This is a genomic window from Kitasatospora sp. NPDC057198, from assembly GCF_042670125.1.
Lineage (GTDB): Bacteria > Actinomycetota > Actinomycetes > Streptomycetales > Streptomycetaceae > Kitasatospora.
The window spans coordinates 1-53,389 of record NZ_JBHUWH010000006.1 but is presented as its reverse complement, the minus strand read 5'-3'; the positions used below and the strand labels follow the sequence as shown (position 1 = coordinate 53,389).

The window sequence follows — 53,389 nt, the reverse complement described above, 5'->3', positions numbered from 1 at the left end:
TGGGACGCCCTCGCCGCCCAGCGGCGCCACGAACTGCACGCCCAGCGGCAGCCCGTCCGGGGTGCGGTACAGCGGGACGCTGGCGGCCGGGCGGCCGGTGATGTTGGCGAGCTGGGTGAACGGGACGGGCGCCAGGTTGGTGATCACCGCCTCCTCGTACGCCTTCGTCCGGCTGAGCAGGCCCAGCAGGCCGAGCGGCAGCAGCAGCCGGGCCAGCGCCCGGACGGCCGGCGGGGTGTCCAACTCGCCCGTCCTGACCGGTGGTTGAGCGAGGGTGGGGGTGAGCAGCAGGTCGTAGCGGGCGTGGAAGGCGGCGAGCTGCCGGTTGTAGAGGTTCCAGCGCCGGTGGGCGGCGTAGTAGGCGGGCGCGCGCATCCGGCGGCCGGCGGCGGCCAGCACGTGGGTGTCCAGCTCGAAGCCCGCGTCGCCGGAGCCGGTCAGGCGCTTGACCTCGTCCACGGTGGCGGCGGTCTCGGTGGCCCACATGGCCAGGAAGTCCAGCGCCAGGCCGCGTTCGTCGATCCCGGTGCCGGCCTCCTCGACGTGGTGGCCGAGCCCCTCCAGCAGGGCCGCGGCGTCCGCGACGGCGGCCAGCGCCTCCGGGTGCACCTCGGTGCCCAGCGGGGAGCGGGTGCTGAAACCGATCCGCAGCGGACCGGGGGCGCGGCGGGCCTGTTCCGCGTACGGGGTGCTCGGGCGGTGCGGCAGGTACGGGCCGGCCGGGTCGGGGGCGCCCGCCAGCACGTCCAGCATCGCGGCGCTGTCCCGGACGCTGCGCGAGAGCACGCCGTCGGTCGCCGCGCCGTGCAGGTGCTCGGCCGCCGCCGGACCGGCCGGGACCACGCCGCGGCCCGGCTTCAGCCCGAACAGGCCGCAGCAGGCCGCCGGGATCCGGATCGACCCGCCGCCGTCGTTCGCCCCCGCCGCCGGGACGACGCCCGCGGCGACCGCCGCCGCCGAACCGCCCGAGGAGCCGCCCGGCGTGCGGCCGGTGTCCCACGGGTTGCGGGCCGGGCCGGTCGCCTCCGGCTCGGTGACGCCCTTGCTGCCGAACTCCGGCGTGTTGGTCTTCCCGAACACCACCAGCCCCGCGTCCAGCCAGCGCCGCACCGACTCGCTGTGCGCCGCCGCCGGGGTGTGCTGCAGGGCCCGGCAGCCGCTGCCGGTCGGCAGGCCCGCGTAGTCCTGGATCAGGTCCTTGACCAGGAACGGCACCCCGGCGAACGGGCCGCCCAGCTCGCCCGCCGCCCGCGCGCGGGCGATCCCGTACATCGGGCGCACGATCGCGTTCAACCGCCCGCCGACCTGCTCGGCCCGCCCGATCGCGGTCTCCAGCAGCTCCCCGGCCGACACCTCCCCGCCCGCCACCAGCGCGGCCAGCCCCACCGCGTCGTACCGCCGGTACTCGCCGTACTCCACCGCAACCCTCCGAGAGATCACCCAGCCCGAGCGTGCCGGTGACCCTACCGCCGAGTAGGGCGGCTGCCCAGGGGGCGAGGTCCCCCGGACGGCGTAGGTGGCTTTGCCGGGGCGGGGCGGGGTGGGGAGGGTGGCGGGGGAGTGCGGCTGCTCAGTGATGGAGGGTGATGGGGATGGCGTACCGGGGCAAGGAAGCCACGGGGGAGACGGCGGCGGTGAACCGGGGGGCGGTGGGGCGGTACCCGATGGAGGACCGGCGGGACTTCGCGGACGCGGACCGGGGGCTGATCGCGCCGCTGCCGGACAGGCTGTACGGGCGGGGCGGGGAGGTGATCTTCGACCCGGCGGCGTTCGACTACCTGGAGGGGCGGGAGGAGGCGCCGGACACGGTGAACCCGAGCCTGTGGCGGCAGTCGCGGGTGATCCGCAAGGGCGGGCTCTACCGGGTGGTGGACGGCGTCTACCAGGTGCGCAACAACGACATCGCCAACCTGACGGTGGTGGAGGGCCCGACCGGGCTGGTGGTGATCGACGCGATGGCCTCGGTGGAGGCCGCCACCCAGGGCATGGCGATGATCCGCGAGCACGTCAGCGACAAGCCGGTCGCGGCGGTGGTCTACACGCACACCCACATCGACCACTACGGCGGGGTGAAGGGCGTGGTCACGGCGGAGGAGGTGGCGTCCGGACGGGTGCCGATCGTCGCGCCGGGAACGGTGAAGTCCTTCGACAAGTACGCGCTGGGCGAGAACGTGATTGCCGGCAACGCGATGTCGCGGCGGGCCTCGTACGCGTTCGGCAGCCTGCTGGACCTCGACCCGCGCGGGCACGTCACCTGCGGGATCGGGATCCAGACCGTGCCGGGCGTGACGGTGTCGTACCTGTCGCCGACCGACGGGATCACCCGGACCGGGGAGAAGCGCGAACTGGGCGGCCTGGAGTTCGAGTTCCTGTACGCACCGGACACCGAGGCGCCGGAGGAGATGCACATCTGGATCCCCGAACTGGCCGCCCTGACCTGCGCGGAGAACGCCAACCACACCCTGCACAACGTCCAGACCCTGCGCGGCGCCCGCACCCGGGACGCCCGCAACTTCGCCCGCTACCTGGACGAGACGCTGGAGCGCTGGGGCGACGCCGCGCAGGTGCACTACGGGCCGCACACCTGGCCGGTGTGGGGGAACGACGCGGTGGTCGACCTGCTGGAGTCGCAGCGCGACACCTACAAGTTCATCCACGACCAGGCGCTGCGGCTGGCCAACAGGGGCGCCACGCCGCTGGAGGCCGCGGAGCAGGTCGAGCTGCCCGAGGCGCTGGGCCGGCGCTGGCACAACCGGGGCTACCACGGGACGCTGCACCACGACGTGCGGGCGGTGTTCCACAAGGAACTGGGCCTGTGGGACGGCGACCCGGTCTCGCTGCACCCGCACCCGCCGGTGGAGACCGCCCGCCGGTACGTCGAACTGATCGGCGCGGAGAAGGTGTTGGCGGAGGGCCGGCGGGCCTTCGAGGCGGGCGACTACCGGTGGGCGGCCCAGCTGCTGCACAGCCTGGTGTTCGCCGACCCGGAGCACCGGGAGGCCCGCGAGCTCCAGGCGGACGCGTACGAGCAGCTCGGCTACCAGGCGGAGGGCCCGCAGTGGCGCGGCATCTACCTGACCGCCGCGAAGGAGCTGCGCGAGGGCGTGCAGCCGGCCCGGTTCGCCACCGCCAGCCCGGACACCGTGCTGGCCATGCCGGTGGACGTGCTGTTCGACTTCGCCGCCGTGCACCTGGTCGGCGACCGGGCGGCCGACGCCGACCTGGGCATCGCCCTCCGGTTCACCGACCTGGACGAGACCTGGACGATGCGGGTGCGCCACGGCGTGCTGAACGCCCGGTCGGGCACCTGGGGGACGGTCGGGCTGACGGTGGCCGGGCCGAAGGCGGTGCTGGCCGGGGTGCTGCTCGGGCAGACCGCGGCGGCGGAGGCGGCCGAGCTGGACGGGGACGGGCAACTGCTGCGGCGGTACTGGGAGTTGCTGGACGAGTTCGACCCGGACTTCCCGGTGGTGACGCCGTAGCGGGCGGGCTGGTTCAGTCGGCGGGCAGCACGCTCCGGTAGTAGTCGATCTTGTCGCGGAGGTGGGCGCGCTGGCGTTCCAGCAGGGCGATCCGGTCGTTGACGGCGGTGTCGTGCCGCTCCAGCAGTTCGATCCGGCCGAGCAGGCTCTCCGGGCCCTCGACGCGGGCGAGTTCGGCGTACCGGCGCATGTCGGCGATCGGCATGCCGGTGTCGCGCAGGCAGCGCAGGATGCCCAGCCAGCCGATGTCGTCCGGGCTGAACCGGCGGTGGCCGCTGGCGGCGCGGGTGATGGGGGTGAGCAGGCCGATCCGCTCGTAGTAGCGCAGGGTGTCCAGGCTGAACCCCGAGCGTTCGGCGGCCTCGGCGGGAGTGAGCAGCTGCTGAGTCGTCACCGCCCCGATTCTGCCTGTTCGTCGGGGCCGGTGCAGCGGGTGAACCGTTCGCCCCAGGCGGCCAGCAGGGCGGTGAGTGCGGGCGGGGAGAGGACCCGGAAGTCGGCCCCCAGCGAGCCGAGGGCCATCGCGGGCCACTCCAGGGAGTCGGCGCTCATCCGGACCAGGCTGCGGCCGGCCCCGGCCTCCTCGACCTCGGACCAGGCGCCGATCCGCTGCCGGACCGTCGCGGCGGGGGCCTCCACCAGCACCTCGATCCGGTGCGGGCGGGGCAGGCCCCGCAGGCCGGCCCGGACGAACTCGGCGGCGTCGGCGGCCGGGAGGGCCCGGGGCAGGAAGCGGGCGCCGGTCGGCTCGGGGGCGGTGAGCCGGTCCAGGCGGAAGGTGCGCCAGTCCTGCCGGGTCAGGTCGTAGGCGACCAGGTACCAGCGGCGCTCCAGCCGGACCAGGCCGTGCGGCTCGACCTGCCGCTCGGTGGCGGTCCCGTCGGCCGACTCGTACCGGAAGCGCAGCCGCTCGGTGTCCCGGCAGGCCAGGGCCACCGCGGTCAGGGCGGCCGGGTCGATCCGGGCGGCGGTGTCGGTGCGCCAGCTCATCGGGACGGTGACGGTGCGCAGCGCCTCCACCCGGCGGCGCAGCCGGGCGGGCATCACCTGCACCACCTTGGCCAGCACCCGGACCGAAGCCTCCGCGATGCCCTCCACCGCGTTGTCCGCCGCCGCCTGGAGGCCGACGGCCAGCGCCACCGCCTCCTCGTCGTCGATCACCAGCGGGGGCAGCGCGGCCCCCGCCGCCAGCTGGTAGCCGCCGTCGACGCCGCGCCGGGCCTCGACCGGGTAGCCGAGCTCGCGCAGCCGGTCGACGTCGCGGCGCAGCGTGCGCGGGGAGACGCCGAGCCGGGCGGAGAGCTCCTCGCCGGGCCAGAAGCGGTGGGACTGCAACAGGGTGATCAGGCGCAGGGTGCGGGCGCTGGTGTCGGCCATGGATCCCATCCTCCGACAATTGCGGACGGAAAGTGGCCGCAATGGCCCGTAGCGTGGAACACGAAGCGAGCAGGACAGCGCATCGTGACCGGGGAATCAGGAGCGACACCATGAGCATCCAGACCGTCCAGACCGTTGAGAACGTCGAGAACGTCGAGAACGTCGAGACCGTTGAGAGCGCCGGGACCGCGGAGGCCGCGGAAGGCCAGTACCCGGCCGCCGTCGTGGAGGGCCCGACCCCCGAGCACGCCGACCTGATCGCGGAACTCCGTGCTGTCCGGCACTTCCTGCGGTTCACCGCCCGCGGCCTCGACGACGAGCAGGCCGCCCGCCGCACCACCGCCAGCGAGCTCACCATCGGCGGACTGATCAAGCACGTCACCTCGATGGAGCGGACCTGGGCGGCGTTCATCGCGGTCGGCCCCTCCGCGATGCCCGACTTCAACGCCATGGCCGAGGCCGACTTCCAGGCCCGCGCCGACGAGTTCCGGCTGCTGCCCGGCGAGACCCTGCTCGGCGTCCTCACCGCGTACGAGGCGGTGGCCCGCGGCACCGAGGAGCTGCTGGCCGGCCTGCCCGACCTGGGCGTCTCGCACCCGCTGCCCTCGGCGCCCTGGTTCGCCCCCGGCGTGAGCTGGTCCGCCCGGCGCGCCGTCATGCACATCATCGCCGAGACCGCCCAGCACGCCGGGCACGCCGACATCATCCGGGAGTCCCTGGACGGGCAGAAGAGCATGGGCTGACCGTCCGGTCCGTTCGCGCAGGGGTCCGTGCCGCCGGTGGCGGCGCGGGCCCCTTTTTTCCCGTTCTCCGGGATCCGTGTCACACCCCGGCCGATCCGCCACTCTCGGGGTGCAGCCGGAAGAGGACAGCGGAGGAGACGGACGGGATGGACGAGGCCACCGAGGTGTTCACCGACCACCGGGAACTGCTGTTCTCGATGGTCTACAACCTGCTGGGCACGGTCGCCGACACCGAGGACGTGCTCCAGGAGACCTGGCTCGCCTGGTCCGGGCGGCACCGGTCCGCCGGAGCCGGGCCGGTCCTCCACCCGCGCGCCTACCTGGTGCGCACCGCCGTGAACACCGCGCTCGCCCGGCGCGCCGAGATCAGCCGGCGGCGCGAGAGCTACTTCGGGCCCTGGCTGCCCGAGCCGCTCCTCGCCCCGGCCGGGGCGACGGGGGCCGGGACGCCGGAGGACGCGGGCGAACGGGCCGAGGCGGTGTCGATCGCGCTGCTGGTGGTGCTGGAGACGCTCACCCCGCTGGAACGCGCCGTCTTCGTCCTGCACGAGGTCTTCGGGTACAGCCACCCCGAGACCGCCGGGATCCTCGGCCGCAGCCCCGCCGCCGTCCGCCAACTCGCCCACCGGGCCCGCGAACACGTCCAGGCCAGGCGGCCCCGCTACCGCGCCGACCCGGCCGTCCGGCGGCAGGCCACCGAGCGCTTCGCCGCCGCCGTCGGCGGCGGGGACCTCGACGCGCTGCTGCGCCTGCTCGCTCCCGACGTCACCCTCTGGGCGGACGGCGGCGGCAAGGCGACCGCCGCCGGGGCGCGCCCGGTGCGCGGCCGCGGGAAGGTCGCCCGGCTGCTGGTCGGCAGCGCCGAGCGGGCGCGGGACGTGCGGGTGCGCTGGGCCACCGCCAACGGCGACCCGTCGGCGGTGCTGTTCCTCGGCGAGGCCCCGTTCGCGGTGCTGGTGCTGGACCTCGCGGCCGACGGCGGGCAGGTCACGGACATCTACTTCGTGACCAACCCGGACAAGCTTCAGAGTGTCAACTCCGTTGCGGTAGAAGAGAACTGACCGAAAGACAGGAGAGAGCGATGAAACTGACCGTGGTGGCCGCCACCGGAGGGATCGGGCGGCAGGTGCTGGAGCAGGCGCTCGGGGCCGGGCACGAGGTGACGGTGGTGGTCCGGGACCCGGGGAAGCTCGGGGACGCGGCCGGGGTGCGGGTGGTGCGGGCGGACCTGGCGCGGGCCGGGGCGGCGGAACTGCGGGAGGCGGTGGCCGGGGCGGACGCGGTGCTGTCCGGGCTCGGGGCGGTGGGCAAGGCGGGCACCGGGGTCGCCGAGGCCGGGACGCGGGCGCTGGTGGCGGCGATGAAGGAGGCCGGGGCGCGGCGGCTGCTGGTGGTGAGCGCCGCCCCGATCGGGACGGTGCCCTCGCCGGACCGGCCGCACCCGCCGCGGCACGACCCGGGCGAGGGCCCGCTGACGCGATACGTGCTGACGCCGGTGGTGAAGCGGGTGCTGCGCGCGCACTACGCGGACCTGGCCCGGATGGAGGACGTGGTGCTGGCCAGCGGCCTGGACTGGACGGTGGTGCGCCCGCCCCGGCTCACCGACGGGCCGCTGACCGGCGGCTACCGGGTCGCGTACGGGCAGAACCTGCGCGGCGGGACGAAGGTGTCGCGGGCGGACGTCGCGCACTGCATGCTGCGCTCGGTCGGCGACCCGGAGACCTTCGGGCGGATCGTGGGGATCGCCGACTGACGGGCCGACCGGGGGCGGGGGGACCGGGCGGACCGGGCCGGGCGGGTCTGGTCGGCCGGGTCGGTCGGGTGCTCGGGTGACTGCTCGGTGCGCGCGGCGATGTCCGTTCCCGCTCCCGTCCCCGTCCCTTCCGGTGCTGCCCGGTGAGGCCACGGCGCGGCCCGGACGGTACGGTCCGGACGGCGCGGCCAGGACGGCGCCTACCCTGAGGGGATGTCAGCTCCTCGTCTGCGCCGGGTGGCCGTGCTGGTCCTGGACGGCGCCAAACCGCTCGACGTCGGCATCCCCGCGCAGGTGTTCTCCACCCGGGGCAGCATGCCGTACGAGGTGCGGGTGTGCGGGGCCGCGCCCGGTCTGGTCGCGGGCGGGGACGGCCTGTCGTACCACGTGGCGCACGGGCTGGAGGCGCTGGAGTGGGCCGAGGCGGTGTTCGTGCCCGGCTACCGGCACCCCGACCGGGACGACCCGCCGCCCGCCGTGGTCGCCGCGCTGCGCGCCGCGCACGCCCGCGGGGCCCGGCTGGCGGCGATCTCCACCGGGGCGTTCGCGCTGGCCGCGACCGGCCTGCTGGACGGGCGCCGGGCCACCACGCACTGGCACTACACCCGGGCGCTGGCCGCCAAGTACCCGCAGGTGCGGGTCGACGAGAACGTGCTGTTCGTCGACGAGGGCAGCGTCCTCACCTCGGCGGGCGCCGCGTCCGGCATCGACCTGTGCCTGCACGTGCTGCGCGGCGACCTCGGGGTGGCCGCCTCCAACCACACCGCTCGCCGGCTGGTCGCCGCGCCGTACCGCAGCGGCGGCCAGGCGCAGTACGTGCCGCGCAGCGTGCCCGAGCCGGTCGGCGAGCGGTTCGCGGCCACCCGGGAGTGGGCGCTGTACCGGCTGGACGAACCGCTGACGGTGCGGGCGCTGGCCCGGCACGCCGCCGTCTCGCCGCGCACCTTCTCCCGGCGCTTCGTCGAGGACACCGGCTACACGCCGATGCAGTGGGTGCTGCGGGCCCGCGTCGACCTGGCCCGTGAGCTGCTGGAACGCTCCGAGCACAGCGTCGAGCGGATCGCCGCCGAGACCGGCCTCGGCACCGGCGCGAACCTGCGCACGCACTTCCAGCAGATCCTCGGGACCACGCCCAGCGAGTACCGGCGGACCTTCGCGAAGGGCGAGTGAGGCCGCTCCCGGGCTTGGCACGATCCTTGCGAACCGTGGCACTGGCGCCACTGCCGACGGCCCTGCCGGCGAGCGAGAGTGGAAGCACGCCACCCGGCAGGAACGCCGCAGAAGAGCCGCAGAGAAGGGCACCACCCATGACCCGCATCGCCGTCAACGGATTCGGCCGCATCGGACGCAACGTGCTGCGCGCCCTGCTGGAGCGCGACAGCAAGCTGGAGGTCGTCGCCGTCAACGACCTGACCGAGCCCAAGGCGCTGGCCCGGCTGCTCGCCTACGACACCACCTCGGGCCGGCTCGGCCGCCCGGTCACCGTCGAGGGCGACACCCTGGTGGTCGACGGCCGCCGGATCAAGGTCCTGGCCGAGCGCAACCCCGCGGACCTGCCGTGGGCCGAGCTCGGCGTCGACATCGTGCTGGAGGCCACCGGCCGGTTCACCTCCGCCGAGGCCGCCCGCGCCCACCTCACCGCGGGCGCGAAGAAGGTCCTGGTGTCCGCCCCGTCCGACGGCGCCGACGTGACGCTCGCCTACGGCGTCAACACCGACGCGTACGACCCGGCCGCGCACACCATCGTCTCCAACGCCTCCTGCACCACCAACGCGCTGGCCCCGCTGGCCGCCGTCCTCGACGAACTCGCGGGCATCGAGCACGGGTTCATGACCACCGTGCACGCCTACACCCAGGAGCAGAACCTCCAGGACGGCCCGCACCGCGACCCGCGTCGGGCCCGCGCCGCCGCCGTCAACATCGTCCCGACCACCACCGGCGCCGCCAAGGCGATCGGCCTGGTGCTGCCGCAGCTGGACGGCAAGCTGTCCGGCGACTCGATCCGGGTGCCGGTGCCGGTCGGCTCGATCGTCGAGCTGAACACCGTCGTCGCCCGCGACGTCACCCGCGAGGAGGTGCTCGCCGCCTACCGCGAGGCCGCGGCCGGCAAGCTCGCGGGCGTGCTGGAGTACTCGGACGACCCGCTGGTCTCCGCCGACATCACCGGCAACCCGGCCTCCTCGATCTTCGACTCGGAGCTGACCCGGGTCGACGGCCGCCACATCAAGGTGGTCGCCTGGTACGACAACGAGTGGGGCTTCTCCAACCGGGTGATCGACACCCTGGAGCTGCTCGCCGCGAGCTGACGCCGTACGGCGGGCGGGGCCCGGACCGGTTCGCCGGTCCGGGCCCCGCCGCGGTCACTTGCCGAGCAGGCCGACGGCGTTGCCGTCCGGGTCGGTGAACACCGCCAGGCGGTCGCCGCCCGGCACCGGGTGCGGCTCCAGGCGGCGGGCGCCGCCCAGCTCGACGGCGCGCTCCAGCGCCGCGTCCAGGTCGTCCACCCGGAAGTAGACGGCGAAACCGGTGTACGGGGCGTCCGGGCCGGCCTGTCCGATGCCGCCGGTCGGCCGGCCCTCGCCGTCGTCGCCGACCAGCGCGTACGTCCCGTCCGTCTCGTCCACGGCGTGCACCGGCCAGCCGAACAGGCCGGCGTAGAAGGCGCGGGCGCGCGGGGCGTCGGGGGAGGACAGGTCGAACCAGGCGGCGGTGTGCGGGGTGCGTTCGGTCATCACGGGCTCCTCGGGATGGGGAACGGCATCGGGATCGGGATCGGGAAAGGAAAGCCGTTCGAGGAGGAGACCGGCGCGGTGCGGCAGAATCGTCGCTCATGAGCGAGGTTTCTCCGGAGCGGGCCCCGGAGCCGGACGATCTGGCGCTCGCCCGGGGCGGTGACGGCGCCGCGTTCACCCGGCTGCTCGCCCCGCTGCGGCGCGAGCTGCACGCGCACTGCTACCGGATGCTCGGCTCGGTGCACGACGCCGACGACGCGTTGCAGGAGGCGCTGCTGCGGGCCTGGCGCGGCATCGACCGCTTCGAGGGCCGCAGCTCGCTGCGCGGCTGGCTGTACACCGTCGCCACCCGCACCTGCCTGGACGCCGTCGAGCGGCGCGGCCGGCGCGCGCTGCCCGTCGACCTCGGACCGGCCGCCGAACGGGTCGTCCTGGACGGCCGGCCGGACACCGAGACCGCCTGGCTCGGGCCCTACCCCACCCCGGGGGATCCGGCGGAGCGCTACGAGCGTGACGAGGCGGTCGAGTTGGCGTTCGTCGCCGCGCTCCAGCAGCTGCCCGGCAACCAGCGGGCCGCGCTGCTGCTGTTCGACGTGCTCGGGTTCTCCGCCGCCGAGATCGCCGACCTGATGGACACCACCCCCGGCTCGGTGAACTCCGCGCTGGCCCGCGCCCGCCGCCGACTCTCGTCCGAGGAGCCGGAGTTCGAGCAGCGGCGGACCCTGCGGGCGCTCGGCGACGCGCGGGTGCGGGAGACCGTCACCGCGTACCGGAGGGCGTTGGAGCGCGGGGACGCCGACGCCCTGGTCGCGCTGCTCACCGAGGACGTCACCTGGTCGATGCCGCCGCTGCCGCACTGGTACCGGGGCCGGGCCGCCGTCATGGAGTTCGCCGTCGCCGTCCCGCTGACCCGCTGCCCCAGCTGGCGGACCCTCCCGGTCGTGGCCAACTCCCAACCAGCGGTGGCCTTTTACCTCGGCTCATCGGCCGACGCGGTGCACACCGCCTGGTCGATCACCGTGCTGGAGCTGGCCGACGACGGGCGGATCGCCGGCCTGGTGTCCTTCCTCGGCGCCGAGCACTTCGCGGCCTTCGGCCTGCCGGAGCAGTGGAGTTGACCTGCTGTCACAGCGCGGGCAGGTCGAACGCGGCGGCCGCGACCCGGTACTGGGCGGCGAACGGGGCGCCCTGGCGGGAGGTCGGGGTGAAGGAGAGCACCAGCTCCCGGGAGGCGTCCCGGGTGGCGAACACCGCGCTGGTGTAGCCGGGGCGGCTGCCGGTCTTGCCCCACAGCTCGATGCCCGGGGCCGGGGTGAAGCGCATCAGGCCGGTGCTGAAGCAGGCCCGGCCGGTGGTCGGGCCGATGTCGCAGTTCTGGTTGTGGAAGTTCGGCACGTCCGGGACGGCGAACAGCTCGGCCTGCTGGGCGGGCGGCAGCAGCTCGCCGCGCAGCAGGGCGGACAGGAAGCGGTCCAGGTCGGGCGCGGTGGAGACCATGCCGCCCTCGGCCCACGGCCACGGGCTCTGCCGGGTGACGTCCGCCAGGCCGGTGCCGCCGTCCGGGCGGGGGACGGCGAGGACGGCGTGCGCGGTCGGGTCCGGCAGCGCGGTGTCGGTGGCGGCGGGCGCCGAGGTGTGGTGCAGGCCCAGCGGGCGCAGGACGCGGTCGGTGACCTCGGCGGCGAAGCTCCGGCCGGTGATCCGCTCGACCAGCAGGCCCGCCAGGTAGTAGTTGACGCCGTTGTACTGCTGGGCGGTGCCCGGCGCGAACCGCATCGGCTGCCCGGCCAGCGACTCGGCGACCTGCCGGGCCGTCCAGTGGTCGGCGGCGTGCGCGGCGAACCAGGCGGCGCTGCCGTCGTCGCTGCTGCCGTCGGGGGCGGTCAGGTCGCCGCCGCTGGGCAACCCGCTGGTGTGGTTGAGGAGTTGGCGCACCGTCACCGGCGGGTACTCGGCCGGGAGGGTGCCCGGCAGGTACTGCTGGACGGTGCCGTCCAGGTCGACCCGGTGCTCGGCGGCGAGTTGCAGCAGCACGGTGGCGGTGAACACCTTCGAGATGCTGCCGATCCGGAACCGCCCGTCCGCCTTCACCGGCCGCCCGGTCGCCGGGTCGCCCGTCCCCGAAGTGCCGCTCCAGCGGCCGCCGTCGCCGTCCACCAGCACCACGGCGCTGGTGATTTCCGCGCTCGGCAGGCCGGCGATCGAGGCGCGCAGCGCGACCGGGTCCGGCGCGGACCGGTGCACCGTGATCGTCGCGGCCCCGGACGTCCCGGTGGTGAGCGACACCACCAGCGCGCCGATCGCCGCCGCCCCCGCCAGCCTGCCCAGCGTCGTCCTCGCGCGCATCCCGTACTCCTCAACCCCGTTGTCCATCACGTTCCTTGACGCTGGGAAGTCTTCCGGCCGGGCCGCTCCGGAACATCCGGGGCGGACCCCGAGCCGACCCGGATCCGACCCCGGGACGCGTACAGGGTGCCGGCCGAGAGCAGGGCCAGGCCGGCGGTCAGCGGGGTCAGGACGGCCGGGATCTCGTCGGTGCCGAACGTGCTGCCGTCGGGCTGCACGCAGGTGAAGCGGACCACCGGGAGCACGTCGATCCGGTAGCCCGTCCCCTCGGAGACCACTCGGTCGGGGACGCGGCAGGGTGGCAGCGGGATCGAGTCGGTGCCGCCGTCGGTCGCCGCGCCCACGGCCAGCAGGACGGAGGAGAGCAGCTGGGTCAGCGAGGCGAGCGCCGCGGTGGCGAGCAGCAGCCCGAGCACCCGCAGCCACTGCCGGTCCCGCGCCGACCCGACCGTCACCGCCAGCAGCACGACCCCGGCCGTCGCGGCGGCCGGCCAGAGCAGGAACAGCAGCGGCATCCACACGGCACGGCCCCCCGGCGGCACGTCCGACGGGCGGTCGGTGCGCCGCTCCGTCCTCAACAGGACTGCGGGGGAAGGTCGTTCGGTTCCGCGCCAGTGGGCCCGGGCGGGGCGGCGCCGGAGCGGGGGTCAGAAGATCCCGAAGAAGCGGTGCCACCAGCTCGGCCGCTGAACGTGGCTCGGCAGCCGGCTCGGCCCGTGGTAGTCGCTCTCCAGCAGTTCCTCGGCCACCACCGGGTAGCCGAGATCGTCCAGCGCCCGTTCGACCCTGGTGAGATCGGCGTCGTCCAACTCGCCCTCGGCCCGAGCCTCGTCCGTGCCGAGGAAAGCACCCGGATTGTCCGCGCAGACCAGCGCGAGCGAACCGAACTTGCTCACGCACACCACGATCCGGACCCCGCACACGGTCGCCTCGGCGGGAACGACGATGCGGCCGAACTCACTGGAGTCCTGGGTGTCCCGCCAGGCCGCACAGCCCGTGGCGAAGTCGCCCTCCAGCCGGGCCAGCAGGGCGTCGAAGCGGGCCGCGATCCCGTCGCGGTCGTAGTGCCGGGGCCGCTCCAGCCACTCCGGATCGTCGAGCTCGCGCAGCAGGGGCAGCAGTTCCGCCTCGTTCTCGGTCACATGCCCATCCTGCCGCGCCGGGCGCCGGTACGGAGGGTCGGGGCGGCCCTGCTGTTTCGGACCGGGGCGGCCCCGGCGGAGGCTGAGTCGGCCGCTGCGCGACGTCCAGCAGATGGTGCGGTCGGCCCGTCACGACGGCGGGGCCGCCGGTGGCCCCGGGGTCGGTTCGGGCAGGGAAATCGCTGACAACCTTTCGCCGGGGCTCGGGCGTCTGGTCGGTGTGAGCCGAGAAACCGAGGACGACACCTACGCCGATTTCGTCGCGACCGCCTGGCCCAAGCACCTGCGCACCGCGACGCTGATCGCGGGCGACCGGCACCAGGGCGAGGAACTGCTCCAGGACTGCCTGGTCAAGCTGTACGTCCGCTGGCGGCGGATGCGGTCCGACGACCCGCACGCGTACCTGCGGCGGATGCTGGTCAACAACCACATCAGTTGGTGGCGGCGTCGTCGCCGGGAACTGCTCATCGCCGAACCGCCGGACGGGCCCTCCGGCGGTGGGGCGGGGATGGAAGCCGCGGACGAGCTGTACCGCGCGCTGCGCGAACTCCCGCCCAGGCAGAGGGCGGTGGTCGTGCTCCGGCACTTCGAGGACCTGACGGAGAAGGCTGCCGCGGAGGTCCTCGGGTGCTCGGTCGGCACCGTCAAGAGCCAGCACTCCCGGGCGATGGCCCGGTTGCGCACCGCCCTGGCCCGGAGCCGGGCCGAGGAGCGGGCGGGGGAGTACGCGCAGCACCAGTCGAATCACCGTACGAGCAACCAGAAGAACCAGGAGAGTGTCACCCGATGAACGACACCGAACACCAGGAGATGTCCCGCGCCCTGCGGGACCTGGTCGACAGCCAGGACCCCGCCGGGCCCGCCCCGGTCGCCGAGTTGCTGCACCGCGGCCGCCGCCGTCGCGGGCTGCGCACCACCGCCGTCACGGGCAGTGTCGCCGCCGTCGCCGCGATCGCGGTGTTCGGCGGGATCGCCCTCTCGGGCGGGTCGGCGGAGACCGCCGTGGGCCCGGCCGGCCAGGGCACCGCGTCCGCGTCCGTCTCCGTTTCCGCCTCCGCATCCGCGACGTCCGGCAGCGCGGCCAAGCAGGGGCCGACCACCGGGGCGGAGGTCGCCGCGCTGCTCAAGAGCCGCTTCCCGGCGGGCTACCAGGCGGTCGGCGAGCCGTTCCTGGTCAACCCCCGGACCGACGAACCGAGCTTCGCCGTCAACCCGGACCTCCCCGAGGAGACGCGGAAGCAGCTCACCAAAAGCCTCCGGGGGAACGACTCGATCGGCGCCGGGTACACCATCGCCAACGGGTCGAAGACCGGCACCGTGCAGATCACCATCAGCCACGGGACGGCCGGCCGGGCACCGGCCGGGTGCACCGTCCCGTACTGCAGCGTCATCAAGCAGCCGGACGGCAGCATCCTGCTGCTCACCCTCCCGTCGTACGGGCCGGAGGTCCCGCAGGTCTGGCAGGCGCTCCTCTACCGCACCGACGGCACCATGGTCACGGCCGAGTCGGGCACCCTCCCGCTGCCCGGCCATGGCCAGGAGCTGTACGCCGGACCGCCCGCGCTGGACGGCCAGATGCTCACCGCGCTCGCCCTCGACCCGGTCTGGACCCAGGGGGCCGCCCACTGAACCTGAACCGGGCCGGTCGGTGCCCCGACCCCCACCGGCGGTGGGGCGGGCCGGCGGCCGGAGCCAGGTACCGGTGGCGGCGGGGTCCCCTCGTCCAACACCCGTGCCAGCAGTAGCAGTTCACCCGTAGTACGAGTCGGCGGCGTACGCGCCGGCCGTTCCAGGACGTCCCGTGATCTCGCGGGGCCGGGCAGCCGGGCGGCTCCCCGCGAAGGTCCCGGTCGGAACGGCGGCGGCGGTCCGAGCCCGGGCGCCCGGGCGGCCGACTCCCGGCGCCGCAGCGCCACCCACCTCCACCGCGCTCGCCTCCACGGCACCCGCCGCCAACCGTTCCCGCTCCGGTCGGGTCGGCGCGGCATCTGCCGGGCGCGAGGGTCCGGCGGCCCGGAGGTTCGAGGGCGCGCACGCGGAACGGCCCTTTCGACGACCCGTCATCCCTTCACCTCGTCCCGTGCACCGGTATCCGGTGGCGGAGAGGCGGTTTGACGTGCCGTCGAAAGGGCCGGTGCGGTGCCGGTCGGACTACTGCGGGTCGCGGTCGAACTGGGCCCGGGACCAGCGGTAGCCGAGGACGGTGAGGCCGAGGCACCAGAGCAGGGCGATCCACCAGTTGTTGCCGATGTGGGTGCCCAGCAGCAGGCCGCGCAGGGTCTCGATCGCCGGGGTGAAGGGCTGGTACTGGGCGATCGGCTGGAACCAGCCGGGCATCGAGTGCAGCGGGACGAAGGCGCTGGAGATCATCGGCAGCAGGATCAGCGGCATCGCGGCGTTGCTGGCCGCCTCCGCGTTCGGGCTGCCCAGGCCCATGCCGACGGCGATCCAGGTCAGCGCCAGCGCGACCAGGGCGAGCAGCCCGAACGCGGCCAGCCACTCCAGGGCGGTGGCGCCGTGCGAGCGGAAGCCGATCGCCACCCCGACCGCGCCGACCAGCACCACGCTGGCCACCGACTGCAGCACGCTGCCGGCCACCCGTCCGAACAGCACCGAGCCGCGGTGGATCGCCATGGTGCGGAACCGGGCGACGATGCCCTCGTTCATGTCGGTCGCCATCGAGACGGCGGTGCCGATCACGGTGGAGCCGATGGTCATCATCAGGATGCCGGGCACCAGGTAGGTGACGTAGGCGGAGCGGCCGAGGCCGCCGCTCATCGCACCGCCGAAGACGTAGACGAAGAGCAGGAGCAGCATCACCGGGGTGAGCAGCAGGTTCAGGGTGAGCGACGGGTAGCGCCGGGCGTGCAGCAGGTTGCGCCGCAGCATGGTGGACGAGTCGCGGACGGCGAGGGCGAGTGGGCTGCTCATCGGGCGTTCTCCTCAAGGGCGTTGGCGGCGGTGGTGGTGGGCTGGGCCGGGACGGCGGGGGCGCCGGTGAGGGCGAAGAAGACGTCGTCCAGGTCGGGGGTGTGGACGGTGAGTTCCTCGGCCTCGGCGTGGGCGGCGTCCAGGCGGTCGAGGACGGAGCGCAGGGCGCGCTGGCTGCCGTCGCTGGGAACGGCGAGGGTGAGGGCGTCGTCGTCGGCGGCGGCTTCGCCGAGCGCGGTGGCGGCGGCGCGGTAGGCGGCGGGGTCGGTGAAGCGGAGCCGGACGTGGCCGCCGGGGACGAGGCGCTTGAGCTCCCCGGCGGTGCCCTCGGCGGCGATGGTGCCGTTGTGCAGGACGGCGATCCGGTCGGCGAGCTGGTCGGCCTCCTCCAGGTACTGGGTGGTGAGGAAGACGGTGGTGCCGTCGGCGACGAGCTCCCGGACGATCTGCCACATGCCGTGGCGGCTGCGCGGGTCGAGGCCGGTGGTGGGTTCGTCCAGGAAGATGATCCGGGGCCCGCCGACCAGGGTCATGGCGATGTCGAGCCGGCGCTTCATGCCGCCGGAGTAGGTGGAGGCGGGCTTGTCGGCGGCCTCGGTGAGGTCGAAGCGGGCGAGCAGTTCGGCGGCGACCTTGCGGCCCTCGGCCTTGGGCAGGTGGTGCAGGTCGGCCATCAGCAGCATGTTCTCGGTGCCGGTGATCAGGCCGTCGACGGCGGAGAACTGGCCGGTGACGCCGATCGCGGCGCGCACCCGCTGCGGGTGGGCGGCCAGGTCGTGGCCGCCGACGGTGGCCTGTCCGGCGTCCGGGCGGATCAGGGTGGAGAGGATCTTGACGGCGGTGGTCTTGCCGGCCCCGTTCGGGCCGAGCAGGGCGAAGACGGTGCCGGTGGGGACGGCGAGGTCCACGCCGTCCAGCACGGTCTTGTCGCCGTAGGACTTGCGCAGCCCGTTCGCCGCGATGGCCAGGCCGGTCATGGGGTGCTCCCTGGGGGTGTGGGGTGGAGGTCGGTGCTGGGCGGTGCGGCGGTGCGGGGTGGGACGGGGCGGTGCGGGGTGGCGGTCGGTCAGGCGGCGGTGGCGGCCGAGATGTCGCCGTTCGAGGTGGTGGCGCGGATGGTGACCGCCGGGGTGTCGTCGGCGTTGCGCAGCGCGTTGTGGATGCGGCCGTGGGCGGTGCCGGCGTCCAGCGAGGCGGAGACGCCGCGGGCCACGCCGACCGAGATCGAGCCGGACAGGGTGGTCAGTTCGAGCGCGCCGTGCACCGCCTCGGTGACGGTCAGGTCGCCGCGCTGGGTGCTGAACCCGCCGGGGCCGGTGAGGCGGCCGACCTCGATGTCGCCGTCCTGGAGGGTGAGGCTGGCGGCGGACGCCTCGTCGAGCTTCACGGCGCCCCGGGCGCTCTCGAAGGAGACGTCGCCGAGCCGTCCCACGCCCCGGAGTCGGGCGTCCGCGCTCTTCGCCTCGACCTTCGAGCCGGACGGCAGCTGCACGGTGACGTCCAGCGCGCCGGACGGGCCGAGCAGGCGGTGCCCGGCGGAGCCGGTGACGATCCGCAGCACGCCGTCGGCGTAGCTGACCTCGGTCTGCGCGACGGCCTTGGCGTCGCGGCTCTTCGCCGGGTCGGCGGGCCGCAGGTCGACCACGGTGTCGGCGCGGTCGGCGGCGATGAAGCGGACCAGGCCGGCCGGGACGTCCAGGACGACGGTGACCGGGGCGGGGGTGGCGAACTTCTGCATGGGGTGCTCCCTGTGGGTGTGCGGCGACGGTCCGTTGTGCGCCGCGTCGTTTCTGACATTGGAAACGCTACGTTGCGTTCAATGATTGGGCAACGTGCTTGTTGCAATCGAAAGGCGTATCCGCAGGTGGGAGCAGGAAAATCGTTGCAACGATCCGACGCCTAACGCAACGTCAGGGAGTGGCCGCGTTGCAATGGAATGAAGGTGAACGCTATGCTGGGTGCGGAAACGCCACACACCGCAGAAGGGGGCCCCGATGCCGGGAGGCAGGCTCACCCAGCAGGAGCGCCAGCAGATCGCCCTCGGGCTGGCCGACGACCTCGCCTACGCGGAGATCGCCCGCCGGATCGACCGGCCGACCTCCACCGTCACCCGCGAGGTCATGCGCAACGGCGGCCCGTCCGGCTACCGGGCCGACCTCGCCCACCGCGCCACCGAGCACCGCGCCCAGCGCCGGACCGCCCCGGCCCGCGGCCCGCGCCCGGCCGACCGTCCGGCCGACGGGCGCGACCCCGAGGCGATGGCCGGCTTCGAGGAGGCGATCACCACCGTCTTCATGCAGTCCGGCCTCAGCCGGATGCCGGCCCGGGTGCTGGCCGCCCTGCTGCTCACCGACTCCGGCCGGCTGAGCGCCGTCGAGCTCGCCCACCGCCTGGAGGTCAGCCCGGCGTCCGTCTCCAAGGCCGTCGCCTTCCTGGACGAGCAGTCGATGATCCGCCGGGAGCGCGACGAGCGGCGCCGCGAGAGCTACGTGGTGGACGACGAGATCTGGTACCAGTCCGCCGTGACCAGCGCCCGCTCCAACTCGGCGGTGGCCGCCACCGCCCGGCAGGGCGTCTCCGTCCTCGGCTCGGCGACCCCCGCCGGGGCGCGGCTGGAGAGCGTCGCCCGGTTCCTCGACCACCTCTCCGAGATGCTGCTGCGCGCCGCCGAGCAGGGGCGCGAGGTGCTCTCCAGCAGGCCGGCCGAGACCGGCGGGGGCAGTGGGGGCGGTGGGGGCGGCGGGGGAGGCGGGGGCGGCGGGGAGACCGCTGCGGAGGGGTGAACTGACTTGGCGGGGAGCCGGGTTGCCGCCGGACTCGGTTGCTGTTGAGCTCAGCCGCTGTTGGGTTCAGTTGCCGCCGAGCACGCCGTCGACGGAGGCGATCCGCCCCTGCGGGTCGAACGACACCCGGACGCTGTGCCGGCCCGGCAGTTGGGCGGTGATCGCGTCCGGCTCCTCGGTCACGGGCGCGCCGTGGTGTCCGAAGTAGCCGCGCACCACGGCGCGGGAGTCGTGCCCGAACAGCCCGGCGCCGGTCAGCAGCATGCGCGGCACGGTGACCGGGTCGAGCGGTGCCGGGCGGAGGGCCGGGTCCTGCGGCACGAAGTACACCCGGGTCTCCGGCCCGGCCGCCTGCCCGATGTAGCCGGGCGCGCCGAGCACGCCCATGCCGGTGAAGGCCAGCGCCTCGGCCGCGTGCCGGGGGTCCGGGAAGTCGGACAGGTCGACCCCCGGTTCCGCCAACTCCGGTACGCCGTACGCCCGTCCGAACTCGGCGATCCGGGACGCGGCGGCCGCCACGGGCGCCTCCGCGAAGCCCGGATTGGCCCAGCCCCACAGCCACGACCCGTCCGCCGGGTCGAACGTCCCGAGCAGCCCGACCCGCAGGGTCAGCCCGCCGCTCCGGTAGACGCCCTGCTCCAGGTCGGCCGTCCACGGCGCGTCCGGCAGGACGCGGCCCAGGGCCTCCAACTGCTCCGCGCCCCAGGCGGCGTGGTGTTCGGCGGTGCGGAGGAAGGGCTCGCTGAAAGTCGTGGTCACGCCGCCAGCCTAGCGAGGCGGCGCGAGCTGACCGAGTGTCAGATTCTCTTTACTTGACCGTTTTACTTCCTGGCCGGGGTATTTCGGCAAGATCGCTAGCTTGAGTGCCGAGTTAATCGGTTAAGCGCAAGGCATTGACCGGGTTGGTGTGCCGTGTCAGGATCCCGCAGACAACGTTGCCAAGACCTTGTCGCCGCAGCCGCCCGTCCTCCCTCCACCGCCCGCCCGGCCGCCTCCGCCTCCTCGGGGGCCGTTCGCGGCGGGGTGCCGGGTCGGCCGCGTTCCCCACCCCCCACGCAGAGGAGAGTCATGGAAAAGCCGCCGAGCCGCAGGGCGCTCACGGCTGTCGGCGCGGCAGTCGCCGCCGTCTTCGGCCTGCTGTTCTCCGTCTTCGGGTTCACCCCCGGCAGCGCCGAGGCCGCCACCTCCGGCATCCACGTCAGCAACGGCCGCGTCTACGAGGCGAACGGCAACCAGTTCGTCATGCGCGGCGTCAACCACGCGTACGCCTGGTATCCGAGCCAGACCACCGCGATCGCCGACATCGCGTCCAGGGGCGCCAACACCGTCCGGGTCGTCCTCGCCGACGGCCAGCGGTGGACCCGCACCAGCACCGCCCAGATCACCGCGCTGATCGAGCAGTGCAAGGCCGCCAAGGTGATCTGCGTGCTGGAGGTGCACGACGCCACCGGCTACGGCGAGGACGCCGCCGCCGGCACCCTCGACGCGGCCGCCCAGTTCTGGGTCGACAACAGGAGCGCGCTCGTCGGCCAGGAGAACCACGTCGTCGTCAACATCGCCAACGAGCCCTGGGGCAACAGCGGTTACACCTCCTGGACCGCCGCCACCAAGAGCGCGATCACGAAGGTCCGCGCCGCCGGCATCCACAACGCGCTGATGGTCGACGGCCCGAACTGGGGCCAGGACTGGTCCGGCACCATGCGCGACAACGCGGCCTCGGTGTTCGCCGCCGACCCCGACCGCAACACGATCTTCTCGATCCACATGTACGGCGTCTACAACACCGCCGCCAAGGTCCAGGACTACCTGAACGCCTACACCTCGGCCCAGCTCCCCATCGTGGTAGGCGAGTTCGGCGCCCAGCACAGCGACGGCGACCCGGACGAGGACGCCATCATGGCCACCGCCCAGGCCCAGAACATCGGCTACCTCGGCTGGTCCTGGAGCGGTAACGGCGGCGGCGTCGAATACCTCGACCTGGTCAACAACTTCGACAAGAACTCGCTGACCGCCTGGGGCAACCGCTTCTTCAACGGCGCCAACGGCATCGCCGCCACCGCCAAGCGCGCCACCGTCTACACCGGCGGGACGCCCACGGCCTCGGCTTCCCCCACTCCGAGTGCGACCGCCACCAAGGCGCCGAACGGCTACCCGTACTGCGCCTCCGCCTCCTCGGACCCGGACGGTGACGGCTGGGGCTGGGAGAACAGCGCCTCCTGCGTGGTCCGGGGCGGCAAGGCCGACACCGGCGCCACCGCCACCACCGCACCGAACGGCTACCCGTACTGCGCCTCCGCCTCCTCCGACCCGGACGGTGACGGCTGGGGCTGGGAGAACAGCGCCTCCTGCGTGGTGCGCGGCGGCAAGGCCGACCACTGACGACCCCCGCACCCTGACGGCTCCCGCACCCTGCCCCCCCGCCACCCCACTGCCGGGACGCCGGCCGCGAGGCCCGCCCCTTCGTCCACCCGGACGGGGGAGCGGGCCTCCGGCATCAACTGCCTTGCCGAGTGGGTTGGTTGTGGTGGACTTCGCTCCAGACGGTTTCGCGCGGGGTGCCGTTGTTGCGGGAGGGCGGGGTGTAGGTGTGGCCCCAGCGGTCGCCCAGGGCGAGGGCCTTGAGGACGGCGTGGTGGTCGTCGGGGTGGTCGGTGGTTCCGTCGGCGGGGCGGTGGATGGTCAGCTCGACGCGGTAGCCGCCCGGGACGACGGTGAGCCGGGCTTCCGTGCCGCCGGCCCTGGCGAGCTGTTCGGCGATCTCCCAGGCGCGCTGCCGCAGCGTGTCACCGCTCACGAGGCGGCTCCCAGTTCGGGTGAGGCCGTCCGGACGGGGGCGGTGAACTCGCCACGTAGCAGCGCGAGTTCGACCAGCGCTTCGGCGAGCCGCTGCGCCCACGGCAGCCCGGCATAGCCTAGGGCCAGGCCGGCGGCCTCCGGTGCGACGTCCTCGCGGTAGACCGGGGAGAGGCCGGGCGGCGGGTCGAGGCGGGCGGCGCGGAAGGCGCGCTCCAGCGAGTCCGAGGCCCGTTCGGAGTCGGCGAACCCGCCGCGCAGGAACCGTTGCAGGACGTCGACGGCCACCAACGGCTGTCCGGTGTACAGCACTTGCAATCCCTTCTTCGGTGCGTTCAGGCCACTTCAGCGACAGCGGCGGCGCAGCGCGGACAGGCGCAGGCCGGCCAGGTCAGCGCCGAGACCAGCGGCAGGTGCTGGTCCTCGTTGCAGGTGCGGGAAGAGACCTCCGTCCGACCCCCGTCGGGCCGCACCCGGTAGACCCGGATCGTCAACCTGGCGCTCCGGTAAGGCTTTTCGTTGCTCGTCATCGTTTGGTGCTCCGTGGTGGTGCGTGCGGGCCGTGGTCAGATCGGCAGGTGCCAGCCGGGGCCGTCCTCGGTGTCGATCCAGACGCGCTGGCCGGTGGCCGAGACCGTGAGGCCGAAGCCCTGCTGGTGCGGTGCGCCGGCCGACCTCCAGGTGTCGATCGCGTCCTCGACCTGGTCCCAGAGCCGGAGCGGTCCGCGCTGGGTGACCGTCCACCCGCCGTCGGGGCCGGGGGCGGTTCGGGCCTGCGATCCGGTGGCCGTGTCGATGAGGATCTGCTGTTCGCCGGCTCCCATCCGTTCGGCGGAGGGCGCGGCGAGTTGGGCCACCCAACTGCCGGTCCAGGTACCGAGGGTCGCGGGGTCGATCCGGGTCGGTCTTTCGTCGCCGGGCAGCAGGGTGATGCTCTGGCGGGACGGCCGGTCGTGCGGTCGGGCGGTCATGAAGCTGGTGCCGCCGGGCAGGAACCGTCCATGTGCTTCGCCCGGCGCGGTCACGGTGAGCAGCGCGAGGCCGTAGCCGTGGGACCAGCCGGAGAGGGTGACCAGGATCTTCCCGCCCGGCCTGACCTGGTGCAGCCACGGGTACGGCACGTACCGCACCGCGCAGGTGGCGATCAGCCGGTCGTACCACCCGCCGTCCGAGTCGCCGAGCAGCCCGTCCCCGACGAGCAACCGGGGCGCGTACCCGGCGGCCTTGAGGGCGGCAGCGGCCGCGGCACCGACCGCCGGGTCGTACTCGATGCTGGTGACGTTGCCGTCCCCGAGCCGGTGCGCGCCGAGGGCGGTCGAGTAGCCGGTGCCGGTGCCGATCTCCAGGATGCGGTGCCCGGGTTCGACGCCGAGCTGGTGCCACATCCGCAGCACCAGCGAGGGCAGTGTGGACGAGGAGGACGGCATACCGGTCACCGTGCCGCCGGGAACGTCCTCGGGGCTGATGCAGCCGTCGAGTTGGGTGATCAGGGTCCGGTTCTCGTAGACGCCCTCCAGCCATCCGGGCTCGTCCCGGGAGACGGCGCGGTACTCGGTCGGGCCGGACCCCGGTACCGGCTCGAAGTACGACCCGACGAACAGCTCCCGGGGCACGGCCCGCGCGGCTTGCTCCCACGCGGGGTCGGTGATCGCGTCGTCCCCGGTGAGACCGTCCACCAGGGCGGCGCGGAGGTCGGCGGAGGTGCTCACGGTTCAGGGCCTTTCGACAGCGGTGGGAGCCTCCCGGGGTGCACGCAGGCATGGCGGGGCCTCGGGAAGGCATGACGGAGGATGCGAACGGTGTGTGACCGTCCGTGTATCCATAGTTGCGATATTGCTGACGGACCGCCACCATCTGAACCGGACAGTCTTGGTATTTCAGTTGGGGGCAACTGCCGTGAACAAGAAGGATCTTGACCCCACCATCTCTCCCGCGCATGCGTTCGGAGTCCAGCTCCGGCGGTCGCGCGAGGCGAAAGGGCTCACGCAGGCCCAGCTCGGGGAGTTGCTGGGTGTCACGGGTACCTATGTCGGCTGCTTCGAGCGGGCGAGCAGGATTCCCCACATCGATGCCGTGACCAGGGCGGATGAGGTGCTGGAGACTGGCGGGACGTTGTCGCTCCTGTACTGGAACATCCGGCACACCGCGCTGTTCGAAGGCTTTCCGGAGTTCACCGAGTGTGAGGCGAAGGCCACCGAGCTACGACTCTTCGAGATCGGCATCATTCCGGGACTGCTACAGACCCCGGAGTACGCACAGATCGAACTTGCCGGTGGAGTCTCGCGTGGCAACATTTCGACCGAACAGGCTGCCGAGCGGCTCTCCTTTCGCCTTGCCCGGCAGGCGGCGCTCACCCGTCAACCGGCACCCATGATCCATGTGGTCATGGACGAGAGTGCAATTCGTTGGCAGGTCGGCGGCCCTGCAGTGATGATTCCGCAGCTACAGCGCATCGAAGAACTGGCCGAGCTGCCGAATATGATCATTCAGGTGGTGCCCTTCAGTCTCGGCACTCGCCGCCCGTTCCACCACTGCCTGACCCTGCTCACCCTTCCCAACCACATGCAGGTCGGCTATGTGGAGGATATGAAGCAAGGACACCTCGAACGAGATGTCTCCACTGTTCGGGAATGGTCCAAGGACTACGCTCGCATGCAGGCTGACGCGCCGTCCGTTGCCGATTCGATGGCGACGGTCCGTGCCGTACGAAAGGAACTGGAACGATGACCCTTCTCCCTGACCTGAGCGTCGCGCGTTGGAGCAAGTCGAGCTACAGCGGTTCCGGTGGGCAGTGCGTCGAGACGGCGTTGAACCTTGTTCAGATGTACGGCGTCGTGCCGGTCCGTGACTCCAAGGACCCCGAGGGCCCTGCGCTGGTGTTCACCGCAGGAGGCTTCTCCGCCTTCGTCGCCGCCGCCAAGGCCGGCCGGTTCGGCGAGGTCTGATCCGCCGTACCTGCGGTCGGGGATGATGAAGTTTGCATGTTTGAAAGGGTTCTGCGGGTGTGCGGTGCGCCACCGGCGGGCAGTGTCTCCTCTCGGACGGGGGCACGATGCTGCTGGCCTCGCTTCGGCCGGCCGCCCAGAAGGCAAAGGAACTCGAGAGTGATGCGCACCGACCGGGACAACATGGACCTGAGCCGCGCCGTGTGGCGGAAGAGCAGCTTCAGCGGTTGCCAGGGCAACTGCGTGGAGGTGGCCGACGGCTTCCCCGGGGTGGTTCCCGTCCGGGACTCGAAGGATCCGGCGGGGCCGGCGCTGGTCTTCGCGGCCGGGGCCTGGTCGGTGTTCGTGGCCGGGGTGCGGGCGGGGGAGTTCGGGGCCGGGTGAGCGCGGGAGGGGTGTCGGTGGGGTGCGGCAGGCTGGGCGTCATGAACACCGAGACACTCGTTGACGTTTGGCGGCGGCTCCTCGCCGACCCGGGCAAGTCGTGGGTCCTGTTCGAGCACGGCACGTGCGTGGTGCTGACGGCTCCCGAGGGCGACTTGGCCGAGCAGGCCACCGGGCTCCTCCGGGAGTTCGGGCCGGTGCACGTGGGCTCGCCCGCGGCGGACTTCGGGGTGATCCACCTGGAGGACGGCGCGGGCTGGGTGGTCACCGGCCACCACCAGGACGTCCTGACCTATGTGGGGCCGGACGAGCCCCAGGGGCGGGACGACCTCTTCGTCGGGATGTGCGGGCGCGCCAAGCGGCACCGGGACGGCACCGAGCTGCGCGCCGTCCACGTGGAGGACCGGCGCGGCTGACGGGACGGAGGGGTGCCGTCGGCCGCCACGCTTCGGTGTCCGGCTCCGCTCAGCCCTGCGGCGCGCTCAGGACGCAGAACTCGTTGCCCTCCGGGTCGAGGAGGGTCACCCAGTGCTGCCCGTCCTGCACGGCGTCGGCGCGCCGGGCCCCGAGGGCGAGCAGCCGGGCGACCTCGGCCGCCTGGTCGTCGGGGCGGAAGTCGGGGTGGAGCCGGTTCTTCGACGTCTTGCCCTCGGGGACGGGCACGAAGAGCAGCCCCGGCAGCCGGTCCGGCTCGGGCCGGATCTCGACGATCTCCTCGGTCTCGTCGACCACCACCCAGCCGAGGGCCTCGGCCCACCAGCGCCCGAGGGCGACGGGGTCGGCGGAGTCGACGATGATCTGTTCCCATTCGAGTGCCATGGGGCGAGCATAGGCAAGGCCGACCGGCCGCCGGAGCTGCGACGATCGCCGTCGGCCGCCTGCGGGCCGTCCCGCAAAGCCCCCGTCGTACTGGTTGCCGGGCGCGGCCCGTCCTGCCTGGCCGGGCTGCCGCTCGGTTCCGCCCGAGCGGCTGACACACTCAAGGGAGCTGCCGGGGTGTGGCACCTGGACCAGGGAAGAGGTTGACGGGCATGACGGTGGAGCGGCTCGGTGGGATTCTGGGGGCGCCGTCCACGAGCCCGGTCCCGGTGCCGTGGGAGGGCAGTGCGGCGGCCTTGAACGGTCTGCTCTTCCCGGCCGACTACCGGTGGCTGGTGGACACCTACGGGGAGATCAGGATCAGGTTCGACTTCGGGATCTGCATCCCGCGGCTGGACCGGGGCGGCTTCGAGACGTTCCGCGACTACGCGGCCCGCGCCTACGAAGAGGTCGAACTGGTCCACGAGGAACCGATGTTCCCGGAAACTCCCGATCGGCCACCCCACGAGATGTTCCCGACTCCGGGGGGCCTGTTGCCCTGGGGCGGGGACAACCGGGGCAACCACACCTTCTGGCTCACCGCGGACCCCGACCCCGACCGGTGGCCCGTTGTCGTCTGGATCCAGGACCTGGAGCAGTGGGACCTCTTCCCCGGCGGCGTTGCCGCATTCCTCACCGCGGTGCTCGCCGGCGAGTACCGCCTTGGCCAGGAGTTGCTGGGCAGCGAGGAGTACCCCCTGTGGGAGTCCGTGGCCGACTGGAGCGGCCGAAAGTGACCGCCGGTCCGCCCGGCCGGGCGAGCCGAGCCACGGCGGCATCGGCTGCTCGACCGGTCGGCTGAAACGATCGTGCCCTGGGTGCCGGATCTTGACGTGACCGGGCCGGCACCAATGGGCGCGCACTCCTCGACGTCGTGACCGGCCGGAGCACTAGGGTGATCGTTCGTGATCGACTGGACCGCGCTTCCCGACGACGACCCCTCCGACGCCGAACTGGCGGCCGTCAGCGCGGCGTTGCGCTCGCCCGATCCGGCTGTGCGCGACGGGCTCGCCTATCCCCGGCTGGTCGGCTGGGTGCCGGGGCTGCCGGAGGAGCGCCGGCTGGCGCTCGGCGACGCGATGGCGGCCCGTTTCACCGATCCCGAGGTCCAGGCCCGGACGTTCGCCCCGCTGGTGCTGGCCGCCGTGCTGCGGACCGGCACCCTGCGGGCCGGGTGGCCGGACGCCTTCGCCCGCTGGTACCCGGCCGAGACCGACCTGCGCGGCCACCACCCGCAACTGGGCTGGCTGCACGCCGTCGCGCACGGTGCGGACCTGCTGGCCGCGTTCGGGCAGCACCCGGAGGTAGATCCCGAGCCGCTGACCGTGCTCGGCGCGGCCCGGCTGCTCGCCCCGACCGGGCACGTCTTCGACGCCATGGAGGACGACCGCCTCGGCCACGCGCTCGCCCTGACCCTGACCCGGCCGGAGCTGACGGAGCGCCAGGCGGTCGGCTGGCTGGACGCGGTGGCCGAGGTGTTCGCCACCGGGGAGCCGGGGCCGGTGCCCGCCGAGGTCTCCAACACCCTGCGCACCCTGCGGGTGGTGCACCTGCTGGCGGTGCGCGGCGTCCGTCCGGCCTGGCGCTCGCCGCAGGTGCGGGCGCTGCCGCACGGCGCGGCCGTCGCCGAGCGGATCGCCGGGGTGCTGGCGGTGGCGGCACCGTACGCGGGCTGACGCACCGCCGTTCCGGCGTACCCGGCCGGTTGACGGTTGACGGTTGGCCGTTGGCCGTTGGCCGTCAACCGGGCAGGCGGTGGCTGCGGTGCGCCGTCCGCGGTCCGATCAGGCGCAGGAGTTCCAGCGGGCCGGGGTCCGTCGAGTCGGGCGGGGGCGTGAACAGGCGCAGCCGCTGGTCGGCGGCCTGGGTCTGGAGCAGCTCGTAGTCGAACTCGATCGGGCCGATCTCCGGGTGGAGGACGCGGAGGCGGCTGGTGCGGCGGACGGCGACCTCGTGGTGCTGCCAGAGGGCGGTGAACTCGGGGCTGGCGGCGGTGAGTCGGTCGAGCAGGGCGCGGGTGGGCGGGTCGAAGCCGCGGCGGGTGGCGGCGGCGCGCAGTTCGGCGACGTGCAGGCGGCCGAGCGGGTCGCGTTCCTCGGCGGGGTACGCCTCCCGGACGGCGGGCTCGGTGAACCAGCGCCAGACGATGTTGCGGTCCGGTTCGGCGACCGTGCACACGCAGCCGAACAGGGCCTCGGCCAGGACGTTCTGGGCGAGCAGGTCGCCGAGGTCGGTGAGTAGTTGGGCGGGGGTGTCGCCGAGCCGGTCGAGCAGGTGGCGCAGGGCGGGGCGGACGTGCGTTCCGGCGGTGGGGCCTTCGGGCGGGCGGTGGCCGGCGAGCAGGTGGAGGTGGTCGCGTTCGTCGGTGCTCAGTCGCAGGGCGCGGGCGAGTGCGGCGAGGAGCTGGGGCGAGGGCTGGGAGCTGCGGGCCTGTTCGAGCCGCATCACGTAGTCGGCGGAGACGCCCGCGAGTTGGGCGAGTTCTTCGCGGCGCAGCCCGGGGGTGCGGCGGCGGGGCCCGGCCGGCAGCCCGGCGTCCTGCGGGCGCAGCCGCTCGCGGGAGCGGCGGAGGAAGTCGGCGAGCCCGGTCCGGTCCATCTGCATGCCGCCCATCCTCCGCCGTCCGGGGCGGGTTCCGCAGCGTCCTGGGGACGCGGGGGTGTTCGTCAGCCGGCCGGGGGAGGGGCGGACGGCAGGGCGGACAGCAGGGCCGAAACCGCTGCGGACAGGGCGAGGTCGACGAGGGCGGCCAGGGCGAAGGCGTGCACGGTGGCCGTCGTCGTCGGGTGGGCCGCCGGGCCGAGCGCGCCGTAGTAGACGGCGCCGAGCGCGGCCACCCCCAGGGCCCCGCCGACCTGCTGGCCGGTCGACAGCACGCCCGAGGCCATGCCCGCCTCGGCCGGGCCGGCCAGGGCGAGCACCGCGTTCAGCAGCGGCGTCACCAGCAGGCCGTTCCCGGCGCCGATCAGCAGCAGGCCAGGGGTGAGCGTCCAGGCGTCCGGCGCGTTCCCGCCCGTCAGCGCGGTGGCGGCGGTGGCGGCGGTGGCGGCGGTGAGGGCGTACCCGGCGCCGCCGAGCAGCGCGCCCGCCCGGAGCACCGTCCGGCCGTGGCGGGCGAGCCGGGCCGCCAGCAGTCCGGCGGCGAAGAAGGCGAGCGCCATCGGGGTGTAGACCAGGCCCGCGCCGAGCGCGCTGCGGTGCAGGCCGTCCTGGAGGGTCAGCGAGAGCACCAGGAAGAAGGAGTTGACGCCCGCGTAGGTGAGTACCACCAGCGCCGTGCCCGCCGCGAACGGCCGCCGCAGCAGCAGTCGCACCCGCAGCAGCGGGGTGCCGCCCCGGGCCTCGACGGCGCGTTCCACCGCGGCGAAGGCGGCGAACAGCGGCAGGCTCCCGGCCAGGCAGAGCCAGGCCCACCAGGGCCAGCCGGACTGCCGGCCCTCGAACAGCGGCACCACCAGCAGGACCAGGGCCGCGGCCAGCACCGCCGCCCCGCGCAGGTCCAGCCCCCGGGCCCCGGGCGCCCGGGACTCCGGCACCCAGCGGACGGCCAGCAGCAGCGTCACCACCCCGACCGGGACGTTCACCCAGAACACCGGCCGCCAGGACGAGCCGAACAGGTCCGCCCGGACCAGCGCGCCGCCCAGCAACTGGCCGACCACGGTGGACGAGCCGATCACCGCGCCCAGCACCGCGAACACCCGCGGCCGCCGGGCCACCGGCACCAGCACCTGGATCACCGCGAACACCTGCGGGAACATCGCGGCCGCGCCCAGGCCCTGCACCACCCGGGCCGCCACCAGCGCCCCGGCACCCGGCGCGGCGGCGCAGGCCACCGAGGCCAGCGTGAACAGTGCCGTCCCCGCCGCGAACAACCGGCGCCGCCCGTACAGGTCGCCCAGCCGGGCCCCGCCGACCAGGGCCACCGCGTAGCTCAACTGGTAGCCCGCGACGATCAGTTGGACGTCCGCCTGGCTCGCGTGCAGATCCGTCCGGACGGCCGGCGCGGCAACCAGCACGATGAAGGTGTCCAGCACCGCCATGAAGGCGCCGACCAGCACGACGCCCAGCGCGCGCCAGGGGATCGGCGCCTCCTCGGGCGGGGCGTGGCGGGGGAGCGGGGCCTGTGCGATCGGTGTCATGGGGCGAGTCTGCGCGGGCGCCCGACGGTGGAACAGACGGTGTTTATGCTGGTGTACCGACCACCACCCAGCCGCTGTCCGGCCTACTGTCGTTCGGCCTACTGTCGTTCGGTTCACCGCCGTTCGGCCTACTGCCGTTCGGTCCACTGCCGTTCGGCCCGTCGGCGGCGGCCCGACCCCCGGCCGGTTCCGGCCCGGAGCAGCGCGGAGGAAGCACGCACCATGGCGCACCCGGACCGCCGACGCGCGCTCGCCCGCTTCCTGCGCACCCGCCGGGACGCGCTCACCCCGGCCGACGTGGGCATCCTGCCCGGCCCGCGCCGCCGCACCCCCGGGCTGCGCCGCGAGGAGGTCGCCCAGCTCTCCGGCGTCAGCGTGACCTGGTACACCTGGCTGGAACAGGCCCGGGACATCACCGTCAGCCGGCAGGTCCTGGACAGCCTGGCCGCCGCGCTGCGGCTGGACGCCGTCGAGCACCGCCACCTGCTCAGCCTCGGCGGCGAACGGCCGCCGGAGGGCCCGTCCGGGCCGCCCGCCGCTCCGCCCACCACGTTGCAGCGGCTGGTGGACGCGCTCGACCCCAACCCGGCCTACGCGCTGGGCCCCGCTTGGGAGTTGCTGGCCTGGAACCGTGCCGAGGCCGGTCTGATCGGCGATCCGGCGGAGCGTCCCGCTCCCGAACGCAACATCCTCCGCCTGGTGTTCACCGATCCCCGGCTGCGCACCCTGCTGGTCGACTGGCCGGCCCAGGCCCGCAGTCTGCTGGCCCAGTACCGGGCGGACGCCGAACGACACCCGGGGGAACCGGAGTTCGCCCGGCTGACCGCCGAACTGCGCTCCGCCAGCGCCGAGTTCCGCGGCTGGTGGGACGACGGCCACGACATCGGCGAATTCCGGCCCGCCAGGCGGCAGTTCGACCATCCCCGGCTGGGCCTGCTGACCGTCGACTACGTGAAGCTCGCGGTGGAGCAGGCACCCCGGGTCAAGGTCTTCACCGCCCTGCCCGCCGACCCGGAGACCGCCCGCAAGCTCCCGCTGCTGGCACGGGATTCGGCGGAGCCACGGGATTCGGCGGAGACACGGGCGTCGACGGAGACACGGGATTCGGCGGAGGCACGGGATTCGGCGGAGCGCTGAGCGGAGGCCGGCGGCACGTCGTGCGGGGCCCGTCCGGCCGGAGGGTGCGGACGACTGCGAGTCGGCCCGTGCACAACCATCCGTTGTGTGAAATGCCCGCAGGGGCGGTCACCACCACGGCTGACGGGCCCGTCCCACAATCGTCCGTTGTTCGGTAGGCTGCCCGCCATGGACCTCGAAGCCGTGCGCACCTACGTCGCCGTCGCGGAGGCCGGCCAGTTCCAGAAGGCCGCCACCGACCTGGCGATCACCCAGCAGGCCGTCTCCAAGCGGATCGCCGGGCTCGAACGGGACCTCGGCGTCCGGCTGTTCGCCCGCACCCCGCGCGGGGCCGAACCCACCGTCGACGGGCAGGCGTTCCTGCCGCACGCCCGGGAGTTGTTGCGGGCCGCCGACCGGGCCGCCGCCTCCGTCCGGCCCGGTGCCCGGCCGCTGCGGGTGGACGTGATCAACTCGCGCGGCGCGGCCTCCCGGCTGATGCGGGCCTTCCACCGCACCCACCCGGGCGTCGAGCTGGACATCGTCATGCTGCTGGACATCGACAGCGCGGTCGCCGCGATCCGCTCCGGCACCGTCGACGCCTCCTTTCGGGCCGTCGCCGCGCCGGGCCGTCCGCTGCCCGAGGACCTCACCGCCACCCGGGTCCTCGACGAGCCGCTGCACCTGCTCACCGGCCCCGGGCACGCCCTCGCCGCGGCCCGCGCCGTGCCGCTGGCCGAGCTCGCCGGGCACCGGATCTGGATGCCCGGCCTGCTGCCCGGCAGCGAGTGGGCCGCCTACTACGCGGAGCTGGCGGGCGAGTTCGGCCTGACCATCGAGTCGACCGGGCCCAACTTCGGCTCCGACGTGCTGCTCGACACCATCGCCGACACCCCCGCGCTGGCCACCTTCATGGGCGAGGACACCCGGCTGGTCTGGCCCACCGGTCACGGTCTGCGCCGGATCCCGGTGGTCGACCCCGTCCCGGTCTACCCGCACTCGCTGCTGCACCACCGGGACAACCCGCACCCCGCGCTGCCCGCCCTGCACGCCCACCTGGCTGCCGCGGCCACCGCCGCCCCCACCCCCGCCGGGGCCTGGACGCCGTCCTGGACGCCGTCCTGGACCCCGGCGGGCTGAACCCGCGCCGCTACCCGCCGTCGCCCGCGCGCAGCGTCAGCACGGTGATCTCGCTCGGCGCGAACACCCGGAACGGCGGCCCCCAGAATCCGGTGCCGCCGCTGGTGTACAGCCAGGTCCGCTCCCCGTGCCGGCTCAGGCCGCGCACCGAGGGCTGGTCGATCCGGACCAGGTAGCGGAACGGCCAGATCTGGCCGCCGTGGGTGTGCCCGGACAACTGCAGGTCGATCCCGGCGGCCGCCGCCTGCGGGACGTACTTGGGCTGGTGGGCGACCAGCAGCACCGGCAGCCGCGGGTCCGCCCCGGCCAGTGCGCCGTCCAGGTCGGTCCGGTGCCCGGCGAGGCCGGAGGACTCGGCGGTCACGTCGTCCACCCCGGCCAGCACCAGCCGGTCGCCGCCGCGCTCCACCACCACGTGCCGGTTGTGCAGCGCCTCCCAGCCCAGCTCGGTCATCCGGTCCAGCCAGCCCTGGGCCTCGCTGCCGTACTCGTGGTTGCCGGTCACGTACACCCGGGCCAGCCGGGCCTCGACCGCCCCGAGCGGCGCGGACTGGGCCCGGCGCTGGACGGGCGTGCCGTCCGCGATGTCACCGGCGTGCACCACCACGTCCGCGTCCAGCCCGTTGACCACCCCGGTGACGCCCGCCGACCAGGCCGCCCGGTCGATCGGCCCGTAGTGGGTGTCGGCCAGCAGCACCACCCGCAGGCCGTCCAGCCCGGCACCGAGCCGCGGCAGGTGGACGTCCAGCCGCCGCACCCGGGGCACCCGCATCGCCTCGTGGTGGCCCCACGCCAGCGTGCCGGCGGCCAGCAGCACGACCGCCGCCGCGACCAGCCGGGCCCGGCCGGTGCCGCCGACGCCGGCCGCGGCCAGCAGCAGGTCCGCCAGGGCGCCCAGCACCGAGCAGGTCCACAGCACCCACACCACGCCGAGGCTGGTGTCCGCGATCCGGGCCGCCCGGTCGTCGCGGGTGCGCGGGCTGTGGCCCCGGGTCATCAGGACCGGGAAGCCGACCGCCCAGCCCAGCAGCACGGCCGTGCCCGCCAGTACCACCGGCAGCGGCCAGTCGGTGCCCGCCGCGAGCAGCGTCCACCACGGCGGCAGGCAGAGCACCACCAGGACGCCCACCAGGACCGCCACCAGCCGCCCCGCCCGCCGCCCGGCCCGCCGCCCGGCCCGCCGCCCGGTCCGGGGCCCGGACGGCGGGTCGGCCGGCGGATCGGACGGAGGCCCGGACGGCGTTCCGGACGGCGTTCCGGACGAGGGCCCGACCGGTGACCCGCCGGCCTGATCGTCGACCCGTCCGCCGTCCGGTCCGGCGTCCGCCCGCTGCTCGGGCACCCCCGCCCGCTGGGTGGATCTGCTGTCCGCCGCCATGCCGCCTCCTGTGTCCGGCCTCCCCGCGCCCGCCCGGCTCAGAAGGCGATCCGGGCCAGTTCGGTGCGGGAGGTGATCCCGAGTTTCGCGTACGTGTGGGAGAGGTGGTAGCCCGCGGTGCGGGGGCTGATGAACAGGCGGCTGCCGATGTCCTTGTTGCTGAGGCCCTCCGCGGCCAGCCGGGCCACCTGGAGCTCCTGCGGGGTGAGCAGGTCCAGCGGGCCGGGCCCGGCCGGGTGGGCGGTGCTCTCGCCGGTGGCGCGCAGCTCGTTGCGGGCCCGCTCGGCCCAGGGCGTGGCGCCGACCTGCTCGAACGCGTGCAGGGCGGCCCGCAGCTGGGTGCGGGCCTCGGCGGTGCGGCGCCGGCGGCGCAGCCGTTCGCCGTACAGCAGCCGGGTGCGGCCCAGCTCGAACGGGGAGCCGCCGCCCAGTTGGTGCAGCCGCAGCGCCTCCTCGTAGTGGGCGGCGGCGGTGTCCTGGTCCTCGGTGAGCAGGGCGCGGCAGCGCAGCGCGAGCGCCCGGCCCCAGGGCTGCCCGCCGAGCGCGGCGTGCTCCCGGTACCAGCCCTCGGCGGTGCGGCCGCGTTCGGGCCGGTCCAGCCGGGCGGCGGCCTCCACCAGGTCGGGCAGGGCGGCGATGATGCCCTGTCGGTCGGGGGACGCGGCGAGCGCGGTCAGCCGGTCCAGCGCGGCCTCGGTGCGGCCCAGGCCCAGGTCGAGGACGGCCAGGGCGGTGCCCGCGTGCACGGTCGACGGGGCGAGGCCGCGGGCCAGCGCCTCCTCGGCGTGGGCCCGGCAGGCGTCCTCGTCGCCGCGCAGCGCGGCCAAGTGGGCCAGCACGGTGTTCAGGTGGACCCGGATCCGGGCCTGCCCGCCGTCCTCGGCGGAGCGCAGCCCGTCGGTGGCGGTGGTGAACGCGTCGCGGTGCCGGCCCAGCATCAACTGGGTGCGGGCCAGCAGCATCTGGGTCACCGCCAGCACGCCGAGCGCCCCGGTCTCCCGGCAGCGGCGCTCGACCGCCACCGCCAGGTCGTGGGCCTGGTCGATCCGGCCGTCGAACAGGTGCCACCAGCCCAGCCGGACGCGCTCGCGCAGCGCCGCCGGCGAGTCCGACCCGCTGACGGTGGAGAGGAGTTCGCGGACGGCGTCGGCGCCGTCGGCGAGCGCGGCGGGCTCCAACCGGTGCTGGCCGGCGGCCAGCCGGGCCAGCGCGGCGATCCGGTCCGCACCGGGCAGGGCGAGCGCGGCGGCCCGTTCGGCGCTGCGCTCGATCGCCTGCTGGTCGCTCGCGTGCCAGGCGGCCTGCGCGGCCTGGAACAGCAGGGACCCGGCCAGCTCCGGATCGACGGCCTCCACCTCCCCGGCGGCCTCGGTGAACATGGCGTGGGCGTCGCGCGAGCGGTCCTGCTCGTCGGCGACGACGGCCCGCAACCGGACCGCCCGAGCCCGCCCCACCGGGTCGGCCAGGTACGGCCCGGCCTCGCGGGCCAACCCGTCGGCCTGCTCCAGCCGTCCGGCATCGGCCGCCGCCGACGCCGCCTCGAAGAGCCGGCGGCCGCGCTCGGACGGGTCGGCGGTGAGCGCGGCGGCCCGCTGGTAGGCGGCCGCGACGGCGTCGAACGCGCCCCGGGCGCGGGCGTGTTCGGCGCTCCGCTCCAGCAGCCGGGCCGCCTCGGCGTCCGGCCCGGTCGCGGCGGAGGCCAGGTGCCAGGCCCGCTGCCGGAGCAGCTCGGGATCGCCCTCGGCGTCCCCCGCCGGGGCCTGGGCGTTCTCCGCCGGGTCCTGGGCGTTCCCGGCCGGGTCCCCGGCCAGTGCCTCGGCCAGTACCTCGGCCAGTACCTCGGCCAGTACCTCGGCCAGCGCCCGGTGCGCGGCGACCTGCCGGGCGGTGCCCGCCCCCTGGTAGACGGCGACCCGGATCACCGAACGCCGGAACCTGACCCGCCCGTCCTCGACCAGCACCAGCCCGGCCCGCTCGGCCGGCTCCAGGTCGTCCAGCCCGGCGCCCAGCCGTCCGGCCGCGGCCAGCACGGTGTCCAGCCGCCCCCGCTCGTCCGCCGCCGCGACCAGCAGCACCGTCCGGGTGGCGGGCGGCAGCGTCGCCACCGTGTCGGTGAAGGCGCGCAGCAGCCGGCTGTGCGCGGGTAGGCAGGCCACCCCGTACGGGGACGCGTAGTGCTCCGACCTCCTCTGCGCGGCGGGCAGTTCGAGCAGCGCGAGCGGATTGCCCATCGCCTCCTCCAGCACCAGCGCCCGAGCCGGTCCGGGCAGCCGGTCGGCTCCCGCGGCCGAGGCCAGGACCAGCTTCGCGGCCGCCGCGTCCAACGGCCCGACCGGCAGTTCGGGCAGCCCCGGCGTGTCCGGGCCGTCACCGTCGCCCCCGCCCCGGCCCCCGCGGGCGGCCAGCAGCACGGCCACCCGCTCCGCGCCCAGCCGCCGGGCCACGAACAGCAGCACCCGCAGCGACTCCGCGTCCAGCAGGTGCGCGTCGTCCACCACCACCAACACCGGCTGCTCCGAAGCGAGTTCGGACAGCAGGGTGAGCACCCCCAACCCGGCCAGGAACCGGTCCCCGGAGGACGCCTCCGCCTGCAACCCGAGCGCCCCGCGCAACGCCCCGGCCTGCGCCCCGGGCAGCGCCCCGAGCCGGTCCAGCACCTCGGCCAACAGCAAGTGCAGCCCGGCGAAGGGGAGTTCACCCTCGCCCTCGACACCCGAACCGCGCAACACCCGCATGCCCCACTGCTCACCCCGCCGCGCGGCGTACGCCAGCAGGGCGCTCTTCCCGATCCCCAACTCCCCGCGCAGCACCACGGCCCCACCCCGCCCCTCGCGGGCCCCGTCGAGCAGCCGGTCGATCGCGGCGGTCTCCGTCGTGCGTCCATGCAGCATGCGAAACAGCCTAGTTGGCGGCCCGTACGGCCCGTCGGGCGTGAACTGCCGGCCAACGTGACGGTGAGGTGCCGGAGACGGCCGGAACCGCTGCGTCACAGGGCGGTTCGTGCTCCCACCGCTCCCACCGCTCCCTCGCCCCTGCGCCGCCCTCTGCGCCTGCGCCGTCCTCGCCCCTGCGCCGTCCTTGCCCCTGCGCCGCTCCCGCCGTCCCTTATGCCTCCACCGCCGCCGCTGCCCGTGCCGCCTCTGTCGCCTCCACCGCTTCCGTCGCCTCCGTCGCCTCCACCGGACGGCTCGCGGCCGTTCGGGCGCGGCCGGTGCGCAGCAGGGTGGTGACGGTGGCCAGTGCGGTGCCGACCAGGGCGGCGACGGTCCACAGGACGACGTGCCAGGCGGAGGTGAACTGCTGGGCGAGGAAGGCGGGTTCGTCGCTGACCAGGTGGCCGCCGACGACCTGGGCGGCCACCTGCGTGGAGCCGACCCGGGAGGTGACCAGGGTGAGCAGGGCGGCGCCGAGCGCGGCGATCACCATCGCCTGGCCGCCGCTGCGGACGGTGTTGAGGAATCCGGCGGCCATTCCGGCGCGGGCCGGGCCCACCTGGTTCATGGCCTGTCCGTCGATGATGCCGTTGGCCAGTCCGGCGCCGGTGCCGATGGCCAGCAGCGGGCCGGCCAGTACGGCGGCGCCCGCGCCCGGCGTCAGGACGGTCAGCCAGGCGTTGCCGGCCGCGATCAGTGCCAGCGCCGCCGCGATGACGGCGCGGGCCGGCACGCCCCGGGTCAGCAGCCGCCCGCCGAGCAGCGGGGCGACCAGGACCGGTGCGGTCAGCCACAGCATGGTCGCGCCCGCCTGCCCGGCGGTGGCCCCGTCGACGCCCTGGAAGTACGTCGGCAGGTAGGTGAGCGACCCGGCGAAGCCGATCGACACCGCCAGGCCGGCGATCGGCCAGGCCAGGTAGCGGCGGTCGCGCACCAGTGTCAGGTCGAGGACGGGGTGCGCGGTCCGGGTCTGCCGCACCGCGAAGACGGTCAGCAGGCCCAGGGCGGTGCCGAACGCGGCGAGCACCAGCGGGTTGGTCCAGCCGTTGGCGGGCCCCTGGGTGACCCCGGCCATCAGCAGGCCGAGGCCCGCGACGAACAGTGCCGCGCCCGCCGCGTCCAGCCGGGCCCGTCCGGCCGGGCGCACCTCGGCGAGCAGGCCGGCGCCGCCCGCGATCAGCGCCCCGACGGCCGCGAACAGCCCGAACGCGACCCGCCAGCCCACTGATCCGACCAGTGCGCCGGTCAGCGTCGGGCCGAGCGCCAGGCCCACCCCGCCGGTGGTGCCGAAGGCCGCGAACGCCCTGGTGCGGGCCGGTCCTTCGAAGGCGGAGGCGAGCAGTGCGCCGCCGCCGGACATCACGCCCGCCGCGCCGAGTCCGGCCAGTGCCCGTGCCGCGTCCAGCAGCCAGGCGTCCGGGGCGAGCGCGCTCAGCCCCAGCCCGGCCGCGTACACCGCGGCTCCCGCCCGGTAGACGCGCCGCCGTCCGAGCAGGTCGCCGAGCGCCCCGAACACCAGCATGAAGCTCGACGCGGTCAGGAAGTAGCCGGTCACCACCCACTGCAACGCGGGCCCGGAGGCGTCGAGTTCGGCTCCGATCCCGGGCAGCGCCACGGTCGTCCCGGACATCGACATCGCCAGGGTGAGCATGCCCAGCAGCACCACCCCGAGGGTCAGCGCCCGCCGCCCGCCCCGCTCCGTTCCGCTCCGGCCCGTCCCGGACCGTCCGCCCCGCTCCGTTCCGTTCCGGCCTGCCCCGGACCGCCCGTTCTGCCTCGTGTCGTCCATGCCGCCGACGGTAGGAACCGGCCCCGCCCCCGCACATCCGTCGGATGACCGGGGGCCGTCCCCGTACCGGACCCGGTCATTCGACGGATGTGTGCCCGGTGCCCGGCTCCGTAGCGTTCCCGGCGTCGACCAGGCCGCAGCGAGCGGCCCGACCGCGAAGGGAAGCCCGCCATGACCGACCACGCCGCCCCGCTGAACCTCACCGTCATCGTCGCCTCCACCCGGGAGAACCGCTTCGGCCCGACCGTGGCCGGCTGGTTCACCGAGCAGGCCCGTGAGTACGGCGAGTACGAGGTCGACGTGATCGACCTCGCCGACGCCGACGTTCCGCACCGGCTGGGCACCGAGCCCACCCCCGGGGTCGCGGCCGTCACCGCGCGGATCGCGGCCGCCGACGCCTTCGTGATCGTCACCCCCGAGTACAACCACTCCTACCCGGCCCCGCTGAAGGCCGCGATCGACTGGCACTACAGCCAGTGGCAGGCCAAGCCGGTCGCCTTCGTCTCGTACGGCGGCATGGGCGGCGGCCTGCGCGCCGTCGAGCACCTGCGGCAGGTCTTCGCCGAGCTGCACGCCGCGACCGTCCGCGACAGCCTCAGCTTCCACATGGCCTGGGAGAAGTTCGACACCGACGGGCAGCCGCACGACACCGCCCTCGCCAACGGCGCCGCCAAGCGGATGCTCGACCAGCTCACCTGGTGGGCCCGCACCCTGCGGGCCGGCCGCGAGCACACCCCCTACACGGCCTGACCTCCGCCGCCCCCGAGGCCCCGACCCCTGCGGGGGTCGGGGCCGGAGCGCTGCCTGCTCACGCCCGGCGACGGGCCCCGCGCAGCGCCGCGCGGGCGGGGAGCCAGGTGCCCAGCGCGGCGAGGGCGGTGGCGCCGAGCAGGACCAGGGCGAGTTCGGCGAGCGGCCCGGCGGCCCCGGCGGTGCCGCGGGTGATGCCCTCGGCGTACGCGCCGAGCACCGCGAAGGCGACGGCCAGGCCCAGCACGGTGGCGAGGACGACCGCGACGGCGGTCTCCCAGCCGAGCATCCGCCGGATCTGCCGGCGGGTGGCACCGATCAGGGCGAGCGCGGCGAACTCCCCGCGGCGGTCGACGATGCCCATGGCGAGGGTGTTCAGGACGGCGATCGCGACGAAGGCGACGATCAGCCCGAGCGAGACGTAGCCGACCTGGGCGCCGGTCCGGTTCCCGGCGGCGGCCGCGGCCGTGGCGGAGGCGTGGTCGAGCACCCCGGGCCCGGGGGTGTCGTGCAGCGCGGCGGTGAGCGCCGATCGGGTCAACCCGTCGCCGCGGACCAGCAGTTCGTCGTCCAGCGGTACGTCGACGTGGGCGGCGACGGTGTCGTGCGCGAGGGTGAGGTCGCCGAAGCCGAGGCCGCGGGCGTAGAGCGCGACGACCGTGACCTCGGTCGGCGTGCCGTCGGCCAGGGTCAGCCGGACGCGCTGGCCCAGCCGGTAGCCCAGCCCCTCGGCGGCCGCCGCGGTGCCGTCCGCCAGCCGGTCGAGGTCGCCCGCGGTGACGCCCAGGTCGAGGGTGTCGGCCAGTCGCCCGGGGGTGACCGCCTGGACGCTGCGCCTGGTCAGCCCGTCCCGGACCTGGCTGTGCAGGACGCGGGTGACGGTCCGGACGCCGGGGACGGCGGCGAGGGCCGCGGCGGCGTCGGCCGGGACGCGCGGGCCGACCGTGAAGTCGGCGGTGGTGCCGCGCTCGCGCTGGGCGGCGGCCGCGTGGGCGGTGGTGGTCTGGGTGAACAGGACGGTGCAGGCCATCGCGATCAGCAGGGTCAGCGGAGTCACCACCGAGGCCAGCCGGTGCGCCCCGGCCCGCAGGTGGTGGACGGCCAGGTACCCGCCGACCCGGGACGCCCGCAGCGGCAGGCCGAGGACGGCCGTCCCGGCGCGGGCCACCAGCGGGCCGAGCAGGGAGAGCGCGGTGCACCAGAGCAGGACGGCGAGGAAGCAGACCGGCGTCGAGGACTGGTCGGAGTGCAGGACGGTCAGCAGCGCGGTGAGCACCGCGGCCCCGACGGTGGCGAGCATCCCGAACCCGATCCGGACCGCACCCGGGCGCGGCGGCCTGAGTTCCGCCTCGCCCAGCGCCTCGACCGGCTTGATGCCGGTGGCGCGCCGGGCCGAGACCCGGGCCGCGCCCCAGCCCGCCAGCAGGGTGGCGGCCGCGGCGACCAGCACCGCGAAGGGCGAGAGGACGACCGGCAGGTTCGCCGGGACGACGCCCAGGGCGACGAACCGTCCGTGCAGCCAACCGCCCAGCGGCAGACCGGCGGTGGCGCCGAGGACGCCCGCGGTCAGGCCGATCAGCAGCGCCTCGCCGCCGATCATCTTCCGGACCTGCTTCCCGGTGGCGGCCACCGCCCGCAGCACCGCGATCTCGCGCTGCCGCTGCTGGATCGACAGGCCGAAGGTGCCGACCACGACGAGCAGCGCGACGAGCAGCGAGGTGCCGGCCAGCACGGCGCCGGTGCTGACCAGTCGCACCCCGGCACCGGCGGCGTCGGGGAACTCGGCCCGGCCGCGGTCGTCGCCGGTGTGGACCACCGCGGCGGGGCCGGTCGGGTCCGCGCTGGTCGCGGGGGCGGCGGCCAGCAGTGCCCGGACGTCGGCGGCGGTGGTGGCGGCGGACGCCCCGTCGGCCGGGAAGACGCCGATCGCGCTGACCAGGCCGTCGTGCCCGGCCAGCGCGCGGGCCCGGTCGGGCGCGAAGAACACCGCGGCCTGGCTGTCGAACCCCTGGGCGGTGACGCCGACCACCCGCAGGTCCAGCGTCCCGGTGGCGGTCCGGGCGGTGGTGGTGGCGCCGGGCGCCAGGTGGGTGCGGGCCGCGGTGGCGGCGTCCAGGACGACCTCGTCCCCGGCGGCGGGGGCCCGTCCGGCGGCGAGGGTGAGCCCGGCCAGCGGCGCGGACTCCCAGCCGTGGCCCCAGGAGCCGTCGGCGGGCCCGCCGGGCAGCAGCACCGGGAAGGTCACCTCGGTGGCCACGCCCTTCACCGACGGCAGGGCCGCGAGGCGCTCGGCGAGGGCGGCCGGCACCCAGGCCCGTCCGGCGATCGGCTTGGCCTTCTCCTTGGTCTTCCCCTTGCCCTTGTCGACGGTGGCGTGCACCTCCTGGTCGCCGGAGACGACGACCGGCGCGGCCGCCCAGCGCTCCGGCCGGACGGTGCCGAACAGGCCGGTGACCAGCAGCGTCCCGCAGCCGCAGACCAGCGCGGCGGCGCAGAACAGGGCGACGAAGGCGCCCGTGAAACCGGCCCTGCGGTGCCGGAGGGTGGCGAGGGCGAGTCCCAGCATCATCGGTTCCACGCTCCCAGGCGGATCATCCGGTCGGCGACCTTCGCCGCGGTCGGGTCGGTCATGGTGTCGGCGACCCGGCCGTCGGCCAGGAACAGCACCTCGTCGGCGTAGGACGCGGCGACCGGGTCGTGGGTGACCATCACGATGGTCTGGCCGAGCTCGTCGACGGTCTGCCGCAGCAGGGCCAGCACCTCGCGGGCGGTCATGGTGTCCAGCGCGCCGGTCGGCTCGTCGGCGAACACCACCTCGGGGTCCGGCAGCAGCGCCCGGGCGATCGCCACCCGCTGCTGCTGGCCGCCGGACAACTGCCCCGGCCGGTGCCCGGTGCGCTCCTGGAGACCGACCCGGCGGACGAGTTCGGCCAGCCGCCCGGCGTCCGCCCGCCGCCCGGCCAGCCGCAGCGGCAGGGTGATGTTCTGCTCGACCGTCAGTGCGGAGACCAGGTTGAACGACTGGAACACGAACCCGGCCCGCTCGCGCCGCAGTTCGGTCAGCTGCGTCTCGCTCAGCCGGGACAGGTCGGTGCCGCCGAGCCGTACGGCGCCGGAGGTCGGACGGTCGAGGCCCGCCGCGCAGTGCAGGAAGGTGCTCTTGCCCGAACCGGACGGCCCCATCACGGCGGTGAAGCCGCCCCGGGGCAGCCGCACCGTCACCTCGCGCAGCGCGGCCACCGCTCCCCGCCCCTTGCCGTAGACCTTGCTCACGGCGTCCAACGTGATCGCTTCGCTCATGTCCTCCAGCCTGCCGACCTGCGAACTCCCTTCCCAGGGACGGGAACACGCGCCACCCGTGACCTCGTCACGGGTAGGGTCGGGACATGATCAGACTCCTGCTGGCCGAGGACCAGCACGTGGTGCGCGGCGCCCTGGTGGCCCTGCTCGGGCTGGAGCCCGACCTGGAGGTGGTGGCCGAGGCCGACACGGCCGACGACGTGCTGCCGCGGGCGCTGGTCTTCCGGCCGGACGTGGCGGTGCTGGACATCGAGATGCCCGGACGGCTGGACGGCCTGCAGGCGGCCGCCGAACTGAAGCGGCGGCTGCCGGACTGCCGGACGCTTATGCTGACCTCGCTCGGCCGCCCCGGACTGCTGCGCAAGGCCCTGGACGCCAAGGTCGACGGCTTCCTGCTGAAGACCGCCCCGCCCGCCGACCTGGTCGCCGCCATCCGCCAAGTCGCCTCCGGCGGAAGGGTGTTGGACCCGTCGCTGGCCGTCGTCGCCTGGGACCTGGCGGACAACCCGCTCACCCCGCGCGAGAACGACGTCCTGCGCGAACTCGCCGAGGGCGCCGAACCGCCCGAGATCGCCGCCCGGCTCCACCTGTCCACCGGCACGGTGCGCAACGTGCTGACCGCCGTCGTCGGCAAGCTGAACGCCCGCAACCGGACGGACGCGGTGCGGATCGCCCGGGACGCGGGCTGGCTGTGACCGGCTGACCCGCCCGGCCCCGCCGGTCAGCGCAGCGGCAGTTCGGCGCGCAGCAGGTACCAGCCGTCGTCCGGCCCGGCCGCCAGGGTGCCGCCCGCCTCGGCGAGCCGCACGGACAGCCCGCCGATCCCGGACCCCGGCGCGGTGACGCCGTCCGGGACGCCGTCGTTCTCCACCTCCAGGCGCACCGCGCCGTCGGCCGTCGAGACGGCGATCCGGACGTGCCGGGCCCGGCTGTGCCGCAGCACGTTGGTCACCGCCTCGCGCAGCACCACGCCCAGCACCGCCCCCGTCGCGGGCGGCACCGGCTCCTCCTCCAGCTCCACCGTGATCGCGGCCGCCTCCAACACGGCCGCGGCCGAAGCGAGTTCGCTGCCGAAGGCCAGCCGGGGGCCGTCGCCCGCCAGCGCGCCGAGCTCGTCCCGTCCGCGTTCGGCCAGCCGTCCGATGTCGGCCAACTCGGCCCGGCAGCGCGGCGGATCGGTGTCCGCCAGCCGCCGGGCCAGCTCCGCCTTCAGCAGCACCGCGGCCAGGCCGTGCCCCAGCAGGTCGTGCAAGTCCCGTGCGGCGCGCAGGCGTTCGGCGACCACCCCGGCCCGGACCAGCCCGGCCGCGGCCCGCTGCAACTCCCGCACCAGCCGGACCAGCCGCAGTACCGCGTACACCACCGTGCAGGTGACCAGCGCGCTGACGGTGGTCAGCAGCACCGGCCCGGGGCCGTCCCCGCCGATCACCCCGGCGGCCACCGCCACCGCACCGGCCGCCGCCGCACCCGCCCGCAGCGGCAGCGCGAACAGCAGCGAACCGGCCAGGATCCCGGCCGCGCCGATCCAGTTCCGGCCCAGCCAGGGCAGCGGCAGCAGGGCCAGCGCCGCCGAGACGAGCAGGGCCGGGCGGGCGTACCGGGTCGCGTCCAGGATCGAGAAGCGGACCTGGAAGGCGCAGAACGCCGCCACGCACAGCACGCCGAGGACCAGCCGTGCCGGGGGGACGAACATCAGCGCCTTGGCGCAGAACACGGCGAGCAGGAACCAGTACAGGCCGAGCGCGGTCCGCAGCTCGGGCGGGTCCACGGGCGGCGGGGCGGGCGTCGCGGCCACCGACGCCTCCACGGCGAACCGCCCGTCCGCCTCCAGGCCCGCCGTCAGCCGGCCGCCGACCGCCCGGACCCGCTCCGCCAGGCCGTCCAGCAGGTCCGCGCCCAGCGCCGCCGTCGGCACGCCGTCGCTCACCACCCGCAGCACCACCCGCCCGGCCCGCTCCTCGGTCGCCACCTCGCACCGGCGGGCGTCACCGACCCGCACCACCGCCGTGACCGCCTCGCGCAGCACCGCCGCCAGCACCGTCCCGGCCGGGCCGAGCGGCTCGCGGTGCCTGATCCGCAGCTCCGCCGCGACGCCCGCGGAGGCCAGCAGCGCCCGGGCGCTCGCCGCCTCCGGGGCCAGCGAGAGGCTGCGCAGCTCGGCGGCGGTGGCCCGGGCGGCCGCCAGCGTCCGGCGTGCCGAGGAGATCAACTCGTCCAGCACCGAAGGGTCCTGGCGCTCCGTCAGCCGGTGGATCCCGGCCAGTCCGTCGTCCAGGGCCCCGGCCAGCCCCGACGCGATCCGCAACCGCTCGTCGGTGACCGCCGAGGCGGCGAGGGCGAGCCGGGCGGCCCGGACGCGGTCCGCCAGCAGGGCGAGCGTGGTGACGGCGTAGAGCATGGTGCCGCCGAGCGCGATCGTCAGCAGCAGGTCGACGGCGTCCCGCGGCCCCGCGCCCCGAACGGCCTCGACCAGCCCCGCCCCGGCGACCAGTCCGACCAGCGGCAGCGGACGCCGCTCCAGCAGCAGCGAGGCGGCGGGCAGGCACAGCAGCCCGACCGAGACGCCGAGCGGACCGACCAGCAGGAGGGCGACCGCCAGCTCCACCGCCGTCCACCCCGCCCACCCGGGGGAGGCCCGGTGGTGCCGCGACTGCAAGGCCACCAGCCCCAGGCAGCCGACCACCACCGCCACCCCCGCCACCGGCTCCGCGGGCACCCGCCCGAGCCCCCGCAACAGGTGCGCCGCAGCCAGCGCGGCAGCGACCGCGACCACCAGCACCCGCACCACGCGCGGCCCGACGTCCCGTCCCCGTTCCCCCTCCACGCCGCGCATCGTACGCCCGCGCCGCGCACCGGCCCGTCGCCTCCTCGACCCGCGGGCCCCTCCTCTTCCCCGGTTCACCGGCCCGGGGACGCCCGCCCGTGGTACGACGGACGGGACGCCACGGGCGGGGTGGACGGACCGAGTGTCGAACGGGGAGTGGTGCGGATGGCCGCGGGTTATCTGACGACGGTGGTGCTGGCCACCGTGATCACGGTGTTCTGCCTGGTGCCGGTCCGCGGGCCGGCCCCGCTGTTCTGGTTCAGCTACCGGCTGGGGCTGGTCTTCAACGAGGTGCCGTTCCTCGCCCTCTACGGCCTGGCGGCGGCGACGGCCCTGGCCTTCGCGGAGGGCGACATCAGCACGACGGCCGACCGGGCCGTCGTCGCCCTGGCCGCCGTCCCCGCTGTCGGGCTCGCGGTCGTCGCCCGGCGCGGCATGCGCACCGCGGCCGTGGTCGGACGGGCCCTGGACGAGGCGCTCGGCGCCGGCACGGCCGCCCGACACCGCCCGCCGCTGGCCCGGATCCTGCTGCGGCCGGTCTTCCGCCGCCGCCGGGAGGTCCGGCGGGTGGCGAACCTCAGCTACGGCGACGCGGGCGTCCGCAACCTCCTGGACGTCTACCACCACCGCGACCGCCCCGAGGGCGGCCCCGTGCTGATCCACTTCCACGGCGGCCACTACGACCAGGGCCGCAAGGACACCCAGTCCCTCCCGCTGCTGTACCGCCTCGCGAGCAAGGGCTGGGTCTGCATCAGCGCCAACTACCGCCTGCGGCCCGCCTTCTCGCACCCGGCCCACCTGATCGACGCGAAGAAGGTCATCGCCTGGGCCCGCGAGCACGCCGCCGAGTACGGCGCGCACCCCGGGGCCGCGGTGTTCGTCTCGGGCAGCTCCGCGGGCGGCCACATGGCGGCGCTCGCCGCCCTCACCGCCGACGACCCCGCCTACCAGCCCGGCTTCGAGGAGGCCGACACCTCGGTGACCGCGGCCATCGCCCTCAACGGCTTCCTCGGCACCTACTTCGACGGGAACCCGGCCACCTCCCCCGTCAACCTCGCCCGCCCGGACGCGCCCCCCTTCCTGATCGCCCACGGCGACCTCGACGAACTGGTGGAGACGGACAACCCCCGCGCCCTCGTCACCGCCCTGCGCGCCGTCTCCGCCTCCCCCGTCGTCTACGCCGAACTCCCCGGCGCCCACCACGCCTTCGACCTCTTCCACTCCTTCCGCTTCGAGGCACTCATCGACGGAATCGAGGACTTCGCCGCCCGGGTCACCCGCCGGGAGTCCTCAGCCGGCTGAGCGGCCGCCCCGGGCGGACGGCTTCGACGCCGCCCCCGTCGCCGAACGGCCCGGCAGCGGGCGGCCGTACCGGCTTCGGCCGGCGGGCCGGGCCCGGCGGGGCCGCTCGACGACCGGGTCGGGGACGGTGACGGGCACGCCGGTGGGCACGCGGGCGCCGGTGATCCGGACGAGTTCCTCGTCGCCGGCCCGGACCTCGGTGGTGACGGGGGTGATGCCGGCCGTCGCCATCATCCGGGCCGTCCCGCGGCGCTGGCCGGGGAGGACCAGGGTGACGACGGTGCCGGACTCGCCGGCCCGGGCGGTGCGTCCGCCGCGGTGCAGGTAGTCCTTGTGGTCGGCGGGCGGGTCCAGGTTGACGACCAGGTCGAGGCCGTCGACGTGGATGCCGCGGGCGGCGACGTCGGTCGCGACCAGCGCGGCCACCTGGCCGCCGCGGAACTGCTCCAGGGTGCGGGTGCGCTGCGGCTGGGACTTGCCGCCGTGCAGGGCCGCGGCCCGCACGCCGTGCGCGAGCAGCGACTCGACCAGGCGGTCCGCGCCGCTCTTGGTGTCGGTGAACACGATCACCCGGCCGTCGCGGGAGGCGATGTGGGCGATCGTGGCGTCCTTGTCGGCGTTCCGCACGTGCAGCACGTGGTGCTCCATCGTGCTGACCGCCCCCGCGGAGGGGTCCACCGCGTGCGTGACCGGGTCCTTCAGGAAGCGCCGCACCAGGCTGTCGACGCGGCGGTCCAGGGTGGCGGAGAACAGCATCGTCTGCCCGCCCTCGGCGACCTGCCCGAGGAGCGCGGTGACCTCGGGCAGGAAGCCCAGGTCGGTCATCCGGTCGGCCTCGTCCAGGACGGTGACGGCCACCCGGTCCAGGCGGCAGAGCCTGCGCTCGACCAGGTCCCCCAGCCGGCCGGGCGTGGCGACCAGGACTTCCGCGCCGCGGTTCAGCACCTGGGACTGGCGGCGCACCGGCACCCCGCCGACCGCGGTGGCGATCCGCAGGCGCGCCGCGTAGGCGTACGGGGTGAGGGCCTCGGTGACCTGCTGCGCGAGCTCACGGGTCGGGACCAGGACCAGCGCGAGCGGGCACCGCGGCTCGGCCCGCTGCCCGGCGGTGCGGGCCAGCACGGCGAGACCGAACGCGAGCGTCTTGCCGGAGCCGGTGCGGCCCCGCCCCAGCACGTCGCGGCCGGCCAGCGAACTGGGCAGCGTCGCCGCCTGGATCGGGAAGGGGGTGCTGACGCCCCTCCGGGCCAGCAGCGACAGCAGCTCCCCCGGCAGGCCCAGCTCCTCGAAGGAACCCACCGGGCCGTCCGGAGCGGAGCCCACCGGAACGTCCGGAGCGGGGTCGACCGGGCCGTCCGGAGCAGAGCCCACCGGGCCGTCCGGGGCGGGGTCGGAACCGTCGGGCCGACTGTGCGGGTGCGGGGAGCGGCTGGAGCGGTTCATGGGGAAGACCCTTCTCGGGGCGGCGGGCCGGGGGCGACCGGGTTCGACCGGGTTCGTACGGCGGCACAAAAGCCGAAGGGCCCGCACCGGGCACCAAGTGCGCGGCGCGGGCCCCTCGCTGCCAGGCGATTGCCCTGGCAGTGGGAACTACAGCGGGCGAATGTTCTCGGCCTGCGGGCCCTTCTGGCCCTGCGTGACGTCGAACTCGACCTTCTGGCCCTCGAGCAGCTCGCGGAAGCCGCTGGCGTTGATGTTCGAGTAGTGGGCGAAGACGTCCGGGCCGCCACCCTCCTGCTCGATGAAGCCGAAGCCCTTTTCCGCGTTGAACCACTTCACGGTGCCATTAGCCATGTAAAAAATCTCCTTCAAGGGACCTTCCGGAACCCGCACGTTACGGGCACCGAGTCACCGCGATGAGCGCCCGCCCGGAAGATCTCCGGAAAACAGAAATGCGCCTGCGACACATCAGCAGGCGCACACAAAGTTCATGGGAACCACTACTGCAACTGCTTCGACTGTAGCAGCCCCGGGCCCGGAACGGAGGAGCGATTCCTCCGGATTTTCGGAGACGGCCGCCGCCCGCACCACCGTGCCGCACCCACCCGTACACCAACACCCGTGTGGCTCACGGTAGTTGGCCCGTCACGCGGCGGATCCGGCCCGGCGGACGACCTGGAGCGCCGGGCCGGGCCCGCGCCCCCGCACGGAGTGCCGTTCGACACATCGTGCATTTCGGGCATCCAGAATTCGAGCCGTCAGAGGGGGGCGCCGCCCGTGCTCCGAGGCGCATACTGGACTGGATGAAAAAGCCTGAAGCAGTCCGCCGGCACCTGCCCACCAGCCCCTTCAAGGCCAAGGCCGAGGCCCCGCGCAAGCATTTCGCCGTCGGCGACCGAGTCACCCACGACGCCTACGGCCTCGGCCGGGTCATCGGCGCCGAGGGCGACAGCGCGGTCCTGGTCGACTTCGGATCACGACAGGAGCGCATCGCCGAGCCGTACCGCGGGATGTTCACCCTCTGACGCCCGCCTGTCCGTCCGTCCGCCTGCCCGTCCGCGCGCTGTGCCGGTCCGGCACGCCCGGGGCGCGGGTCCGCCCTGCCGCTGCCTGCTGCTGTTCGGGCAGGGCGATCACAGGCGTGCGCTCCGGAGCCGGGCAGAGGCGCGGCCGGGCAGAGGCGCGGCCGGGCGCGAAGGGCTGCCGGGCGCGAAAGGCTGCCGCAATCCGGCGCCGGGTGGTTTGAAAACCCCGGTACGGCGAAGACGGATCCCGTCACCGGCAGCGAACGGAGGAGGACCGCATGAGCGTCCCCGCCCGGATACCGATCGGCCTGCCCGCTGGCCCGCCAGGCAGGGCCGCCTCCGGCACCGACCCCCTCCACGGATCGGTCGCCCTCCTCGTCCGCCACCGGCCGGCCACCGGCTCCAGGCACCACCACCGACATGTCTGACCGGCCCGACACACCCGAGAACGCCGAGCCGCCGCCCGCCCCGGGAGACCGTGCCCCGGAGAGCGGCGGGCGCCCCGGCGAAGGCGCCACGGAAGCACCCGGCGGAGCGCTGAAAGCGGTGGGCTGGGCCCGCGCCCTCCCCCTCTCCAGCAGCGTGCGGGCCGGCCGGGCGTGGGCCCGCCGCCACCTCGAGGAACTCGGCTGGACCGAGTACGCCGCCGGGACCGTCGACGACGTGCTCGTCACCGTCTCCGAACTCCTCACCAACGCCCACCTGCACGCCCGCAGCGCCGCCCACCTCGTCCTGACCTGGGACGGCCGCTGCCTCTACGTCAGCGTCCACGACGGCTCCCCGCAACTGCCGCGCCCCCGCGAAGCCGGGCCCGGTGCCACGTCCGGCCGCGGCATGGCCCTGGTGGACGCCCTCGCCGACGACTGGCGGGCCCAAGCCGACGAACGCGGCAAGACCGTCACCGCCTGCTTCCACCCGCCGGGCCACCCCGACCACTGAGCCGCCCACCGCCCGGCCCCTTCCTCGTCGCCCCCTGCGCCCCCGCCTGCTCGAACCGGCCGAAGTCACCACCCCGTTCCGCGAGTTCGGCCACGCCCTGCACGCCCTGCCCTCCGACGTCCGATACCCGGCGTGCCCCGCGACTTCGCCGAGGCGGTCCTACCGGGGGCGGCGTTCACCGCGGCGGGGGAACTGTCCCGGGCCCGGGAGCGCGCGGAGCCGGAGCGGTTCCGCTGATGACGACCACCGCGGCACGGCCGGGCTTCCGTGGCCTCATGGCGGACGGCTCCGTGCGGATCCTGCACCGACCGGTTCGGCGCCGGGAGCCTGCTGCGCACCGGCTTCGCCGTCCACACGGTGCTGGCCGCGCTCTCCTCCGCCCCCTGGCCGGTGCTGGCCGGTGCTGCGCTCTCGCTCCCGCTCCCTCCTCCCGGAGACCCGATGACCACCCTCCGCCGGGGCCCGACCGGTTCGCCCTCAACTCCCCTCCCGGGCTACGCGGGCATCACGCCGTGGATGCGGGAGAGGGTGAACACGCGCTCGTCATCCCGCAGGTGGCACCAGGCGTGGAGGTAGGGGCAATCGAGTTCGAGGTGGCTGAGGGTGCGGACGGTCGTGCTGCCCGAGGTGGCGACGTACTCGATGGTGATCGATCGCCCTTCGTCGACGGCGTGGGCCAGCTGGCGGGCATCGGTGAAGGAGAGGTTGCGTGCGGTTTCGGCGATGATCTCCTCGGTGTCGCTCGCGTACGGGCGGCCGTCGTACGGGTCGGGCACCGCGAGGTCCTGCGGGGCGTCCCGGAGCCGACGGGCGAGGGCGTGCAGGTCGACGGCCGTCCCCGCGTCCGCGGTGCGGGCGTCCGTCCGCTGGGCGCGGGCCCTGCCACCGGGACGGCGCGGGGGCGGGACCGGGCCCGCCGCGCGGTGGCGTCGGGCCCGTTCGATCCGGACGGATCCGTCGGGCTCCTCCTCGACCGGGGCGTAGCCCGCGGCGCGCAGCGCGGCGAGTGTCCCGTCCGCCGGGGTGCGGCTGATCAGCACCGTCGGTGCCAGTTGTCGCAGGCCGAGGTGCACGAGCCCGCGGTGGGCGGCCAGTTCGGCCAGGAGGGCGGGTTCCTGGCCGTGGATCACGCAGGCCGCGGCCACGACCCGTACCCGGCCGTGGCTGCGTGCGGTGTCGCGGATCAGGTACGAGAGCGGCTGGGGGAGCGGTTCGACGGCGACGGCGGCCAGGTCGGTGGTGAGGGCGTCCGGGGTGTGGCCGGCGTCGAGGGCGCGGCGGACGCTACCCGGGCTGAACCGCCATACGGACGCCGCACTGGCGCTCTCCCGGTCCGCGACCGAGTCCAGCAGCTCGCAGAGGTGCGCCGACGGCGTACCGGCGACCACGGCCGTGAGGTCGCTGCCGAAGCGGGCGGTCCCGCTGGCGGCGGGCAGCAGACGCCGGCAGGTGTCGGTCAGCGCCTCGGCGCCGTCGGCGAGCAGGGCCGCCCCGATCGGGGACACCGCCCCGAGGGCGAGTGCGCCGAGCAGTTCCGTCTCCCTGACCAGGGTGGCGAACGGCGTTGCGTCCTGGGGGAGTTCGTCGACGAGCGGGTGGAGCCACGCCAGCAGCTCCCCGAGGTCCGCCGGCTCTGCCGCGCCTTCGCCGGCCGGGAGCTGCGACGCGGCCGTGAGCAGCCCGCGCCGGGCCTGGACGCAGTCCTCGCAGGGCGGTGCCCCGGCGAGGGCCGGCAGCGCCTTCCCGCTCTCGTCGCGGCTCCCGCCAGGGGTCAGCGGGAGCGTCCACCAGGCCCGGAGCAGCACCGCGAACTGGTCCGCGGGCTCCTTCTCGGCCCAGGTGTCGTACGCGGCGGTCGCCGTGACCCGGTCGCCGTCCCGGGCCAGCAGCCCGGCCGCGCCCGCCGTCTCCAGCACGAGGCGCACCGGGACCTCGTCGCACTGTGCCGCCCTTCCGATCCGGGACAGCTCGCGGGCGCCGACCCCGCCGGCCTTGAGCCGGGCCGGCGGGGCGGCGGCGCACGCCGCCAGGACGGACACGGCGTGGGCGGCGAACGCCATGGAGGCGGCCACGGCTTCCCGTTCGACGTCCGGGCCGGTGGCGGGGACGGAACGCACCTCGGGCGGGACGGGTGCGAACGGGGCCTGCCAGTCGGGGCCGCGCAGGGCGAGCGCCACCTCGGCGGGCATCCGGGCGGGCCCGTAGCGGTACCGGTCCCGGATCAGCAGCCCCCGCTCGACCGCCCACTGTTCGCCGGGCTCGGCGTCGGCCTGCGGCGTCCCGAACAGGATGGAGCCCGGCTGCTTCGGAGCGTTTCGTGCGTACCGCTCGAGGAGCTCGCGGGTGGCCGCGGGCGCCTTGGCCACCAACGCGGCCACCCGATCCGGATCGCCGTGCTGTTCGACCAGCGCTGCCAGCCGCTGCTCTTTCCGGTCGGCCGCGGGTTTGACGCCGAGCTTCGCCAGCATCCGGCCCAACTCGTCGGAGTTCGAGCCCGCGAGCAGCTGCCCGAGCGGTGCGTCGAGATCCAGGGGCGAGGTCCACGCGTTCCGCAGGAATGCCGCCATGTGGAGCCGGCCGTCGCCGTCCGGCCACACCAGGGCGCAGTCCAGCAGTGCCTGCAGCGCGACGGCGAATCCGCGGGCGCGCTCACCGTGCTGCGCCCCCACCAGGGCCGCCAGTTCGTCCGGCGACGCAGCCGTCAGCGCGGCGAGGGCCTCCGTCAACTGCAGACACGGCAGTGCGAGCCGGGGCAGGACCAGCGCCACTGACGCCGGGCGCTGAAGACGGTCCTCCAGTTCACCGACCGTCCGCGGCTCCGGAGCCGACACGCTGTCAGGGCGCGCCGCCAGGATTCGCTCCAGTTCGGCAGCATCGAGACCGTGCAGCCACGAGGCCAGTGCCGATCCGCTCTTCCCGCCGATGGGACACCTCACTGCGTAGGAGGACGCCAACGCCCTGCCGAAGCCGTCCGGGGACACCAGGATGGCGTACCGGCCGGGGGCAGGAACGCCGAAGGCCCGGACCGCACCTGCGGTCCGGGCC

51 protein-coding genes are annotated in these 53,389 nt (G+C 74.8%); 24 read left to right on the top strand and 27 right to left on the bottom strand.

Translation table 11 applies throughout. The features are described 5' to 3' along the window. Positions 1–1,419 (bottom strand): amidase (locus ACFUEL_RS01680; protein WP_380233890.1); only part of this gene is annotated, 1,419 nt, incomplete at its 3' end. A gap of 173 nt (positions 1,420–1,592) precedes the next feature. Between ACFUEL_RS01680 and ACFUEL_RS01675 the strand changes: the two genes are divergently transcribed. Then, the gene (locus ACFUEL_RS01675) at positions 1,593–3,482 is read left to right on the top strand and encodes an alkyl/aryl-sulfatase (protein WP_380233889.1); all 1,890 of its coding nucleotides are present in this window, start codon (positions 1,593–1,595) and stop codon (positions 3,480–3,482) included. Positions 3,483–3,495: 13 nt separating this feature from the next. Here the strand turns inward: ACFUEL_RS01675 and ACFUEL_RS01670 are convergent, their stop codons facing one another. Both ACFUEL_RS01670 and ACFUEL_RS01665 read right to left on the bottom strand, forming a co-directional pair. Next, a complete protein-coding gene (locus ACFUEL_RS01670) occupies positions 3,496–3,876 on the bottom strand; it encodes a MerR family transcriptional regulator (protein ID WP_380233888.1) in 381 nt (126 codons plus the stop codon). After that, the gene (locus ACFUEL_RS01665) at positions 3,873–4,859 is read right to left on the bottom strand and encodes a helix-turn-helix transcriptional regulator (RefSeq protein WP_380233887.1); all 987 of its coding nucleotides are present in this window, start codon (positions 4,857–4,859) and stop codon (positions 3,873–3,875) included. Before ACFUEL_RS01665 ends, ACFUEL_RS01670 begins: the two co-directional genes overlap by 4 nt. A 110-nt stretch (positions 4,860–4,969) precedes the next feature. Between ACFUEL_RS01665 and ACFUEL_RS01660 the strand changes: the two genes are divergently transcribed. From ACFUEL_RS01660 to gap, 5 genes are all read left to right on the top strand, one after another. After that, positions 4,970–5,602 (top strand): DinB family protein, encoded by a 633-nt coding sequence (locus ACFUEL_RS01660; RefSeq protein ID WP_380233886.1) that lies wholly within the window; start codon positions 4,970–4,972, stop codon positions 5,600–5,602. Between the two features lie 146 nt (positions 5,603–5,748). Then, the gene (locus tag ACFUEL_RS01655; protein ID WP_380233885.1) at positions 5,749–6,663 is read left to right on the top strand and encodes a sigma-70 family RNA polymerase sigma factor; all 915 of its coding nucleotides are present in this window, start codon (positions 5,749–5,751) and stop codon (positions 6,661–6,663) included. Positions 6,664–6,683: 20 nt separating this feature from the next. Continuing rightward, complete coding sequence (locus ACFUEL_RS01650; RefSeq protein ID WP_380233884.1) at positions 6,684–7,355, top strand: NAD(P)-dependent oxidoreductase; 672 nt, start codon at positions 6,684–6,686, stop codon at positions 7,353–7,355. A gap of 213 nt (positions 7,356–7,568) precedes the next feature. Next, positions 7,569–8,525 (top strand): GlxA family transcriptional regulator, encoded by a 957-nt coding sequence (locus tag ACFUEL_RS01645; RefSeq protein WP_380233882.1) that lies wholly within the window; start codon positions 7,569–7,571, stop codon positions 8,523–8,525. A gap of 137 nt (positions 8,526–8,662) precedes the next feature. Then, complete coding sequence (gene gap, locus ACFUEL_RS01640) at positions 8,663–9,661, top strand: type I glyceraldehyde-3-phosphate dehydrogenase (RefSeq protein WP_380233881.1); 999 nt, start codon at positions 8,663–8,665, stop codon at positions 9,659–9,661. A 54-nt stretch (positions 9,662–9,715) separates the two neighbouring features. Here gap and ACFUEL_RS01635 read toward each other — a convergent pair whose 3' ends face one another. Further along, entirely contained in the window at positions 9,716–10,087 is a 372-nt protein-coding gene (locus ACFUEL_RS01635; RefSeq protein ID WP_380233880.1) for a VOC family protein, read from the bottom strand. Between the two features lie 98 nt (positions 10,088–10,185). On the opposite strand from ACFUEL_RS01635, the gene ACFUEL_RS01630 reads away from it, so the two are divergent. After that, positions 10,186–11,205, top strand: a complete 1,020-nt coding sequence (locus ACFUEL_RS01630) for a sigma-70 family RNA polymerase sigma factor (RefSeq protein WP_380233879.1) — start codon at positions 10,186–10,188, stop codon at positions 11,203–11,205. Between the two features lie 7 nt (positions 11,206–11,212). On the opposite strand, the gene ACFUEL_RS01625 is transcribed toward ACFUEL_RS01630, so the two are convergent. The 3 genes from ACFUEL_RS01625 to ACFUEL_RS01615 form a co-directional block, all read right to left on the bottom strand. After that, positions 11,213–12,460, bottom strand: a complete 1,248-nt coding sequence (locus ACFUEL_RS01625) for a serine hydrolase domain-containing protein (protein WP_380233878.1) — start codon at positions 12,458–12,460, stop codon at positions 11,213–11,215. Beyond that, positions 12,460–12,954 (bottom strand): hypothetical protein, encoded by a 495-nt coding sequence (locus ACFUEL_RS01620; RefSeq protein ID WP_380233876.1) that lies wholly within the window; start codon positions 12,952–12,954, stop codon positions 12,460–12,462. The genes ACFUEL_RS01625 and ACFUEL_RS01620 overlap by 1 nt, the downstream gene beginning before the upstream one ends. A 126-nt stretch (positions 12,955–13,080) precedes the next feature. Further along, entirely contained in the window at positions 13,081–13,575 is a 495-nt protein-coding gene (locus ACFUEL_RS01615) for a hypothetical protein (RefSeq protein WP_380233875.1), read from the bottom strand. A 220-nt stretch (positions 13,576–13,795) separates the two neighbouring features. On the opposite strand from ACFUEL_RS01615, the gene ACFUEL_RS01610 reads away from it, so the two are divergent. Then, positions 13,796–14,365 carry a SigE family RNA polymerase sigma factor gene (locus ACFUEL_RS01610; protein WP_380233874.1) on the top strand — a complete coding sequence of 190 codons (570 nt, stop codon included), beginning with the start codon at positions 13,796–13,798 and terminating at the stop codon, positions 14,363–14,365. Beyond that, a complete protein-coding gene (locus ACFUEL_RS01605; protein ID WP_380233873.1) occupies positions 14,362–15,204 on the top strand; it encodes a hypothetical protein in 843 nt (280 codons plus the stop codon). Before ACFUEL_RS01610 ends, ACFUEL_RS01605 begins: the two co-directional genes overlap by 4 nt. Before the next feature lie 522 nt (positions 15,205–15,726). Here the strand turns inward: ACFUEL_RS01605 and ACFUEL_RS01600 are convergent. The 3 genes from ACFUEL_RS01600 to ACFUEL_RS01590 all read right to left on the bottom strand — a co-directional run bounded on the left by ACFUEL_RS01600 (position 15,727) and on the right by ACFUEL_RS01590 (position 18,244). Next, positions 15,727–16,506 (bottom strand): ABC transporter permease, encoded by a 780-nt coding sequence (locus ACFUEL_RS01600; protein ID WP_380233872.1) that lies wholly within the window; start codon positions 16,504–16,506, stop codon positions 15,727–15,729. Then, positions 16,503–17,483, bottom strand: a complete 981-nt coding sequence (locus ACFUEL_RS01595; protein WP_380233871.1) for an ATP-binding cassette domain-containing protein — start codon at positions 17,481–17,483, stop codon at positions 16,503–16,505. The genes ACFUEL_RS01600 and ACFUEL_RS01595 overlap by 4 nt, the downstream gene beginning before the upstream one ends. 89 nt (positions 17,484–17,572) lie before the next feature. Continuing rightward, the gene (locus ACFUEL_RS01590) at positions 17,573–18,244 is read right to left on the bottom strand and encodes a DUF4097 family beta strand repeat-containing protein (protein WP_380233870.1); all 672 of its coding nucleotides are present in this window, start codon (positions 18,242–18,244) and stop codon (positions 17,573–17,575) included. Positions 18,245–18,500: 256 nt separating this feature from the next. Between ACFUEL_RS01590 and ACFUEL_RS01585 the strand changes: the two genes are divergently transcribed. Continuing rightward, positions 18,501–19,289, top strand: coding sequence for a helix-turn-helix domain-containing protein (locus ACFUEL_RS01585; RefSeq protein ID WP_380233869.1), 789 nt, complete (start codon positions 18,501–18,503; stop codon positions 19,287–19,289). 66 nt (positions 19,290–19,355) lie between these two features. Here ACFUEL_RS01585 and ACFUEL_RS01580 read toward each other — a convergent pair whose 3' ends face one another. Next, positions 19,356–20,048 carry a DUF6882 domain-containing protein gene (locus tag ACFUEL_RS01580; RefSeq protein WP_380233868.1) on the bottom strand — a complete coding sequence of 231 codons (693 nt, stop codon included), beginning with the start codon at positions 20,046–20,048 and terminating at the stop codon, positions 19,356–19,358. A 309-nt stretch (positions 20,049–20,357) separates the two neighbouring features. Between ACFUEL_RS01580 and ACFUEL_RS01575 the strand changes: the two genes are divergently transcribed. After that, positions 20,358–21,668 (top strand): cellulase family glycosylhydrolase, encoded by a 1,311-nt coding sequence (locus tag ACFUEL_RS01575; protein ID WP_380233866.1) that lies wholly within the window; start codon positions 20,358–20,360, stop codon positions 21,666–21,668. A gap of 115 nt (positions 21,669–21,783) precedes the next feature. On the opposite strand, the gene ACFUEL_RS01570 is transcribed toward ACFUEL_RS01575, so the two are convergent. From ACFUEL_RS01570 to tgmC, 4 genes are read right to left on the bottom strand one after another with little or no spacing between them, the layout of a single operon-like run. Beyond that, positions 21,784–22,083, bottom strand: a complete 300-nt coding sequence (locus tag ACFUEL_RS01570) for a hypothetical protein (protein WP_380233865.1) — start codon at positions 22,081–22,083, stop codon at positions 21,784–21,786. Continuing rightward, on the bottom strand, positions 22,080–22,394 hold the full coding sequence (locus ACFUEL_RS01565) for a hypothetical protein (RefSeq protein WP_380233864.1): 315 nt from the start codon (positions 22,392–22,394) through the stop codon (positions 22,080–22,082). The genes ACFUEL_RS01570 and ACFUEL_RS01565 overlap by 4 nt, the downstream gene beginning before the upstream one ends. 23 nt (positions 22,395–22,417) lie before the next feature. Then, a complete protein-coding gene (locus ACFUEL_RS01560) occupies positions 22,418–22,612 on the bottom strand; it encodes a hypothetical protein (RefSeq protein WP_380233863.1) in 195 nt (64 codons plus the stop codon). A gap of 36 nt (positions 22,613–22,648) precedes the next feature. Continuing rightward, positions 22,649–23,791: an ATP-grasp peptide maturase system methyltransferase gene (tgmC, locus tag ACFUEL_RS01555; RefSeq protein WP_380233862.1), complete on the bottom strand. Its 1,143-nt coding sequence runs from the start codon at positions 23,789–23,791 to the stop codon at positions 22,649–22,651. 187 nt (positions 23,792–23,978) lie between these two features. Between tgmC and ACFUEL_RS01550 the strand changes: the two genes are divergently transcribed. From ACFUEL_RS01550 to ACFUEL_RS01535, 4 genes are all read left to right on the top strand, one after another. Then, positions 23,979–24,809, top strand: a complete 831-nt coding sequence (locus tag ACFUEL_RS01550; protein ID WP_380233861.1) for a Scr1 family TA system antitoxin-like transcriptional regulator — start codon at positions 23,979–23,981, stop codon at positions 24,807–24,809. Continuing rightward, positions 24,806–25,027, top strand: a complete 222-nt coding sequence (locus ACFUEL_RS01545; protein WP_380233860.1) for a DUF397 domain-containing protein — start codon at positions 24,806–24,808, stop codon at positions 25,025–25,027. Before ACFUEL_RS01550 ends, ACFUEL_RS01545 begins: the two co-directional genes overlap by 4 nt. A 162-nt stretch (positions 25,028–25,189) precedes the next feature. Further along, positions 25,190–25,411, top strand: coding sequence for a DUF397 domain-containing protein (locus tag ACFUEL_RS01540; protein ID WP_380233859.1), 222 nt, complete (start codon positions 25,190–25,192; stop codon positions 25,409–25,411). Between the two features lie 41 nt (positions 25,412–25,452). Further along, positions 25,453–25,827 (top strand): hypothetical protein, encoded by a 375-nt coding sequence (locus ACFUEL_RS01535; protein WP_380233858.1) that lies wholly within the window; start codon positions 25,453–25,455, stop codon positions 25,825–25,827. Positions 25,828–25,876: 49 nt separating this feature from the next. Here ACFUEL_RS01535 and ACFUEL_RS01530 read toward each other — a convergent pair whose 3' ends face one another. Further along, positions 25,877–26,230 (bottom strand): VOC family protein, encoded by a 354-nt coding sequence (locus tag ACFUEL_RS01530; RefSeq protein ID WP_380233857.1) that lies wholly within the window; start codon positions 26,228–26,230, stop codon positions 25,877–25,879. Between the two features lie 296 nt (positions 26,231–26,526). Here ACFUEL_RS01530 and ACFUEL_RS01525 point away from each other — a divergent pair, with 296 nt between their 5' ends. Both ACFUEL_RS01525 and ACFUEL_RS01520 read left to right on the top strand, forming a co-directional pair. Next, complete coding sequence (locus ACFUEL_RS01525) at positions 26,527–27,006, top strand: SMI1/KNR4 family protein (protein ID WP_380233856.1); 480 nt, start codon at positions 26,527–26,529, stop codon at positions 27,004–27,006. A gap of 168 nt (positions 27,007–27,174) precedes the next feature. After that, the gene (locus ACFUEL_RS01520; RefSeq protein WP_380233855.1) at positions 27,175–27,945 is read left to right on the top strand and encodes a DUF2785 domain-containing protein; all 771 of its coding nucleotides are present in this window, start codon (positions 27,175–27,177) and stop codon (positions 27,943–27,945) included. 64 nt (positions 27,946–28,009) lie between these two features. Here the strand turns inward: ACFUEL_RS01520 and ACFUEL_RS01515 are convergent, their stop codons facing one another. Further along, positions 28,010–28,873 (bottom strand): helix-turn-helix transcriptional regulator, encoded by an 864-nt coding sequence (locus ACFUEL_RS01515; RefSeq protein WP_380233854.1) that lies wholly within the window; start codon positions 28,871–28,873, stop codon positions 28,010–28,012. A 62-nt stretch (positions 28,874–28,935) separates the two neighbouring features. Further along, positions 28,936–30,408, bottom strand: coding sequence for an MFS transporter (locus tag ACFUEL_RS01510; protein ID WP_380233853.1), 1,473 nt, complete (start codon positions 30,406–30,408; stop codon positions 28,936–28,938). Between the two features lie 222 nt (positions 30,409–30,630). Here ACFUEL_RS01510 and ACFUEL_RS01505 point away from each other — a divergent pair, with 222 nt between their 5' ends. Both ACFUEL_RS01505 and ACFUEL_RS01500 read left to right on the top strand, forming a co-directional pair. After that, positions 30,631–31,545 (top strand): helix-turn-helix transcriptional regulator, encoded by a 915-nt coding sequence (locus ACFUEL_RS01505; RefSeq protein ID WP_380233852.1) that lies wholly within the window; start codon positions 30,631–30,633, stop codon positions 31,543–31,545. Positions 31,546–31,713: 168 nt separating this feature from the next. After that, the gene (locus ACFUEL_RS01500; RefSeq protein ID WP_380233851.1) at positions 31,714–32,664 is read left to right on the top strand and encodes a LysR family transcriptional regulator; all 951 of its coding nucleotides are present in this window, start codon (positions 31,714–31,716) and stop codon (positions 32,662–32,664) included. 10 nt (positions 32,665–32,674) lie between these two features. Here ACFUEL_RS01500 and ACFUEL_RS01495 read toward each other — a convergent pair whose 3' ends face one another. The 3 genes from ACFUEL_RS01495 to ACFUEL_RS01485 form a co-directional block, all read right to left on the bottom strand. Continuing rightward, a complete protein-coding gene (locus tag ACFUEL_RS01495) occupies positions 32,675–33,805 on the bottom strand; it encodes a metallophosphoesterase (RefSeq protein ID WP_380233850.1) in 1,131 nt (376 codons plus the stop codon). Positions 33,806–34,080: 275 nt separating this feature from the next. Further along, on the bottom strand, positions 34,081–36,933 hold the full coding sequence (locus tag ACFUEL_RS01490) for a LuxR C-terminal-related transcriptional regulator (protein WP_380233849.1): 2,853 nt from the start codon (positions 36,931–36,933) through the stop codon (positions 34,081–34,083). A 214-nt stretch (positions 36,934–37,147) separates the two neighbouring features. Then, positions 37,148–38,764 (bottom strand): MFS transporter, encoded by a 1,617-nt coding sequence (locus tag ACFUEL_RS01485; RefSeq protein ID WP_380233848.1) that lies wholly within the window; start codon positions 38,762–38,764, stop codon positions 37,148–37,150. A gap of 171 nt (positions 38,765–38,935) precedes the next feature. Between ACFUEL_RS01485 and ACFUEL_RS01480 the strand changes: the two genes are divergently transcribed. Then, positions 38,936–39,514, top strand: coding sequence for an NADPH-dependent FMN reductase (locus ACFUEL_RS01480; RefSeq protein WP_380233847.1), 579 nt, complete (start codon positions 38,936–38,938; stop codon positions 39,512–39,514). A 58-nt stretch (positions 39,515–39,572) separates the two neighbouring features. On the opposite strand, the gene ACFUEL_RS01475 is transcribed toward ACFUEL_RS01480, so the two are convergent. Both ACFUEL_RS01475 and ACFUEL_RS01470 read right to left on the bottom strand, forming a co-directional pair. Beyond that, complete coding sequence (locus tag ACFUEL_RS01475) at positions 39,573–42,083, bottom strand: ABC transporter permease (RefSeq protein ID WP_380233845.1); 2,511 nt, start codon at positions 42,081–42,083, stop codon at positions 39,573–39,575. Beyond that, positions 42,080–42,814, bottom strand: a complete 735-nt coding sequence (locus ACFUEL_RS01470; RefSeq protein WP_380233844.1) for an ABC transporter ATP-binding protein — start codon at positions 42,812–42,814, stop codon at positions 42,080–42,082. The genes ACFUEL_RS01475 and ACFUEL_RS01470 overlap by 4 nt, the downstream gene beginning before the upstream one ends. Positions 42,815–42,900: 86 nt before the next feature. Between ACFUEL_RS01470 and ACFUEL_RS01465 the strand changes: the two genes are divergently transcribed. Beyond that, positions 42,901–43,509, top strand: coding sequence for a DNA-binding response regulator (locus ACFUEL_RS01465; RefSeq protein ID WP_380233843.1), 609 nt, complete (start codon positions 42,901–42,903; stop codon positions 43,507–43,509). A 26-nt stretch (positions 43,510–43,535) separates the two neighbouring features. On the opposite strand, the gene ACFUEL_RS01460 is transcribed toward ACFUEL_RS01465, so the two are convergent. Next, entirely contained in the window at positions 43,536–45,638 is a 2,103-nt protein-coding gene (locus ACFUEL_RS01460; RefSeq protein ID WP_380233842.1) for a histidine kinase, read from the bottom strand. A 165-nt stretch (positions 45,639–45,803) separates the two neighbouring features. On the opposite strand from ACFUEL_RS01460, the gene ACFUEL_RS01455 reads away from it, so the two are divergent. After that, the gene (locus ACFUEL_RS01455; RefSeq protein WP_380233841.1) at positions 45,804–46,940 is read left to right on the top strand and encodes an alpha/beta hydrolase; all 1,137 of its coding nucleotides are present in this window, start codon (positions 45,804–45,806) and stop codon (positions 46,938–46,940) included. Here ACFUEL_RS01455 and ACFUEL_RS01450 read toward each other — a convergent pair. Further along, the gene (locus ACFUEL_RS01450) at positions 46,929–48,383 is read right to left on the bottom strand and encodes a DEAD/DEAH box helicase (protein ID WP_380233840.1); all 1,455 of its coding nucleotides are present in this window, start codon (positions 48,381–48,383) and stop codon (positions 46,929–46,931) included. The two genes, ACFUEL_RS01455 and ACFUEL_RS01450, sit on opposite strands and share 12 nt — an antisense overlap. Before the next feature lie 147 nt (positions 48,384–48,530). Then, on the bottom strand, positions 48,531–48,734 hold the full coding sequence (locus ACFUEL_RS01445) for a cold-shock protein (protein ID WP_030916923.1): 204 nt from the start codon (positions 48,732–48,734) through the stop codon (positions 48,531–48,533). A gap of 449 nt (positions 48,735–49,183) precedes the next feature. On the opposite strand from ACFUEL_RS01445, the gene ACFUEL_RS01440 reads away from it, so the two are divergent. Further along, complete coding sequence (locus tag ACFUEL_RS01440) at positions 49,184–49,405, top strand: hypothetical protein (RefSeq protein ID WP_380233839.1); 222 nt, start codon at positions 49,184–49,186, stop codon at positions 49,403–49,405. Between the two features lie 420 nt (positions 49,406–49,825). After that, positions 49,826–50,344, top strand: a complete 519-nt coding sequence (locus ACFUEL_RS01435) for an ATP-binding protein (protein WP_380233838.1) — start codon at positions 49,826–49,828, stop codon at positions 50,342–50,344. 494 nt (positions 50,345–50,838) lie between these two features. On the opposite strand, the gene ACFUEL_RS01430 is transcribed toward ACFUEL_RS01435, so the two are convergent. After that, positions 50,839–53,175, bottom strand: a complete 2,337-nt coding sequence (locus ACFUEL_RS01430) for a helicase C-terminal domain-containing protein (protein WP_380233837.1) — start codon at positions 53,173–53,175, stop codon at positions 50,839–50,841. Positions 53,176–53,389 lie beyond the last annotated feature (214 nt).

Coding starts and splice junctions, on each gene's coding strand:
- ACFUEL_RS01655 (WP_380233885.1), top strand. CDS start 5,749: ATGGACGAGGCCACCGAGGTGTTCACCGACCACCGGGAACTGCTGTTC.
- ACFUEL_RS01605 (WP_380233873.1), top strand. CDS start 14,362: ATGAACGACACCGAACACCAGGAGATGTCCCGCGCCCTGCGGGACCTG.
- ACFUEL_RS01530 (WP_380233857.1), bottom strand. CDS start 26,230: ATGGCACTCGAATGGGAACAGATCATCGTCGACTCCGCCGACCCCGTC.
- ACFUEL_RS01630 (WP_380233879.1), top strand. CDS start 10,186: ATGAGCGAGGTTTCTCCGGAGCGGGCCCCGGAGCCGGACGATCTGGCG.
- ACFUEL_RS01645 (WP_380233882.1), top strand. CDS start 7,569: ATGTCAGCTCCTCGTCTGCGCCGGGTGGCCGTGCTGGTCCTGGACGGC.
- ACFUEL_RS01625 (WP_380233878.1), bottom strand. CDS start 12,460: ATGGACAACGGGGTTGAGGAGTACGGGATGCGCGCGAGGACGACGCTG.
- ACFUEL_RS01440 (WP_380233839.1), top strand. CDS start 49,184: ATGAAAAAGCCTGAAGCAGTCCGCCGGCACCTGCCCACCAGCCCCTTC.
- ACFUEL_RS01485 (WP_380233848.1), bottom strand. CDS start 38,764: ATGGACGACACGAGGCAGAACGGGCGGTCCGGGGCAGGCCGGAACGGA.
- ACFUEL_RS01560 (WP_380233863.1), bottom strand. CDS start 22,612: ATGACGAGCAACGAAAAGCCTTACCGGAGCGCCAGGTTGACGATCCGG.
- ACFUEL_RS01595 (WP_380233871.1), bottom strand. CDS start 17,483: ATGACCGGCCTGGCCATCGCGGCGAACGGGCTGCGCAAGTCCTACGGC.
- ACFUEL_RS01500 (WP_380233851.1), top strand. CDS start 31,714: ATGGACCTCGAAGCCGTGCGCACCTACGTCGCCGTCGCGGAGGCCGGC.
- gap (WP_380233881.1), top strand. CDS start 8,663: ATGACCCGCATCGCCGTCAACGGATTCGGCCGCATCGGACGCAACGTG.
- ACFUEL_RS01445 (WP_030916923.1), bottom strand. CDS start 48,734: ATGGCTAATGGCACCGTGAAGTGGTTCAACGCGGAAAAGGGCTTCGGC.
- ACFUEL_RS01435 (WP_380233838.1), top strand. CDS start 49,826: ATGTCTGACCGGCCCGACACACCCGAGAACGCCGAGCCGCCGCCCGCC.
- ACFUEL_RS01545 (WP_380233860.1), top strand. CDS start 24,806: ATGACCCTTCTCCCTGACCTGAGCGTCGCGCGTTGGAGCAAGTCGAGC.
- ACFUEL_RS01450 (WP_380233840.1), bottom strand. CDS start 48,383: ATGAACCGCTCCAGCCGCTCCCCGCACCCGCACAGTCGGCCCGACGGT.
- ACFUEL_RS01455 (WP_380233841.1), top strand. CDS start 45,804: ATGGCCGCGGGTTATCTGACGACGGTGGTGCTGGCCACCGTGATCACG.
- ACFUEL_RS01470 (WP_380233844.1), bottom strand. CDS start 42,814: ATGAGCGAAGCGATCACGTTGGACGCCGTGAGCAAGGTCTACGGCAAG.
- ACFUEL_RS01590 (WP_380233870.1), bottom strand. CDS start 18,244: ATGCAGAAGTTCGCCACCCCCGCCCCGGTCACCGTCGTCCTGGACGTC.
- ACFUEL_RS01480 (WP_380233847.1), top strand. CDS start 38,936: ATGACCGACCACGCCGCCCCGCTGAACCTCACCGTCATCGTCGCCTCC.
- ACFUEL_RS01585 (WP_380233869.1), top strand. CDS start 18,501: ATGCCGGGAGGCAGGCTCACCCAGCAGGAGCGCCAGCAGATCGCCCTC.
- ACFUEL_RS01540 (WP_380233859.1), top strand. CDS start 25,190: ATGCGCACCGACCGGGACAACATGGACCTGAGCCGCGCCGTGTGGCGG.
- ACFUEL_RS01600 (WP_380233872.1), bottom strand. CDS start 16,506: ATGAGCAGCCCACTCGCCCTCGCCGTCCGCGACTCGTCCACCATGCTG.
- ACFUEL_RS01475 (WP_380233845.1), bottom strand. CDS start 42,083: ATGATGCTGGGACTCGCCCTCGCCACCCTCCGGCACCGCAGGGCCGGT.
- ACFUEL_RS01490 (WP_380233849.1), bottom strand. CDS start 36,933: ATGCTGCATGGACGCACGACGGAGACCGCCGCGATCGACCGGCTGCTC.
- ACFUEL_RS01635 (WP_380233880.1), bottom strand. CDS start 10,087: ATGACCGAACGCACCCCGCACACCGCCGCCTGGTTCGACCTGTCCTCC.
- ACFUEL_RS01505 (WP_380233852.1), top strand. CDS start 30,631: ATGGCGCACCCGGACCGCCGACGCGCGCTCGCCCGCTTCCTGCGCACC.
- ACFUEL_RS01575 (WP_380233866.1), top strand. CDS start 20,358: ATGGAAAAGCCGCCGAGCCGCAGGGCGCTCACGGCTGTCGGCGCGGCA.
- ACFUEL_RS01665 (WP_380233887.1), bottom strand. CDS start 4,859: ATGGCCGACACCAGCGCCCGCACCCTGCGCCTGATCACCCTGTTGCAG.
- ACFUEL_RS01515 (WP_380233854.1), bottom strand. CDS start 28,873: ATGCAGATGGACCGGACCGGGCTCGCCGACTTCCTCCGCCGCTCCCGC.
- ACFUEL_RS01660 (WP_380233886.1), top strand. CDS start 4,970: ATGAGCATCCAGACCGTCCAGACCGTTGAGAACGTCGAGAACGTCGAG.
- ACFUEL_RS01650 (WP_380233884.1), top strand. CDS start 6,684: ATGAAACTGACCGTGGTGGCCGCCACCGGAGGGATCGGGCGGCAGGTG.
- ACFUEL_RS01535 (WP_380233858.1), top strand. CDS start 25,453: ATGAACACCGAGACACTCGTTGACGTTTGGCGGCGGCTCCTCGCCGAC.
- ACFUEL_RS01675 (WP_380233889.1), top strand. CDS start 1,593: ATGGCGTACCGGGGCAAGGAAGCCACGGGGGAGACGGCGGCGGTGAAC.
- ACFUEL_RS01465 (WP_380233843.1), top strand. CDS start 42,901: ATGATCAGACTCCTGCTGGCCGAGGACCAGCACGTGGTGCGCGGCGCC.
- ACFUEL_RS01510 (WP_380233853.1), bottom strand. CDS start 30,408: ATGACACCGATCGCACAGGCCCCGCTCCCCCGCCACGCCCCGCCCGAG.